Genomic DNA, 57,671 nt, shown 5'->3' with positions numbered 1-57,671 from the left:
TTTACGAAAGAAAACTTGGCAGAGTTAGAAAGCTTATGTGAAGAGATGGAACGTGGCTGCATCATTGCTCCAAATTTTGCTCTAGGTGCCGTATTAATGATGAAATTCTCAAAAATGGCAGCGCGCTATTTTGCAGATGTAGAAATTATGGAAATGCATCATGACCAAAAACTAGATGCCCCATCAGGCACTGCTGTAAAAACAGCAGAGCTGATTGCTGAAGTACGAGAAAGTAAAAGACAAGGCCATCTTGAAGAAAAGGAAACCATAAAAGGAGCTAGAGGTGCTGATTTTGACGGTATGCGAATTCATTCTACTCGTTTACCAGGATTAATTGCTCATCAACAAGTAATGTTTGGAGCAGAGGGAGAAACATTAACGATTAGACATGATTCCTATAATCGTACATCGTTTATGTCAGGCGTTAAATTCGCAGTAGAAGAGGTACTAAAAGTTAATGTATTGATATATGGCTTAGAAAATATTATGGAGTAGGAGTGGACTTAGGATGAACATTGCATTAATTGCTCATGATAAAAAGAAAAGTGATATGGTAGCTTTTGTTGTTGCATATAAAAAGATTTTTGCTAATCATACTTTATACGCAACAGGAACAACAGGTGCAAGAATTCAAGAAGCAACAGGATTAGATGTACATCGTTTTCATTCAGGCCCACTCGGCGGAGATCAAGAAATAGGTTCGTATATTGCCAATAATGATATGGATATGGTGTTTTTCTTTAGAGATCCTTTAACAGCGCAGCCTCATGAACCCGATGTAACAGCTTTGATCCGTTTATGTGATGTTTATTCTGTTCCGCTTGCAACAAATATGGGAACCGGAGAAGTATTAATTAGAGGACTTGAGCAAGGCGATATAGATTGGAGAAAAATAGTTCATGGAAAGACAGAACCAGTGGCAAAAAAACTTGAAGGTAAATAATGTCGATATACTTGCTTTTGGTGCACATGCTGATGATGTCGAAATTGGCATGGGTGCAACAATAGCTAAATATGCAGCAAAGGGTAAAAAAATAGTTATCTGTGATTTAACGGAAAGTAATCTTTCCTCAAATGGAACGGTTGAAAGGCGCAAACAAGAAGCAAAAGAAGCTGGAAAAGTGTTGGGGATTGTCGATAGAATCACCCTGCAATTACCCGATAGAGGTTTATATGTGGAGGAGAAAACAATACAAATGGTAGCAGAGGTAATTCGCTCATATAAGCCGAAGTTAGTTTTCTCTCCTTATTGGGAAGATAGACATCCTGATCATGGAAACTGTACAAAAATCGTTAAAGAAGCTGTTTTCTCAGCAGGAATAAGAAATTACCATGCAAATAATACCCCACCACATAAAGTTCAAAATGTATTCTATTACATGATTAACGGGTTTCATAAACCAGATTTCGTTATCGATACAAGTGATTTTATGAAGCAAAAGGAAAAAAGTTTAAATTGCTATCAAAGCCAATTTGTAAAAGGAGAAGATAGTGTAGACACTCCGTTAACTAATGGCTATATTGACATAATAGAAGCAAGGGAAAAGCTTTTTGGAAAAGAAGTCGGGGTTGCTTTTGCGGAAGGGTTTATTAAATCCAAGCCCATATTATTAAATCAAGATTTATTAGGTGGAGACATATGAAAAAATTAAAAATTGGCATTACCTGTTATCCGACAGTTGGTGGATCCGGCGTCATTGCGACAGAATTAGGGAAGATGCTGGCGGAGAGAGGACATGAAATACATTTTATTTCCTCAAGCATTCCTTTTCGGTTAAACAAAATGTATCCTAATATTTATTACCATCAAGTAGAAGTGAATCAATATGCTGTATTTCAGTATCCGCCATATGATTTGGCACTAAGTAGTAAAATGGCAGAAGTAATTAATCGAGAAGAATTAGATTTGCTTCATGTACACTACGCTATTCCACACGCTGTTTGCGCAATTTTAGCGAAACAGATGAGCAATAGAGATGTAAAGATAGTAACTACTCTCCACGGCACAGATATTACCGTACTAGGATATGATCCGTCCCTTGCAATGGGGATTCGTTTCGGGATAGAGAAATCTGATCTTGTAACAGCAGTTTCCAATTCTTTAATAGCACAAACCCATGAAGTAATCGAGCCAAATAAAGAAATCGTACCTGTTTATAATTTTATTGACGAACGAATTTATCGTAAGGTAGATGCAAGTCATTTGAAAAAAGAATTTGCTATTTCAAGTGAGGAAAAAGTCATTATTCACGTTTCGAATTTTAGAGGTGTAAAAAGAGTAACGGATGTAGTAAAAGCATTTAAGCATATAGCTGATCAAATTCCAGCAAGATTACTGCTTGTTGGAGACGGTCCTGAAATGTCTAAAGTTACAAAATTAGTAGATGAACTAAAATTAAGACATAAAGTTTTGTTCCTTGGAAAACAAGAGAATCTGGAGGAGTTATACTCTTTAAGTGATTTAATGCTGCTTCTTTCGGAAAAAGAAAGTTTCGGTTTAGTAGCTTTAGAGGCGATGGCATGTGGTGTTCCGGTTATAGGGACTAACGTCGGTGGGATTCCAGAAGTAATTGTCCCAAATGAGACTGGTTATATTTGCGAGCTCGGTGATGTTGAAGATATAGCAAAACATTCTGTAAATCTTTTAAAAGATGATAAGAAGCATGTGCAATTCTCAAAAAATTCGATTTCTAGAGTAAGAGATTATTTTCGTGCAGATATCATTGTTGATCAATATGTGGAGATTTACAAATCGATCTTAGAAACCGGTGAAACTAATGATCAATCCTTTTAAAGACGCAATTCCCATTATCGAAAAAATAGAGGCTTCTGGTTTCGAAGCCTATTTTGTTGGGGGAGCTGTCCGAGATCATTTATTAAAAAAACAAATAAATGACATAGACATTGCTACCTCAGCAACACCAGAAGAAGTAAAGGCAATCTTTTCACATACCATTGATATTGGAATTGCTCATGGAACAGTAATGGTGATATGGAACAATCATACATACGAAATAACAACCTTTCGAACGGAATCCACCTATGTAGATTACCGAAGACCAGAACGTGTGTTTTTTGTCCGCGAATTAAGAGAAGATCTACAACGCCGTGATTTTACGATCAATGCGATGGCAATGAATAAGGAAGGTCAAATAATTGATTATTTTCACGGCCAAGATGCTTTAACCAAAAAAGAAATTAAAACTGTTGGTAATCCAAATGAACGCTTTCAAGAAGATGCCTTAAGAATCATGCGTGGAATCCGTTTTGTCAGTACCTTAGGCTTTCAGTTGGAGAAAGAAACGTTGAAAGGGATCGAAGACAATAAACATCTGCTTTCTAAGATTGCAGTAGAGAGAATTACAATTGAATTTGAAAAGCTTTTACAAGGGCAATGGTGTTCTGAAGCGCTTGACATTTTGCTTGGAACAAAAATGCATGTATTTTTACCGATGCTTGCATCTACTGAAGAAGGGATCGCTAAGCTTGCAAAAACACCTCTATTTAAGCTCGATTTAACGGAAAAATGGGTAGTTTTCCTTCTATCCACTGGAATCAAGGAGAAACAGGAAATTGAGTCATTTTTACGAGGTTGGAAGCTTTCGGTTAAGCAAATAAAGAGAATCCAAAAAATAATTTATTGGATTCTAGAGAGAGAAAAAATGGCAAGCTGGTCTAATCAAGCGCTTTATTTTGCTACATTATCTATTGCGGTTAGCTCTGAGAAAATCTATCAGCTTATTTACAATCATGAGAACAAACCAAACATTTTGCTTTTAGAGGAGCAGTACATAGATCTACCGATTAAATCAAGGGAAGAGCTCGATATTAGTGGAACAGATCTTTTGCACTGGACCAATAAGAAAGCAGGACCATGGATAAAAGAGGTGCTTTCCCATGTTGAGTTGAATGTAGTAAATCGTATTATCCCTAATGACAAGCAATTGATAAAGGAGTGGCTTGAAGCATGTCATCAGATATAAGAAAAGGATTGATTGAAGCTTTCACCAATAACCCGGATCAGTATGTATCTGGTGAAGCGCTCGCTGACCTTTTAGGGTGTTCTCGGACAGCAATTTGGAAACATATCGAAGCGTTACGAAAGGATGGCTTTATTTTAGAAGCCGTCCGCAAAAAAGGCTATCGAATCATCAGTTCACCTGAGAAAATTGTTCCTAATAAAATTCTGTTTGGGTTAAACACCTCTTTTGTTGGTAAAAATGTACATTTTGAAGAGTCTGTGGATTCTACTCAAAATATTGCGCAAAGGCTTGCCTTGGAAGGGGTAGCGGAAGGCACCTTAGTAGTAGCAGAGGAACAGCTAGGTGGCAGAGGTAGATTGGAAAGAAAATGGCAATCTCCGAAATATAAAGGTATATGGATGAGTCTTATTCTAAAGCCGTCCATTCCTATTATGAAAGCTCCGCAGCTAACATTGCTAATTGCTGTTGCGGTAGTACAGGGAATTCAGGAGATTACTGGCGTACAAGCAGATATCAAATGGCCAAATGATTTATTAGTGAATGGTAAAAAACTGACAGGCATCTTAACGGAGATGCAAGCTGATAGTGATAGAGTCCATTCGTTAATCATCGGCATAGGCATTAATGTCAATCAGCAGCTTGAAGATTTTGCAGAAGAACTGCAGTCTAGTGCTACTTCCATTTACCTTGAAACAAAGAGGAGCTGGGATAGAGCAACAATCATTCAAGGAATAATGATGCAGATAGAAAAACTATATCTTCTTTATTTAGAGAAAGGTTTTTATCCAATTAAATTATTATGGGAGAGCTATTCGATTAGTCTAGGGCAAAAAGTGACCGCAAATACGTTAAATGGAAGTATCTATGGCTTAGCTAAAGGAATTACAGATGATGGCGTACTATTACTGGAAGATGAACAGGGAATTGTTCATTCCATTTATTCAGCGGATATTTTAATGGAAACGTAAATTGCCCATAGTCATCCTAGTGAGGTATTTGTTATAATGCTTTTGTCGGGCAGTATCTTAATGAACTGCACCAAATTGTTTTATTGTGCAAAAACCATAATGTTATCTGCCTAGATCCACAATTGGACAAGGACAGAGGGATGAAAAAAAGGAAACATAATCAATCCTTCTATGCTTTGTAGAAGGTTTTTTTTCGTTTTAAGCCATTCCCTCTTCCTATTAAAGGAGGAAAATGAGTGAAAACTACGACAGATTTTATCAAAATGAAGCAAAAGGCTGAAAAGATTACGATGATCACTGCATATGATTATCCTTCTGCTAAATTAGTTGAACAGGCAGGAACCGATCTAATATTAGTTGGGGATTCCTTAGGAATGGTTGTGCTTGGCTATGACTCTACAGTGCCAGTAACAATGGAGGATATGATTCATCATGGTAAAGCGGTTAAACGAGGGGCAAAAAACACGTTTATTGTTATTGATATGCCGTTTATGAGCTATCATTTATCAAAACGTGACACACTTATCAATGCGGCTCGCTTAATTCAAGAAACTGGAGCAAATGCGGTGAAAATTGAGGGTACAGATGATGTCATCGAGCAAATAAAAATATTAACGAATGCTGGTATTCCAGTTATGGCTCACTTAGGGTTAACGCCTCAGTCCGTAGGTGTATTAGGTGGCTATAAAGTGCAAGGCAAAAGCTCAGAAGAAGCCAAACTTCTTGTTGAGAACGCGCTAAAATGCGAGGCGGCTGGAGCATTTGCGATTGTGCTAGAGTGTGTTCCTATGCAAGTTGCGAAAGAAGTAAGTGAGAGACTTGCTATACCTACAATTGGTATTGGGGCGGGAAAAGACACGGACGGTCAGGTACTTGTCTATCACGATATTATTACCTATGGTGTTGATCGTGTAGCAAAATTTGTAAAGCAATATTCGAATGTAAACGAAGCTATTTCTCTTGCAATTGATCAATATATTTCAGAAGTGAGGATCGGTGTATTTCCGGAGATGAAGCACAGCTTTCAAATGAAAGCAGACGAAATCAAAAGCTTGTATGGAGGAAAAAGTTAATGAATATTGTAACTAATCCATTAAAATTGCAGGAGATATCGACTCGCTTAAAAAAAGATCAAGTAACAATTGGGTTTGTTCCAACGATGGGTTACCTACATGAAGGACATCGAGCACTGCTAAAAGCAGCAAGAGACCAAAATGATATTGTGATTATGAGTGTTTTTGTTAACCCTTTGCAATTTGGACCAAATGAAGATTTGGATTCGTATCCAAGAGACTTCGAGCACGATAAACAAATCGCAATCGAAGAAGGGGTTGATTATTTATTTCATCCATCTGTAGAAGAGATGTACCCTGTTCCCATGTCGGTTAGGGTCAAAGTGGAAAGACGTACAAACTGTTTATGTGGTCGTTCTAGACCTGGCCATTTTGATGGAGTAGCAACCGTTTTAACAAAATTGTTCCATCTAGTCCAACCAACAAATGTCTATTTTGGCAAAAAAGATGCCCAACAAGTTGCTGTTGTTCATGGATTATTGGAAGAATTTCATTTTCCTATTAATCTAGTTGCTATTAATACAGTTAGAGAAGAAGATGGATTAGCGAAAAGCTCCCGAAATATTCGGCTTACTCCAAAGGAAAGAGATGAAGCGGGCATTCTATATAAATCACTTAGCTTAGCTAGAATTGAATTAATAAAAGGGAATGTTAACTTGGCAGAATTGAAAAAGACTGTTATTGCTTCGATTGAAAACGAATCGAGTGGGAAAGTTGACTATTTTGAGATACTAACGTATCCCCAATTAGAGACTGTCAACGAGTTAACAGGAACTATTATTATTGCTATTGCAGTCCAATTCGGTAAAGCAAGATTAATCGATAATATTATCTTTGAATTAGATAATACATCTAGATAAGCATATTTATATTATGGAGGTTACTTTTATGTTTCGAGTGATGATGAACGGAAAAATCCATCGAGCAACTGTAACAGAAGCAAATTTAAATTATGTTGGCAGTATTACGATAGATGAAGATATATTAGATGCTGTCGGGATGATAGCAAATGAAAAGGTCCAAATTGTGAATAATAATAATGGAGCAAGATTAGAGACTTATATAATCCCAGGAGAAAGAGGCACTGGAACTATTTGTTTAAATGGAGCAGCAGCGAGACTTGTTCAAGTGGGCGATATTGTGATTATTATTTCATATTGTTATGTTTCAAATGAAGAGTTATTGTATCATCAACCTAAAGTAGCAATTATGGATGAACAAAATCGCATCACAACCATTCTTCATCAAGAGCCAGAGAAGACTGTGTTGTAATCAGGAAATGTTAATACAATAAATGTTGCTAAGAATCATGTATCACCCCCTATTCATTTGAGTAGGGGGGATTTTTATGAGATTTGACTGTATATTAACATCTAAAGTAATTGATTTTGTATGTCTTGGCATATTTTTATCTAAACTAATACATAAAGTATAAAAAGAATACCTTTTATAGACAACTAACATCTTTCCCTTTTTTCATTTTTATGATACCGTTTGATTGACTGAAAGTTTGAGGTGGACGTAATGAGTAACAAATTTGTAGTAGTTGATTTGGAGACCAACGGTAATTCTCCGAGAAAAGGGGATCGAATTATACAATTTGCGGCGGTTGTTATTGAAAATGGAAAAATAGTGGAGGAGTATTCATCCTTACTTAATCCTCTCCAACCAATTTCACCATTTATTGAGGAGTTAACTGGCATAACCGATGAAATGGTGGACACAGCACCAATTTTTGAAGAAATAGCAGATGAAATTGTTCGTTTATTAGAGGATGCTTATTTTGTAGCACATAATGTATTATTTGATTTATCTTTTTTAAACGAAGAACTGGAGCAGGCTGGATTCAGGCAGTTTTATGGACCGATTCTTGACACGGTTGAGTTAGCAAGAATATTATATCCAACAGCTGATAGCTATAAATTAACGGATCTTGCAGCCCAAGAAGGGATTGTCCATAGTAGACCACATCAGGCCGATAGTGATGCTTATGTTACAGCAGAACTATTGCTGTTACTTTTGGAAAAGCTGAACGCACTGCCTCAAGTAACGACGAAGCAATTAGAATTTTTAAGTTCATCGCTAAAAAGCGATTTAGATATCTATTTACAAGATCTCATTCAGAAAAAACACTCGAAACTAGAATATATTCCTGCAAATTGGGAGGTGTATCGAGGATTAACGCTTAAACGTTTACCGAGTAATTTGATTGCTGATCAAGGAAAAGAGCAAATCGTTTCTTTTGATGTTGAAAAAATTGAAAAAAGAATGGAAGAGACATTTTCTTTTTATCAGAGAAGAGAAGGGCAATTAGAAATGATGGATGTTGTTCATCAAGCTTTATCAGCAAATCGTCACGGGCTTATTGAAGCTGGAACTGGTGTTGGTAAGTCTCTTGGTTATTTAGTACCTGCTGCTTATTTCTCTATAGAAAATAAAAAGCAAGTAATTATTAGTACCTTTACAACTCAATTACAAGAACAGCTCTTTCAAAAGGACTTACCTTTGCTAAAAAGTATTCTTCCTTTTCCAATTACTTATACGCTATTAAAAGGTAGAAATCATTATATTAGTTTAGATAAATTTGAAGTTTCATTAAAAGAGCAAGAAGATAATTATGATATTATTCTGACGAAAATGCAAATCTTAATTTGGTTAACAGAAACCGAAACAGGCGATAAAGATGAATTGAATTTAACGAGCGGCGGCAGTAATTATTGGGAAAAAATTAAAAATGATGGAAACTTTTCCTTACCTATCTCAAAAGAGTGGGCTTCTAAGGATTTTTATAGAAGGACCCGAAATGCGGCACAAAAGGCAAATATGATTATTACGAATCATGCGTTGCTCGTAAAAGATCTTACAGCAGATCAACATTTACTCCCTTCCTATGAATATGTCATTATAGATGAAGGCCATCATTTTGAAAAAACAGCGACAAAGCATTTTGGCTTTCGTTTTTCTTATATTGCTGTACGATTAAGTATTAATGCAGTCGGCACGACTGATCAAAAGCAGCTTATGTTTCAATTGGAAAATATGTTAGGTGATTTATCTACTGCTGAGAAGATTGAGATTAATCAATTTATTCAATCGTTACATGTTGAATTAGATGAACTATTTCGAGCAGTTTTTCGCTATGTGAAAAAAACGACGCAACCAAGAAGAGATGGAAAAGGCAGCTATCGATTAAAGAATAACGGAATGGGAGATTGGAATGCTGTCAAAAGCGTTGCGGAACGAATTATTTTTCTTTGGAAGGATGGAAGAGAAGTTCTTTTAGAAAAAGTGCGACAGTTAAAAGAACAAAGAAGGAAGTTCACTTCTTCCCAAATGTTTGTAGTAGAGAGAATAGAGTCGATTTTAAATGATTGGCTAGTTTATATTAATCATTTAAGGGAAATGTTTTTACGAGATGGGGACAATATAGCATGGTTGGAAACGGATGCTAAGAATTATCCTAATAATGCAGTTTTATATACACAACCATCTTCTGTAGCGGAAACCTTACAGTCTAGCTTTTTTGAAAAGAAAAAAAGTGTTGTTTTTACATCTGCGACAATTACCGTTAATAATTCATTTGCATACTATGTGAATGTTTTGGGACTAGGAAAAGACCAACTAGAAGTTCAAATCGGTTCTCCGTTTAACTATGATCAACAGATCCAATTGCTTATACCAACCGATGTTCCAGAAGTTAATACAGTATCTTTGAATGAGTATGTTTCTACCATTGGTGAACAAATAATCAAAATCGCACAAGCAACTAAAGGGCGCATGCTTATTCTTTTTACTGCAAATGATATGCTAAAAAAAACGTATGATTATATGAAAGAAAGTGGCTGTTTAGAAGAATACGCAATCTTGGCGCAAGGGATTACTAATGGAAGCAGAATGAGATTAACGCGTAATTTTCAACGTTACGATAAAGCGATATTATTGGGAACAAATAGTTTTTGGGAAGGGATTGATATTCCTGGAGAGGACTTAACCTGCTTAATTATTGTGCGACTGCCATTTTCCTCACCGGAAGATCCTCTAACAGAAGCAAAAAATGAGCTAATTAAAAATAAGGGCGGAAATCCCTTCTTAGAAAATAGTCTTCCAGAAGCGGTCTTGCGTTTTAAACAAGGATTTGGGAGATTAATTCGCACGGAAGCAGATAAGGGATTTATAATTGTTTTTGATCGCCGTATCGTTACAACTTCATATGGTGAGACATTTCTACAGTCCATTCCTGCTGTACCAATTAAGCAGCAAAATAGTCAGGAAATGGTAAGCTTTATCGAAGAGTGGTTGAAGTAGAATTTTTTTAGTAGGAAATATAGGCGTTTGAGAAAAAGGACATCTTCTTGGATGCCTATATTCCATAGTTTAAGAAGGATAGTCTAAGTATTTACTTTCGACAAAAAACAATCATTTATTATATAAAATAATTTCTTTCTGTTTATAAATACTGTTATAATAACCTATGTACAAAATACTGTTTTAAAGAAGTGATGTAAAATATGAAAAAATGGATTTGGTTTGTTATTGTAGTTTTCCTTATTGGATTAGGTGTGAGTATTAATACATATGTGCAAGCAATGAAGCCGGTTAAATCTGCAAGAGAAGTAGCAGAATCAATCGCAAAGAAAGAAACAGATATGAAAAAAATGGACAGCTTTCAATTATATAATGGGAAGGAATCCTATTATATTTTAGAAGGAAAAAACGATGATAATGAAGAAATTATTGTTTGGATAAATGAAAAAAACCATCAAGTTACACAAAAGCTCAAAAAAGATGGGCTGACCAAACAAGAAGCGCTTAATATATTATTATCGAAGCAAACACCAGAGAAAATAAATACTGTCCGATTAGGAATGTATGATGGATTGCCTGTATGGGAGATATATTCTCATACAGATGAGGATTCGATAAACTATCATTGGATAGATTTTGAAACAGGAGAAATCCTTTTAACAATTGAAAATTATTAATCGATAGGAGTGGTAAATAAAAATGGAAATTCAATTAGCACAAAGAGTTAGCGCATTAACACCATCCACGACTTTGGCTATTACTGCAAAAGCAGCGAGCTTAAGAGCAGAGGGGCATGACGTGATTGGATTAGGTGCAGGGGAGCCTGACTTTAACACTCCTCAAAATATTATTGATGCGGCTGTTAGAAGCATGAATGAAGGACATACAAAATACACTCCTGCATCAGGTTTATTAACATTAAAAAAAGAAATTGCAGCAAAATTAAAGAGAGATCAACAATTAGATTATGAAACAAATCAAATTATCGTCACAAATGGAGCAAAACATGGATTATACACGTTATTCCAGGTTCTTTTGGACAAAGGGGATGAAGTAATCATTCCTACCCCTTATTGGGTTAGTTATCCAGAACAAGTGAAGCTTGCAGAAGGAGAACCAGTATTTGTAGAAGGATATGAATCAAATGAATTTAAAATTACTCCAGAACAATTAAAAGGGGCAATTACGTCCAAAACAAAAGCGGTTATTATTAATTCACCAAGTAACCCTACAGGGATGATTTATACACAAGAAGAATTACAGGCAATTGGAGACATTTGCTTAGAACATAATATTTTAATTATTTCCGACGAAATTTATGAGAAATTAGTTTACGGTGATAGTAAGCATGTCTCGATTGCTTCTTTATCTCCTGCCCTTAAAGAAGCGACTATTATTATAAACGGCGTATCAAAGTCTCATTCGATGACAGGCTGGAGAATTGGCTATGCTGCAGGAAGTAAGGAGCTTATAAAAGCGATGACAAATCTTGCAAGTCATAGTACATCAAATCCGACAACGCCGTCACAGTATGCGACGATTGAAGCATATGCAGGTCCTCAAGATTCTGTGGAAGAAATGCGCCAAGCGTTTAATAAGCGTTTGGATATCATTCATGAGAAATTAAATAAAATTCCAGGTTTTTCATGCTTAAAACCAAAAGGAGCATTTTATCTATTCCCAAATGTACAAAAGGCGGTAGAATTAACAGGATATACATCAGTAGATGAGTTTGCTACTGGCTTGTTGGAAGAAGCGTTAGTAGCTGTTGTGCCAGGTTCAGGGTTTGGAGCAGACAAATATATCCGTCTTTCTTATGCAACGTCGCTTGAAAAGCTAGAAGATTCTGTAAGTCGTATGGAGCAGTTTGTGGAAAAAAAAATGGTCGTTAACAATTAAGAGGTTCGGATAGTAGAGTATGTCAACAAAGATTGAATATCTTTTTGGCATTCTCTCTTTTTCTATGTTTTGGAATAATCGTATAAAAACTGTCAATAAACAGGATAATTTAGTGATTAACAGTATAAACACTAATATTGTTACCTGGAGAACGATCGATAGTGTTGATTGTCTTAAGATGTAAAGGTATAATGTTTTGGTAGAATATTTTTTTCTTAACTAGTATATTTTCTACTAAGTCAGCTAAACAGGTAGGAAGAAGCGGTTTTCATTATTTTTACCGAGTGAAGAGAGCCGCGGTCTCTATTTAAGTACATATATTTATTTGTTTTTGGAGGAGTTAATTGTGATTAAAGCAACTATTGCCGAGTTACCAAAATATGTTGATAAAGAGGTTAAAGTAGGTGCGTGGATTGCCAACAAGCGCTCTAGTGGAAAAATTGCCTTTTTACAGCTTCGCGATGGATCAGGATTTGTACAAGGAGTTATTGTTAAAAGCGATGTAGCGGAAGAAGTATTTCAAACCGCTAAAACAATTACACAGGAATCATCAGTATATGTTACTGGTACTGTTCAAAAGGATGAACGTTCCCCATTTGGATATGAATTACTTGTTACAAATGTAGAATTAATTCATGCTTCTACCGATTATCCGATTACGCCAAAAGAACATGGAACAGAATTCTTAATGGATAATCGTCACCTATGGCTACGTTCGAAACGTCAGCATGCAGTTATGAAAGTAAGAAATGAAATTATTCGTGCTACTTATGAATTTTTCAATGAAAACGGATTTGCTAAGGTTGACCCACCAATTTTGACAGGAAGTGCTCCTGAAGGTACAACTGAACTATTTGCAACTAAATACTTTGAGGAAGATGCTTATCTATCACAAAGTGGCCAGCTTTATATGGAAGCTGCAGCGATGGCTTTAGGGAAGGTATTTTCATTCGGTCCAACATTCCGCGCCGAAAAATCAAAAACTCGTCGTCATTTAATTGAATTTTGGATGATCGAGCCTGAGATGGCATTTGTAGAGTTTGAAGAAAACCTAGAAGTTCAGGAGCAATATGTATCCTATGTTGTTCAATCTGTGTTGAAAAATTGCCAGCTAGAGCTTAAAACCCTTGGAAGAGATGTTTCTAAATTAGAGAAGATTACAGCTCCATTCCCAAGAATAAGCTACGATGATGCAATTACATTCTTACATGAAAAAGGTTTTGATGATATTGTGTGGGGTGATGATTTTGGTTCTCCACATGAAACGGCAATCGCTGAAAGCTTTGATAAACCGGTGTTTATTACACATTATCCAACAAAAATTAAGCCTTTCTATATGCAGCCACATCCAGAGAGAGAAGATGTAGTTCTTTGTGCAGATTTAATTGCTCCAGAAGGCTATGGTGAAATCATTGGTGGTTCTGAACGTATTCATGATATGGATCTTTTAGGGAAACGTGTAGAAGAGCATCAATTAGATCCAGAAACGTATAAATGGTATTTAGAACTAAGACAATATGGCTCAGTTCCACATTCTGGTTTTGGTCTTGGGTTAGAAAGAACAGTAGCTTGGATTACAGGAGTAGAGCATGTTCGTGAAACAATTCCATTCCCTAGATTATTAAACCGTCTATATCCTTGATCAAAGAGTAGGGTAGAAAATATGGAAAGTTTTACTAAGGATGAACTCACATCGAATAATCAAATGTGAGTTCATCCTTAGTAACAGTCCAAATTTTCTCCCTTCTTCTTTTTGTTAACAATTGCTAGGATTGGTTGATTTTCATTATTACATACTTATGGCCAGCATGATATACTTGATTAGAGGTGTCCTTATGAATAAAACAATTTTTTTAAAATGGTTGCAAGAAGGGAATATAAATATTCCTTCCACACTTCTAACACATTACAAGCATTTGAAAATAAATGAAAAAGAATTAGTGCTTCTGTTGCAGGTACATTACTACTTAGAACGAGGAAATGATTTCCCAACTCCTGCGGAAATAGCTGCTCAAATGACCTTGGATAATATGGAGTGTCGTGAATTATTGAGCCAGTTAATCAGAAAAGGATTTATTGAAATAATAGATGGGAACAGTGAAGCGGGGATTCGGTTTGAGCGATATTCTTTAGAGCCCCTTTGGAATAAATTAATTGAGCAATTTTTATTAAATAATAAAAAAGAAGAAGAAGCTTTAAATGAAAAAGAAGAGTCTGATTTATATACTTGCTTCGAACGTGAATTTGGACGACCACTATCTCCATTTGAGATTGAAACTTTAAATATGTGGGTCGATGACGATCAACATGAAATAGTAATTATCAAAGCTGCTCTTAGAGAAGCTGTTATTTCTGGTAAATTAAATTTTCGTTATATTGATCGAATTTTGTTTGAATGGAAGAAGAATGGAATTAAAACAATCGAACAAGCAAAAAATCATGGGAAAAAGTTTAGACAGCATCAAACTGCTGGACATAAAGTCGAGCAGAGGGAGGAAATCCCCAATAAAAAAGCAGTACCCTTTTATAATTGGTTGGATCAATAACTGCAAACCAATGAGGTTTGATTATTGTTTAACAGGCTATATTTAAATCTTTTTATGAGAAAAGCAATAAATTTATGAAAATGGCTATACACGGGGTTGGGATTGTCACAAGAATAAATGGTTAGACTTCATTAAAGCATTTATCTAGTAGAAAGGAAGTCTACTTGGATAGATGGAAGAACGCCAGGTCTATTCTTTGGACGACCCTTTTTTTTATAGATAAGATTATTCATTTCGGAGGATTACATGTTAAAAAAAGATGAAATTAGATATTGTCTTGATACGATGGGTGAAATGTTTCCTGATGCACATTGTGAATTAGTACATTCCAATCCATTTGAATTAGTCATTGCGGTAGCATTATCAGCACAATGTACTGATGCGCTTGTCAATAAGGTGACTAAAAACTTATTTCAAAAATATAAAACACCAGAGGATTATTTAAGTGTATCATTAGAAGAATTGCAAAATGATATCCGATCTATTGGATTATATCGAAATAAAGCAAAGAATATTCAAAAGCTATGTCAAATGGTTTTGGAAAAGTATAATGGTGAAATACCAATGGATCGGGACGAATTGATTAATTTACCAGGAGTAGGAAGAAAAACGGCGAATGTCGTTGTTTCTGTCGCCTATAATATTCCTGCGATTGCTGTTGATACACATGTCGAAAGAGTAAGTAAACGATTAGGCTTTTGCAGATGGAAAGATTCTGTTTTAGAAGTTGAAAAAACATTAATGAAAAAAGTTCCAAAGGAAGAATGGTCTGTTACGCATCATCGCATGATTTTTTTTGGAAGATATCACTGTAAAGCGCAAAACCCTCAATGTGAAACATGTCCGCTTCTAGCATTATGTAGAGAAGGAAAAAAAAGAATGAAGTCTAAGGGTGTTGTATAATGGATAATAAGCATTTAGATGTACCAATAGAGCTATTGTATGGACCTTTTCCAATAGTAAAAGAATTTCCTTGTCTTGTGACTAATTGCTTTGTTATGACACCAACATTTTTGCATGAAGTAAATTTCTATCATAAAAGGATAGTGTATCAGCCTTGGGATAAGGCTAATTTTTCAGAATGTGTAAAAAAAATAATAGAAGAGTGGAAACAGCTTAAAGAGAAACTACATCAATTTGCAGCCGAAAGAGATACGTATAAACTTCAGCAGGGGCTAACATTAGGGATGGAATATTTTTTAGAGTGCCTCTATTGGATAAATGAAAAACCAGTAGTTTTAAAAGATGGCTTGGTAAGTGAAGGACTAGAAATTAAACCATTTAATTTGGAAGATCGACTCCAATTTATTCTTAAAAGACTGAATGGGTATCATTCCTATAAACAATTAGATGAGTTGTTTAAAGAATTGGAAAAACAATTTGCGATAAAATTACTAAAATTAAATAGGAATACTTAGAAAAAAGAAGAGGACTTTTCCGTAAGGAATGGTCCTCTTCTTTTACTTTAACAGGTTCTTTTAATAGGTTTATTGAGAATCACGTTTATTCCAACCTCTATTTTTATCTTGATTATTATAATTCGCGCTATTATTGTTTTGATCATCAGCACCGTTATTATTTCCATTATTATTACCGGAATTGTTTCCATTCTCATTATTATTCTCATTAGCGTTATTATTGTTATTTTCATTTTCATCTACTTCATTTTCATCTGCTTCATTTTCATCTACTTCATCTTCAGATTCTTCCTCACCCTGATTATCTTCAGCGTCTTCACCATTAGGATTATCTTGATTTTCGTCGTCATCTATGGTTTCGTTTGGGTCCATAGGTGGCAGCTCCTCGATTTTTTCAGGTACAGAAATACTGCTAGATGCAGGATCGCTTTCTTGTTCGTCTCTAATTGCTTTTACATTAAATGTGTACGTACTACCAGGCGTTGGTTTTGCAATTTTTAAGCTTGTATCAGAAGTAACCGTCAACTGCTCACTAGCTCCGCCATCGACACTCACACTTACGTCAAATTTAACACTGTTTTTATCACCATACTCCCAAGATAACTCGATTTCATCACTGTTTTCGTTGTAACTTGCTTTAACGCCAGTAGGGGCATTTGGCTTATTGTATTTCTGGGATACTTCATTAAGAATATTTCCTTTTACCGCATATTCCGTAAGAATTTGACTGCCTGGTGTATAAGAGCTTGCTAATCTAGCAGGGTACGTACCTTTTTCAATTTTAATCGTTTCGACACTATCTGGCTGCTTGAAATCAGCAGTTTCTACATCTTCAGAAATATGTCCCATTACAGCTTTGAAAATCTGTTGGGCAACTTTCTGGTTTGGACCAGGTACAATTGGATTTTTTCGTTCCGAATATCCAGTCCATACAGCCATTGTATAATTGGTTGTATATCCAGCGAACCAAGCATCTGGAACACTTTTTGAATCATAAATGTCCCATTTATTTCGTTCCTCTTCCGAATAGTTGGTAGTCCCAGTCTTCCCAGCGACAGGCAATCCTGGAATATTGGCAAGATTTCCAGTACCATCACTGCTTGTCAGTACACCTTTTAACATATCTGTAATAAGAAAAGCTGTATAATCTTGCATCACTACTTTTGATTTAGGTTCCATATTTATTTTTGTACCATCTTTTAATTTAAATGATCGAACGGCATGTGGTGTATTATATACTCCCTCGTTACCAAAAGCACTATAAGCACCTGCTATTTCTAACGTACTAGCTTCAAACGCACCAATGGCATAGGATTCATATGCATTCTCTAGCGGAATTCCTAGGTTCACTGCAAACTCCTGAGCTTTTTCAGCACCAACTGCTTGAAAGGCTTTTAATGCAGGAATATTTCTGGACATTTCTAAGGCTTTTCGCATAGTCATAGAACCCTTATAGCTATTATCCCAGTTACTAATAGGTGTTCCATCAGAATAGGTAGTACGCTCATCTACAATTGTTTGGTAAGTTCCCCATTTTAAATATTCAATTGCTGGACCGTAATCAAGTATTGGCTTTGCTGTAGACCCAGGCTGGCGCTTCATATCTGTTGCATAGTTTGTCCCCAGCTTTACATCTGGATCACGATCTCCTCCAAGAGCTAAAATACCGCCTGTTTTTGTATCTAATAGGGTAATTCCAGCTTGGAAATCTTTATCAGGGAATGGAACAATCTCGCCTTCGTACATTAATTTTTCCACATATTCTTGAGCTTCTTTATCCATTGTTGTATAGATTTCTAATCCATCTGTAAATACATTAACATCTGGATATTTTTTCTCAATTTCGGCTATAACTTGTTTTATAAAGGGATCGAATGGTAGGTCATTTGTTTTTCGATCTTCTTTTGCGACTAATGAATCTTCAATAGATGTCTTTTGAGCTTCTTCCATCTCTGCTTTTGAAATATATCCATGCTGATTCATTAGTGATAATACAATGTTACGTCTTTTCTCTGCTCTTTCTGGATTATTAAATGGATTATAAGCATTTGGCGCCTGTGGCATTCCTGCCAGAAGGGCTGCTTCAGGTAATGTCAATTCGTCTAAGCTCTTATCGAAATAAACTTTTGCCGCAGTTTTAACACCACTCATATTTTCTGACATAAAGATTTTGTTAACATACATCTCAAAGATTTCTTCTTTTGAGTACTTTCGTTCTAACTCAAGGGCTAGCCAAGCCTCTTGTGCTTTACGATTTAATGTTTTTTCTGGTTGGTTAAAGAAGAAGTTTTTTACAACTTGTTGTGTAATTGTACTTGCTCCTTCTGAACCAAAACCATCTCTAAAGTTCGCAATAACTGCTCCGCCTAGGCGAATAGGATCAATCCCATGATGTTTAAAGAAACGAGAATCTTCTGTAGCGATAAATGCATTTTTTACTAAATCTGGTATATCCTCATAGTTTACATAGTCTCGATTTACGGCACCTACTTTAGCGATTTCCTCATTATTTTTATCATAAATGGTAGAGGAAATCGGATCCTTTAATGTTTCTGGATTCAATTCTGGCGCATCTTTTACCATTATGGCGAATGTTACTCCACCTACGATAATTCCAATAATACCGATTGTTAATAGAATAAGCAGAACGCGCTTTAACAAATTCATGCCACTTTTTTTCTTTGCTTTCTTAGGAGCTTTGTTCTTTGAGGCTTCAAGTTGTTTGCGGCGCTCCTCACGCGTTTGATATTTATCTGTCATGTTTATTTCCTACCTTTCTTTGAAAAACAAAAGGAATTATTTTAATTTATAAATCGTATCAATCACTTTAATATAGTCAATTCGAGGCTGATAACCTAAGTTAATAGAATGACCATTGATTGCTAATTCTTGTTTCGTAATCGATTTTCTTCCGCCATTTATCATTCTTTCCCAAAACATAAAGAGTTTTTCTGCACCCAGATAGAATATTTCATTCGTTTCAGAGAAGGAGATAATGACAAAGCAAATTCCTTGTTGCTCACATACCATCCGCATATGGTTAATTTGGTGTTCATGGAAGTTATTTAGCGGAAAAGAAGTAGTATGCTTCGTTTCTTTCGCTTCAAAGTCAATATATTTTCCTTTATAAACACCATTATAGTCTGTAGTCGAAGCTTGTTTGAAATATGCTTCTTTAATGACTGCAGCACTTCTTTTCGGATAATCGACCTGAACAATTTGAACGGGAGTAGGCTTCTTATGTATAACTGCCTTGCCGAATTCTAAATAATATTTATTTGTTTCATTCAGATCATCCTCTAAAGTCATTCCCCGGTTACTATAACTTATTTTTTTTTGCGGCCTAGTATTTATATTATTTACCGGAGTATATCTTTTCCCGTTGGGATAATGAATCTTCATTTTTTCACCTCACAAAGATTCTTTCAAAGTATAACTTATTGCAATCAACAAACAATAATACCATAAAGCGTTCATAAGAGGTGAACATTTTGATAGGTAAAAAATCATATTTTTCTTCAATAGATGAAGAAAAACTTATAACTAGAATAAGACTAATTACCGATAAGTGCAACTTAGACAATATTTCAAGAACAAATGCCTATCTCCGTTATTATAACAAAAATCAAGAAATACAATGGGCTTTTCTTGCAAGCCAAGTTTCCCGTAATGCTGGCTGGAATATGTGTGATCTAAATGGAGTATGGATTCCGCAAGTAGTTAGCCAGAAAAAAAGGCAGCAAATATACTTAACCTATGAGAAAGCAAATTGGCTCATTTTTAATGATGCCTATCCTCAATTATTACTCTATGAATATTCGACGAAAATAAACTTGCCAATGTTTCATTTATTAAAATTTTTTCAGGTTTCCAACTTTATGGAAGAAGAATGGATGGAATTCTGGGAGAAAAAGAATAAGCAAAGATTAATGAATAGTTTGATTATTAATGAACAAAATGTTATTCAAAAGCCTGTGATTAAAAATGCAAGAATCAAGCATAGTGTTTTCCATTTTCTACCCTATCTTTTTCAAGATCTTCTTCACTTTAACGCAGTACTATTTCCGACTTTACATGGGAAACTTTATGGGGCCAGTGTTGCTAACTTTACTTCTCTTAATGAACGAATTAAGTTAGGTAATACATTAGCAAGCCTTTTATATAAACCTAATTTATATCAAGAGTTCTATGATTTTGCAAGAAAAATAGAGCATACTGGTTCAAGGCATGATTATGAAAAGATTATATACCCAAAATTAGCCAATACAACACCTATGTTGCGTGCTGTTTATCCAGTTGTAACACATCGAGAGTGGAAAAGGGAGGATTGGTATCAAAAGAAAGTGAAGAAAAGTTGGCGGGAAATTAGCGAGCATAGTGAACCTATGCTTATAACGGATTGGTACTTGAAAAAACAGCAGCAATTACATAAACTAATTCGTCAGGAAAACAAATGGATTTAGCAATTTTATCGGCGTTTTTGTCGAATTATAAACCGGTAATAAGAAAATATACTTTCTTTGGCGAATCTCTTCTAGTTTTGTCAAGCATGCAGGATAGTGAATAAAAAAAGAGAAATGAGTATGTATTAAAATAGCTTGGAGGGATTTGCATGGAAAATACTTATACAAAAGAAAAGTTATTGATTATGTTAGAAGAAATCCAAGAAGAGTTAGATTCATTAGATGAGACACTTTTAAAATCAAAAAATCAAAACATGCAGCTTATACAGGAGCATATCACTTCTTTAAATGAAATAGAAAAAGGAATGACTACTTTTGAGAAAAAAATTTCTACTGGTCAAATGGACGTTTCTTCTGGTGTGTCTCCGTATGCAAGACAATTGCCTCTTTACTTGAACTTAGCTAAATAAATCGTTAAAATGAAGAGATTAACGATTATAGGTAAATGGAGTGGCAAAATTGACTGAAAATCATCAATTGATGGAACATACAGAGAAACTTTTAGAGGCAGTCGACTATTCGGTAAAAATGTTTTACAAAGTAAAGGAAACAGGAGTAAATGAGGATTTTTATGAAATCGTTCGTCCTTTTGCAAATCGAATCAAGCAGCTAAATGATGAATGGAAAGAACTGGCCAAAGCGTGGGTACGACAATTCAAACCAGATTATTTGAATTCGATTCAGATCGATACTGCATCTGATCACATAGAAATTATTTCAATTCAAGCTTTTTTTGCACAAACAAGCAAGAAACGTTTTCTCGATTCAGCGAAATCTGTAAAATATATATTGCAAACATTACTAGATGCTTTAAAAGTGGAAAATCAATAGGAAATGTCAAAAGGGAGATGAAAATTCTCTTTTTTTTTTGCTTTTTTCTTCTTTTGGGTAAATTTTTTGTCTCCGTTTATTTGATAAAAAGCCATTTATAATAATGAATGCACAATATAGGCGAAATCATCATATAGTAGAGGAGGATATCTTTAATGTGGGAGGATAGAATTTCATGTATAGAGCATCTAATCAACAAAGAGGGAATGCGCCTTATCTGAACGCTTATACTCCACCATATACCCAATCAATGTTTAGTGAAAATAGACAATACCATCCGTATATAAACCAAGGACAATGGAATGGGGCGGGGATGAACGGACAGAACTTCTACAACATGCCAATGCAACCCAATTATCTAAACAATCAACCAAGCTATTATCACCCGCAAAATGCGTATAAAAGCAGCTCCCAAGAGATTTTTCAAAATCCATTGCATTATATGGAGAATCCAGAAATGAATAGTTACTCGCAAAATTATATGAATCCAAACCAAGGTTTTATGAATCCATATCCAAAGCAGTCATTTATTCCAAAAAAGCAAGGGAATGTGAAAAGCATTATGAATTCTTTTAAATCACAAGATGGTTCTTTAGACTTTAATAAAATGATGGATACGGCTGGTTTGATGATGAACGCAATGAATCAGGTAACGGGATTAGTTAAGGGAGTCGGCGGAATCTTTAAGGTATAATGTTTTTTCTAGAAATATAAAGAGGCTGTCAAGCGACAGCCTCCATTTCTTTTTCTCTTCTTACCAGCGGTGTGCTTTTGCATTACTTCTTAGAATGATATTCGTTTGAGACATTTGCGTATGCCCATTTACTTGGGACTTAGAACGTTTTGGTCTCGTCCAATTGTGATGGAAAAGCGCAGAATGAGAATCTAACTGATCTTTATAACTCATCATATCACCTCAGGAAGTAAGATTAGAAGAAATTATGGAGGTAAAAGGAATCTCTCCTTCATGCGTTTAGGGAAGGAGAGTGTATTTCTTTTAACATCCATTATTAATATGTGCAAATGATGTATTATTTACTCTTTTTGATTTTATGAACTTTGGTCTTCAATCATTATTTTTTTTCCTTTTTGTTTTGGAACGTTAATAGTCAGCAAGCCATTTTGGTACATTGCTTTCACTTTCTTTTCGTCAATAGGATGAGGAAATGTTATGCTTCTGCTGCTTTTTTTAAACGTTTGACTTGTATGAAAAGTTTTTGATTGCGTATTTTCTTCTGTAATGATTTCCTGATGATTTACACTAATTGTTAAATAGTGATCGTAGATGTCAAGCTGGATTTGTTCTTTGTTAATTCCTGGTAGTTCCGCTTTAATGACCGTTGCACTGTCCGTTTCATTCACACTAATGGGAAAAGTCATGTTTGGAAATGGATTGCTAAAAAATTCATCCATTTGCTGAAGAAAATTTTTCACAGGCTTTTCTTGAAAAAACTGATTCATGGAACGCATGAATCCATTAAAGGCTTGAGGTGTTTTTTCTTTTTTGTTTGGGTCAATCGGGAAGTTTGAAGACATAGTAAATCACTCCTTACATAAAACATAAACATTAAATCAGTGAATGTATTCTCCTTGCAGGGAGAAATAATGCAAATGAATAGGCTCTTCTCTAGTTATACTATGTCTTATAAAAAAGATTGGTTCCTAAGACTTTTTTTACTTAGACTGTTTTCGAAAAGAGTTTCATTTTCATTAGAAGATAAATTTTTTTAAATATTGAGCAGCTCGAATTCACGAAGACACCAAGGGGGTAGCAAGATAGGCGATACCATGCTAGTTCCTAAAGGAGGCTAAAAGCATGCCAAGAAGAGTTATGGTTTATCGGCTTATTAAAAAAGTGCTATATTAAATGAAACGAGGAAGAAAGGAAGTTATTGAAAATGACAAAAATTACAGTTGGGAATGAACAATTGTTCTATAAAGAACAAGGCAAAGGAGAAAACATTATATTAATCCATGGCTTTTGTGGGAGTATTGACTACTGGGAGTATGTTATTCCGTTGCTTAGTGATAAATATCATGTGATAGCAGTTGATCTCAGAGGACATGGCTCCTCTACTTTTAGTGGAGAACCCTTTGAGATAGAAGATTTAGCAAAGGACATCAAAGAGTTATTAGCGGAATTAGAGGTGGATAAAGCATATATGTTTGGGCATTCACTTGGTGGCTATGTAACATTGGCTTTTGCCGAACTTTTTGAAGATAGTCTAAAGGGGTTTGGCTTAATACATTCAACCGCTTATCCTGATACAGAAGAAGGAAAGGACGGAAGATTAAACGCCATTCGAAAGATTCAGGATATCGGGATAGAGGAGTTTGTTAATGGTCTTATCCCTAATCTGTTTGCAGACGAGTCGCTTACGAAGTTACCTAGCGAAGTGGAAAAGGCAAAGAGAATTGGCTATGGTACCGACACAATAGCAGCAATGGAAACGCAAGCAGCTATGAGAAAAAGACCAGATAGAAATATTGTTGTGGAAAAATCAAAGCTTCCTGTGTTATTACTAAAGGGTACAAAAGATAAAGTGGTTCCATTGGATCGTGTAGCTTCTGCATCAAGTCCTAATATTACAGAATTCAGATTAGAAACAGGGCATATGAGCATGCAGGAAGCTCCTAATGAGTTAGCAAAAGCTATTTGCTCATTTGTTGAGCATAACTAACAAATAATGGCTGCTATTTTCTTTTGAAAACCTCTTTAAAATCGAACGTCCATTCGGTAAAATAGATGTTATAGAGGTGAACCAATAATGAAAGTACGTAAAAACCTTCAAGAGATTATAAAAGAATTAAAAACAATGGAAGAATATAAAGAACGAATTTCCTATTGGCATACAATTGAAGCGAAAGAAGCCGTAACAGTTCCGCTTCCCGATGATTTAATCCCAAATTTAAAAGATGCTTTGCAAAGGCGTGGCATTAATCGATTATATACACATCAATCCTCATCCTATCAGGCGATTCGGGAAGGGAATAGTGTTGTTGCCGTCACTCCAACTGCATCTGGAAAAACACTATGCTATAATCTTCCTGTTATCCAGTCGATTGCTGAGAATAAAAACGCGAGAGCATTGTATATGTTTCCTACAAAAGCACTTGCGCAAGATCAGAAAAGCGAATTGAATGAGTTAATTGAAAGTGCAGAATTACAAATAAATAGCTATACATATGACGGGGATACCCCAGCTTCTATTAGGCAGAAAGTTCGCAAAGCAGGGCATATCGTTATCACAAATCCGGACATGCTTCACTCAGCCATTTTGCCACATCATACAAAGTGGGTATCTTTATTTGAAAACTTGAAATACGTCATTATTGATGAATTGCATATTTATAGAGGAGTTTTCGGTAGTCATGTAGCGAATGTTATAAGAAGGTTAAAACGTATATGTGCGTTCTATGGCAGTAACCCTGTTTTTGTTTGTACATCTGCTACCATTGCAAATCCAAAGGAATTAGCAGAAAATTTAACCGAACAGCGGGTTAATCTCATAGATAACAATGGTGCTCCAAGCGGAAAGAAACATTTTGTTTTTTATAATCCACCTATTGTGAATATACCTTTAAATATTAGGAGAAGTGCAACGTTAGAAGTACGGCAAATAGCAGGTGAGTTATTAAAAAATAAAATTCAAACAATCGTGTTTGCCAAAAGTCGGGTACGTGTAGAGATTTTGCTAACGTATTTACAGGAGCTTGTGAAATTTCAGCTTGGTCCGAAATCAATCCGAGGCTATAGAGGAGGATATTTACCAACGGAAAGAAGAGAAATTGAGCAAGGATTGAGACAGGGGAATATATATGGAGTTGTCAGCACAAATGCATTAGAACTTGGCGTTGATATTGGACAACTTCAAGCATGTGTAATGACAGGGTATCCCGGGACAATTGCGAGCTCTTGGCAACAGGCTGGACGAGCTGGACGTAGACACGATGAATCACTTGTGATCATGGTTGCAAGTTCTAGTCCCCTTGATCAGTATATGGTCGCTAATCCTGACTATTTTTTTAGTAGAAATCCTGAAACGGCGAGAATCAACCCTGATAATCTTATCATTTTAATCGACCATATGAAATGCGCGGCTTATGAGCTTCCTTTTAAAGAAGGGGACACATTCGGAGCTTGTGAAATAACTGAAATACTCGAGTTCTTAACCGAAGAGCGAATCCTCTTTCAAAATGGGGATAAATGGTATTGGATGAATGATTCTTTTCCAGCACATAATATAAGTCTTCGTTCTGCTTCACAAGAAAATATTATCATTATTGATATTTCCGATGTAAGCAAAAGCAGGGTGATTGGAGAAAGCGATCGCTTTTCTGCAATGACACTATTACATGAAGAAGCCATCTACATGCATCAAGGGATTCAATACCAAGTGGAGAAGCTTGATTGGGAAGAGAAAAAAGCATATGTTCGCGAGGTAAGTGTCGATTATTATACTGATGCAAATTTAGCAGTATCCCTCAAAGTTTTAGAAGAAGATAACAGGAATAATTATTCTAAAGCAGAAACAGGCTTTGGCGATGTTAGTATTGTAGCAATGAGTACAATCTTTAAAAAAATTAAATTTGAAACACATGAGAATATAGGTTCCGGACCAATTACACTACCTGAAGAAGAGCTTCATACGAACGCCGCGTGGATTTCTTTTCAGCAAGAGAATTTAAATTGGGAACAAGAGCAAACAGAACAAGGGCTAATCGGTGCTGCCCATGCATTAAAACATATATCACCACTACTTGTAATGGCTGACCCATCTGACTTGCATGTAGTTCCTCAGGTGAAAGCAGAGCATAATGAAAAAGCGACGATTTTCTTTTATGATCAATATCCTGGTGGGATTGGCTTAAGTAAAAAAATTTATGAAGAAATGCCAGCTGTTTTAAGAGAAGCAAAAAAAATGGTGAAAAATTGTTCGTGTGAATATGGTTGTCCTTCCTGTATCGGAACAGAGAGCCATTCAAATAACAGTAAACGGGATGTAATTCGAATCCTCTCGCTCTTGGAGGATAGTGATTTTTTCAAATAAGGGGATTAATATGTCGATTAAAAATAAATTGAGCAGAATGAAGTCTCATATAAAAAAAGAAGAACAGACCGTCCCTGTGAAAAATAACGAGCTGAATGGGGAAATAATTCCGTTTATCGAGCAGTGGGAGCAGGAAAATGTTCATTCTTATTGGTTGGATCAGGAATATTGTTTGATACGTGAAGTGCGATATCCTCTTGACTATAAACATGGGAATTATACATTCCGGGAGTTTTGCCACGTAGTAGATGAATGGAATAAAGTGAATTATGACCATCCTCTTTCTGCAAAAGGACATCAAGCAAAGGAGCTCTTCTTTTTTGACACGGAAACGACTGGTCTTGGAGGTGGAGCAGGAAATACTATTTTTATTCTTGGATATGCACAATTAATAGAAAACGAGATTGTATTGAAACAGCATATATTACCGCATCCTGGAGCAGAAGTACCTTTATTTAATAGTTTTCTAGAGAACGTAGACTATACAACACTAGTTACGTATAATGGCAAGGCCTTTGATTGGCCACAAGTAAAAACAAGACATACCTTAATTAAAGAGCACGTGCCAAAGCTCCCTGAATTTGGCCATTTCGATTTATACCATGGAGCACGGCGGATGTGGAAACATCGATTGGATAGAACAAAATTGGCTATAGTCGAGGAAGAAATTCTTGGAGTAAAACGGAAGGATGACATTCCTGGATTTCTCGCACCTATGATTTATTTTGATTTTGTGGAACGTAAAAATCCAGAAGGAATGCTTGGTATTTTAAAACATAATGAAATAGATATCCTTTCTCTCATCACTTTATATACCCATTTAAGTTATCAATTGTTAAGAAAAGATCAAAAAATTAGCGCGAAAGAAGCGCTAGAAGTAGGAAAATGGTATGCCGTTATCGGTCAGACTGACATAGCAAAGCAAAATTTACAGAGTATTAAGGAGCAGGATAAAGAAGAGGTACTAGAGGCTGCCTTTCTATTGGCTAAAGAGTTTAAAAGAGAGAAGAAGTTTGAGGATGCTTCTGCGCTTTGGCGCAAAATTGTTGAAACATATTCGAACGAAACCAAATTAGTAATAGTTTTACATTCTTTAGTAGAGCTTGCAAAATTAGCAGAACATAAAGAGAAAAATCTTCATATGGCATTAATCTATACAAATAAAGCACAGCAACTCGTAAATAATCAATACGAGCTAGAGAAAGTGATGCTTGAGCTTCAAAAAAGACGTGAACGACTTGAAAGAAAACTGCATATGATTAAAAGAAATCAATTATTCCATCAATAACCTAGTTGTTTGTACGACCATTCCCTATTAAAATAGTAATTGGTTCATTTATACTAAAGGCAAGTTCTCGAAGTTAATTGTTTTCTTAAGTAGAAGCTTTACGACAAGTTGATTTCATAGAAATACCAATAGAATAAATGAAATTACTAATTTGGAGTGAACGAACTTGTATAAAGTGGTTTTGTGTATGTTTTTTGTTCTTATTTGTTTGACAATTGTCTTATTTACAACTCTAAAAGACAGCTTTTATGCGCATTTATAACTATTCCGTAAAGTTTGGGGAGCAATGAAACTTTTGGATGCTTTTTAAACTAGCTGGTAATTTTCATGCAAAATAGGTATTTGTATTAGTACAAGATTATCCCTTTCAACATAAGTTGTTACTGTAAGATAACTAAATTTTGAGAGGAGATTTTCTTATGCATTGCAAACCGAATAATATTTTACCAGCAGTAGTTCATCCAACTAAATGTTGTGTAAATAACACTTTTTCTAATAATATTGTGCCACATATTCACCCAACTCATACTACTACAGTTAACCATGTGAACTATGAGCATCAACATTTTTTCCCACACACTCAATCTACTGAGACTGTGGTAACGAATACGCAAGCTAATATGGGTTCAGCTCCAGCTCCATTTCCAGCTGCTCCTGTAGCACCTACAGCTCCCGCTTTTCCAACAACTGGAGGGACTCCATTTACAGCAACTGGTCAAATGTTCCCAGGTCAAACAACTGGTATGCCTGGCGCATTTCCATTCAGAAGAAGATAAGTAAGGCGAAACAAGGATCTGTTTATTCGATCCTTGTTTCTATTTTGAAAACGATTATCCTTTGCTTTTCTTTTTTTATTTGTTGGAAAATAGCAACTAACTTTATGAAAAGAGTCAAAAATTTTATATAACGGATTATTTTCGCTCATTTTATCGAATACTAAACATATAATGAGAACAGTCATGAAAGACTAGCTGTTAAAAAATACTCTTTATTTAAAGAGCGTTTATTCTTTATGGGTTATTATATTTATGATATATTTTATAGTAACAACGGTTAATGTGAAGGAGTTACTTATACGATTATGAAAATAGCCGTCATTTCTGGCTATAAGCCTTTTGAGATTGGAATATTTAAGCGAGAAGAACCAGCTGTAGAATACATAAAGTTAGCGATCAAAAAAAATTTGCAGATAATGCTGGAAGAAGGACTCGAATGGGTACTAATTAGTGGCCAACTTGGCACAGAACTGTGGGCTGCTGAAGTGGTATATGATTTGCAAATGGAAGAATTTCCAGACTTAAAACTAGGTGTCATTACTCCTTTTCTCGAACAGGAACAGAACTGGAAAGAAGCAAATCAAGAATGGTATGAAGAAATAATCATGCAGGCTGATTTTGTTGACTCTGTTTCAAAGAAGCCTTATGAAAATCCTCAGCAATTAAGAGATAAAAATATATTTTTACTTAAAAAGAGTGATGCGCTTCTCCTATTTTATGACGAAGAGAATCCTGGCAGTCCCAAGTATTTATACGAACTTGCTCAAATGTATCAACAACAAAACAAATATGAAATTCGTAAAATTCAATTTTCAGATTTACAAGATATAGTGGAAGAAGTAAGGTTTAATGAAGAGTATTAATAGATTTATTGACAAAATGGCGTATATTTGAAAAAATAATTGAGATAAATGGGAATCGACTGAGGTGAGCGATAAATGCTATCAGATAAAATGAAATTAACAGCAAAAGATATTTTGGAAAAAGAATTTAAAACAAGTGTAAGAGGGTATAAACCAGAAGATGTAGATAAATTTTTGGATTTAATTATTAAGGATTATGAAACACTGCATCAAGAAATTGAAGAACTGCAACAAGAGAATTTACGTTTGAAGAAGCAAGCAGAGGAAGCTAGTCGTAGACAGCCTGCACCTACTACAGCTGGTACTACTAATTTTGATATCTTAAAGAGATTATCAAATTTAGAAAAGCATGTGTTTGGCAGTAAGTTATACGATTGATTTTCCATTCCAAAAAGCTAAAACTGTTTACAACTCAAAAGAATACTATAATTACCTATAATAACCATTGCATTAGATAGGTAAAACAACTATAATAGCTATTGTATCAATAAAACGCTTTGGTAATCGCTGCAAACTTTGTTTGTAGAGGAAAGTCCATGCTCGCACAGGCTGAGATGCTTGTAGTGTTCGTGCCTAGTCAAAAAATAAGCTAGGGCAGCATGTATATGCTGACGGCAGGGAAAATACCTAAGTCCTCTGGATATGGTATGAATACCTTGAAAGTGCCACAGTGACGTAGCCTTGTCAGAAATGATAAGGGTGGAACGAGGTAAACCCCACGAGCGAGAAACCCAAATTATGGTAGGGGAACTTTCTCTGAGGAAATGAACGGAAGAGAAGGACAGAAATTATTTTCTGTAGATAGATGATTACCGCCTTTGTACGAGATGTTAAAGTCGTATGAGTACAGAGGAACAGAACATGGCTTATAAAGCGTTTATGTTGATTTATGATGGATGATCAAATTACAAAGGGTGACACGGAGTTTTGTGTCTGATATACTGCTAGGATTTCGATTCGACGCAGTATGTCATTCATATAATCTGGTCATCCTTTTTATATGGAGTATAATTTATAATGGATAGATGGAAAGAATAGCAACCCATTCGTACATAGGATGAAATTTTTTAATGATTATGAAGGAGAACTTATGAGAAATTTTGATTTAATAGCTACTGCTGCCATGGGTCTTGAAGCAGTAGTTGCAAAAGAAGTAAGAGAGCTAGGCTATGAATGTATTGTAGATAATGGCAAAGTATTATTTAAAGGTGATGAAAAAGCGATTGCAAGAAGCAATATGTGGCTTCGCACAGCAGACCGGGTAAAGATTAAAGTAGCGGAATTTAAAGCAACTACTTTTGACGAGCTTTTTGAAAAGACAAAAGCGATTCGTTGGGAGGAGTATCTTCCTGTAAACGCACAGTTTCCTGTTTCAGGTAAATCAGTAAAATCAAAGCTTTTCAGCGTATCTGATTGTCAAGCAATTGTAAAGAAAGCTATCGTTAATCGAGTAAGCTCTCACTATAAGAAAACCGGATGGCTAGAGGAAAATGGTGCTTTATTTAAGATAGAGGTTGCGATATTAAAGGATATCGTGACATTGACGATTGATACATCTGGTCAAGGTCTTCATAAAAGAGGATATCGCGCAGGTCAAGGGGAAGCTCCATTAAAAGAAACGCTTGCTGCCGCTTTAATTTTATTAACAAATTGGACAGCTGATCGTCCATTTGTTGATCCTTTTTGTGGATCTGGCACAATTCCAATCGAAGCTGCTTTAATTGGACAAAATATTGCACCTGGCTTTAATCGAGATTTTATTTCTGAAAGTTGGGATTGGATGCCAAGCGAAGTATGGGATGAGGTTCGGACAGAAGCGGAGGATAACGCGAAATATGATCAACCACTCGAAATTTTTGGGTCTGATATTGATCATCGTATGATTAAGATAGCACAAGAAAATGCATTTGAGGCTGGACTAGGAGATATTATTACCTTTAAGCAAATGCAAGTAAAAGATTTTACCACTGTGCAAGAAAATGGTGTAATTGTTGGGAATCCTCCATACGGAGAGAGACTAGGAGATAAGCCATCTGTTCAAAAAATGTACCAGGAAATGGGGCAGGCTTTTGCACTACTTGAGACTTGGTCCATTTATATGCTTACAAGTGACGAAGAGTTTGAAACCCATTATGGCAAAAAAGCAACAAAGAAACGTAAGTTATTTAATGGCTTTATCAGAACGGACTACTACCAATATTGGGGTAAGCGAAAAAGAGATTAAAAAAATAAATAGGCCCTTTAAAAGATTACATGCTGTCGATAAGTATATTTTTTGCGTATCAGTATATATTTATTCTATACGTAATTTTCTGGAGGGAATATTTATGATAGATAGCACAGTAGATTATACAAAGATAATGGACGCGTTAAATTCGTCTATGGATCTAATGACGGGAGAAGGAGTTGCTGACGAAAACGTCATCCAGCAACTATCCAATGCCCAACAAATGGTGCAGCAAGCAATGTCATATTCCTTGTCAAGAGACAGAGGATAAGAAAAACAGTTCTTACAAATATTGATTTTAGAATGAGCCGATTGATTTTCTATTTTGATAATTTCTAATAACAATTACTTAAACGAAAATACAAAATACTGTTTGAATTTCAAAATAAAAAAGTGGATTTTAGAGGAGGGTGCCAAATTCTTTTGAGGCAACCCTCCTTTCACTTGAATATTGGTTCAAAATTGTCTATGATTAGGATTTGCTATGAGAAATTTTAGTGGTAATGTTTTTATATAGAAAAAAGAGAAAAAGGAAGAACATTTCGTAATGTCGGAGGGGTATCCATGCAAAATAGCATGCCATTTGAGGTATCAAAAACAGAATCTTTTTATGATAAATTGGGAGAATGGATTGGTGATGTCTTTTATGACATTCTTCCGGAAGCAGGGTATGAATTGCGTGATGAGCAGGTTTATATGGCTTATCAATTAGAGAAAGCATTTAAAGAGAAGAAAACGATTTTTGCAGAGGCTGGGGTAGGAACAGGGAAAACGTTTGTTTATTTATTATATAGTATTTGTTATGCTCGTTATGTAAACAAGCCTGCTATTATTGCTTGTTCAGATGAAACATTAATCGAACAGCTTGTAAAAAAAGAAGGCGATATTGCCAAGCTAGAGAAAGCACTTGGGTTAAATATTGATGTTCGTTTGGCAAAATCTCGGAATCAGTATTTATGCTTAACGAAATTGGATCAAAAAATTACCTTTGAAGATACGTATAATTCGATTTATGACAGTCTTCCAGAATTCGTTCACGGAACAGGGTCTATGCAGTCCTTTGCACCTTATGGGGATAGAAAGGATTATCCAGATTTGAATGATAAAGATTGGGAAGGCGTAGCATGGGATTCTATGCAAGATTGTTTTACATGCGATAAACGCCATCGTTGTGGGCAAACATTGCACAGAGACTATTATCGAAATGCTAGTGATTTAATCATTTGTTCCCATGATTTTTATATGGAGCATATTTGGACAAAAGAATCTAGAAAACGAGAAGGGCAGCTACCATTATTGCCTGACAGTGCATGTGTAGTTTTTGATGAAGGACATTTATTAGAATATGCAGCGCAAAATGCTTTAACATATCGTTTAACAGAGCAAAATTTAGAAAATCTTTTAACTCGTTTAATGGCAAATGATGTACGAGAGAAAACATTAAACTTAATTGAAGAAACAATCTACCAAAACGAACAGTTTTTCAGAGAATTAACAGATGCCTCTTATAAAGCAGAAGGCTCTGATAAGCAAGAAATTAAAAAAACAGACCATGTTATGAAAGCTGGAAAAAAGTTAGCTGGATATATTTCAGAGTTAGAAGAAGAGCTTGTTTTCGAAAGTGAAATGTACGTTATTAATGAATACGACTTAAAAGTAGTTGAAGAATATTTAGAACAGATTTCTCATTCATTAGGCTTATTTTTAAAGGAAATGAATGGAATAACATGGTTTGAAGAAACAAACGGTGAAAGAACCCTTGTTATTATGCCACGACTTGTTCAAGACCTTATGCAAGAAGAAGTATTTAGTCAACAAAAGCCAATTATCTTCTCCTCTGCGACACTGTCTGAAAACAAATCCTTTGATTATATGGCGAAAAGTATTGGAGCATCTAATTATTTAACTTGTTCTGTGGATTCTCCATTTGACTATGAAGAAAATATGAATGTTCATCTCAAGTCCTTTGAAAAAGAAGCGAACAGTCAAAAACAAGCATATTGTTTTGAAGAATTGATAAAAGCAGATGGGCGTTCTCTTGTCCTTTTCAATAGTAAAGAAGATTTGGCTAGCTTTAAGGCAAATCTGCCAAAGAACTTTTCTCTTCCGATCTATTTTGAAGGAGAAAGAGAAATCAGTACCCTTGTGTCTAAATTTCAAAATGAAGAAGAATCGATTCTTTGTGCAGTGAATTTATGGGAGGGATTAGATGTGCCAGGTAGATCGTTAGAGAACGTATTTATTTATTCCTTGCCATTTCCTCCAAATGACCCAGTATATAAAAGCAAACGGGAAAATGTAGAAAATCCATTTTTAGAAGTGGATCTACCCTATATGATCTTAAGATTACGACAAGGCATTGGTCGATTAATTCGTACACATGAAGACAAAGGATCCATTCATTTATGTATGAATACAGGCGAAACGGATCTAGTTAAAAATGCTGTTCTTCAAGCATTACCAGTTGAACCTAACTAAATAGTTTATAAATAGTAGCTGTCTCATAAGTTATCTGACTAGAGTTGTCTTTTTGCAACCATTGTTAACTTATGGGGCTTTTTTTACAGATATGGTATCATAAAGGAAGACTACGAAAGAAAAGAGGAGAATATATTGTCTATAAATCAAAAAGAGATGGAAGCAAAATTTTTAGAATATGTGAAGAAAATTGGTGCGTACAATGAAGCACTTGCGTTAATTTATTGGGATTTACGTACTGGAGCACCTAAAAAGGGAATGGATCAACGAACAGAAGTTATTGGCGTGTTATCATCTGAATTGTTTGAATTATCAACTTCCGAAGAATTGAAATCCTACCTTACTGTTCTTTCTGAAGAAAGTATCCAAAAGGAGCTTTCTCCTATTACAAGGAAAACAGTAGAGGAAATGAAAAAGGATTTTGATCGTAATAAAAAGATTCCAGCACAGGAACATAAAGAATATGTTATGCTCCAATCAAAAGCAGAAAGTGTGTGGGAAGAAGCGAAAGAAAAGGCAGATTTTGCTCTTTTTCAGCCATATTTAGAGAAATTGGTAGAAATGAATAAGCGGTTTATTGAATACTGGGGATATACAGACAATAAATATGATGTTTTATTAGATATGTATGAACCTGGAATGACAGTAGCCATATTAGATGAAGTATTTTCAAACGTTAGAGAGAAAATAGTACCCTTAGTCCAAAAAATTGCAGAATCAACAAATAAACCGTCTACAGCCTTTTTATATGAGCCATTTTCTGAAAAAAATCAAGAAGCCTTTAGCTTAGAAGTGTTAAAGCAAATAGGCTATGATTTCGATGCTGGACGTTTAGATAAAACTGTTCATCCATTTGCAACAGGAATTAATCCTGGTGATGTTCGTATCACGACGAAATATGATGAATCAGACTTCAGAGTAGCTATATTTGGAACCATTCATGAAGTTGGTCACGCGCTATATGAACAAAATATTTCCAAAGATTTAATCGGAACTCCATTATGTACAGGAACATCTATGGGAATTCATGAATCCCAATCCCTGTTTTATGAAAATTTTGTTGGCAGAAATCTTTCCTTCTGGAAACATAATTATGAAACATTAAAAGCTTATGCAAACGGTCAATTTGATCAAGTTTCTGTTGAAGATTTTTATCGAGCGATTAATGAATCAAAGCCTTCATTAATTAGAATTGAAGCAGATGAACTAACCTATCCATTACATATTATGATTCGTTATGAAATAGAGAAGGGGTTATTTGATGGGGATATAGAAGTGAAGGATTTACCGAAGATATGGAATGAGAAATATAATTCTTATTTAGGAATCGTACCAAAAAACGATGGGGAAGGTGTACTTCAAGACGTACATTGGGCTGGGGGGAGCTTTGGATATTTTCCTTCCTACGCACTCGGTTATATGTATGCAGCACAACTAAAACAGGTAATGCAAAAAGACCTTCCTGCATTCGATCGTTTATTGGAGCAAGGAGAATTACTGCCTATAAAAGAATGGCTAAATGAAAAAATTCATCGCCATGGAAAAATGAAAAAGCCCCTTGAAATATTAAAAGATGTTACTGGTGAAGGCTTAAATGCTCAATATTTAATTGATTATCTATATAAGAAATATAGTGATGTGTATCAATTAAAACAATAAACCGCAACTATTCTTAGAAAAAGAGCCAATGGTTAATTTTTCAATGATTACAAAAGCCTTGCAAATAAATCGATTATAACAAATTGGTTAATCTTTTCTAGTTTCGGCACATATTCCACGAATGATAAATATACTAATATATGTTTATAAAGAAGTGGGTGTGATAAATATGGTAAATTATTATTGTAGTCACTGCCTGACCATCTATAAAGAAAAGACAATTTGTAAATGCTGTGGGCATAAAGTGGAGAATAAAATTAAAATCGAAGTACAAAGCCATACAGATAATAAGAAAATAATGTAGAGGGAAAATAAACAAGAGGGTAGAAAATCTATATTTCTGTTTGTTTATCTCACATTCACTGGAAGTAGTCAGCTCGAAGTGGAAAGAAATAAGAAGAGAGGGAAACTTCCAGTGGAAACAAATTAGTTCAACTTCAATCAGTGTGAATGGAAAAAACGCTGATTGAAGTTGAACTTTATGTTTCTAAAATAAGAACAATGGTTAATTGGCCAATATTTAGGAGAGAAATTGGCAGACTTAATGCTTTTTCAAATCCAGATAGCTTCGTTTCACCAGCTAAAACGGTAGGTGGTGTAATATCTATTTCAATTCCATTTTGAGAGACAAATGTAGATAAATTACCAGCAATCATATTCCCCAATTCCCCAGAGAATGATTCAAGCATAGCTCCTTCCAAAAACATACCAAACATGGACTCACCAAGTTTACCAAAAACTTGCTCATTCCCGTCAATAATGATTCTGCCCCGGAAATCGCCAGTTAATCCTATTAATACCCCTAAAGATTTTAAAACAAAAGGAGATACGGTCAAAGTTGGCCTCTCTACTTGTAGTTCACAGGGAATAACACCTTTTACAGCTTCAATAGTTGCGTTTAATATTTCTGTCGTACTTTTTGTTAATGTCACTAAACTATTCCCCCATCCTCTAGATAAAAACATCTTATCATAAAATAGACCTATTTTGTTTATAATTTTATTGAAAAACAGGAGGTATTGCATGGTACATTTTTCCTAACTTCTTTAATAATTAAGTATTTTGACGTAGGAAGTGTTAAAAATAGTGACTATTTTTCTCATTGAAAATGATTTTCAATGATGGTAATATGTAATTGAGATAGAAAATTATTCTCATTAAGGAAACGAGGTGTAACGAATGGTAGCTTTTCCAATTGGCTTAACGGTTATCGGTTATTTATTTGTTATGAAATTTGTCTTAAATAATACTACAAAAGCATCAAACCCTAAATAAAGAATTACATATAAAGACTGATGAATACTGTTTTTTCTTGTCAGCACTGCTTACAAAAGGTGGGAGTGCTGACAAGGGAAAGCAGTTTTTTATTATTTTGTTACCAATTGGCTATTTTCTTAGCTAATATCAAAACTGATTCATTATTTTGTCTTCGCTTTCAATTTTCAGTTAATTTTTCTTTATTGTTACGTAGAAAATAGTTAAAATAAAAGAAATACACGACGAAAAGGAGTTTATCATGCTTTCAACGAATCCAGATACATTACATAAATGGACAGCATTTTATCAATATTTTTTGGCGAATGATGATCAACAATCTGCTCAAAGGCTGAAAGAATTAATAAAAAAAGGGATAAGCCAAGAATTTATCTTAACTTTTTGTGGGCACTATTCTGCAGGGAAGTCAAGCATGATAAATAAGCTTGTTGGTACGCAAATCTTACCAACAAGTCCCATTCCAACAACAGCTAATATTATCCGTGTAAAAAAAGGAAACAAGCAAATAAAAATTTCTTATTCTTCTAATCAAGCAGATGTCTATAAAAATGTGCTAGATATAAAGCGAATTCTTCAGGCAACAGAAAGACTGGAGGATATTAAGCAATTAGAAGTTCAATTAGATACACTTCTGCTTTCTGATAATACCATTTTAATGGATACGCCAGGGATAGACAGTACAGATCATGCTCACCAATTAGCAACGGAATCTAGCGTTCATCTTGCCGATATTATTTTTTATGTCGTTGATTATAATCATGTTCAGTCTGAAATAAATTTTAATTTTACGAAACAGCTAGTTGATTCTGGGAAAAAATTTGTGTTAATTGTTAATCAAATGGATAAGCATAGAGAAGAGGAAATTTCTTTTCAAAATTTTAAACATAGTGTTTCTGATTCTTTTTTGTCCTATGGAATTAAACCTGAAAAAATATTTTTTACAACATTAATAGAGACGAACTCTTTTTATCATGGATTGGTAGAGTTACAGAAATATATCAGTGGAAAAATAGAAGAGAAAAATTCGATCTTTCCTATTTCCATGGAAGAATCCTTTCAAAAACTTTATAAAGACCATATTTCCTTTATCCATTCAAGGAATACAGAAAGAATGGCACCCTTGGAGGAAAAATTAGCAGATTTAACAGAGGATATGTACCATTCAATAGAATTAAACTTGAAAAAAGTCACTAAATCGATTGATTCAATGGAAGATAAAGAAAAAGAAATAGTTGGTTCTTTAGAAAATGAATGGCATTCTATTATCAAAAATGGCTATATTATGCCTTTTCAGCTTCGAGAATTAGCGAAAGCATATTTAGAAACAGAACAGAAAAATTTTAAAATAGGATTATTTGGAAGTATAAGCAAGACACAAAAAGTAAGAGAGGATAGACTGTTTACATTCTATCAAGAGCTTGAAAAACTCGTCCAAATACAATTAATTACCCCTCTATCCCAATTTTTTGAGAAACAGGGGAAAGTTGACTACTTTCCAATTATTAAAAATCTAAAGTCTATTGTAGATCCCGATAAGTTAAAAGGTCTAGTAAATAAGGATGCGCAGCTTTCGGAAAACTATGTTCTTGTTTATTGTGATATGGTTGAAAATGATGTAAAACAGTCCTTTAGAAAAGAAATTGCTCAGCTTTTTTCAGAGTGGCAGGAAGAACGTCAGCAACAATTACATAAGAAGAAAGAAAAGCTTGTAAAGGAACAGGAAGAATGGCAGGTGTATCTAGACATCAAGCTTACAAAAGAAAAGCTTTTATCTCAATGGCGAGAATGGCAAGAACAGCTTGAGCAACTTGTAATCGCTCCACCAGGTGATTCGAAAGTATTGCAAAACTTAATCGATTCAGAAAAGGAAGAGATTACCTATCAATCATTATCTATTGAAAAAACGAAGGAGCTGGAAAAGAAAAAAGAGAAGGAGCTAGACCGAAAAAGCGTTGAAAAATACGAATTTAATATAGAAATGGTATTAAAACAGTTAAACTTTTTAAGTAGCCATCTTCAAAATGTAAAGGGATTTACACATCTTGCAAAGAATTTGCTGACAAAAGCTTCAAATATTGCAAATCGAACTTATACTATTTGCTTATTTGGTGCCTTTAGTGCGGGGAAATCTTCTTTTGCTAATGCGTTGTTAGATTATCCAATTTTGCCCGTTTCCCCAAATCCAACAACGGCAACAATAAATCGAATTTTGCCAATTGATGAAGAACATCCCCATCAAACCGTTATTGTTAAATGGAAAACAGAAGCAGAAATTCTTACAGAGTTAAATGATTATTTACAGCTAGTAAAAGAAGAAGCAAGTTCCTTAGAAGCTGCACAGAAATTAATAAAAAAGTTAGTTGCTAATCCTATGGAAAGATATGCGAATGAATTTCGTTATCTTCAAGCCTTTATAAAAGGTCTGCCGATTCATCAGAATCGATTAGGCAGTGAGATTAACATCAGCATGGAAGAGCTTTCGAATTATGTTGCTGTTGAAGAAACTTCTTGTTTTGTGGCATCAATTGATGTTTATTTTGATTGTATGATTACTAGAAAGGGGATAACGCTCGTCGATACTCCAGGAGGAGATTCTATTAACAGCAGACATACGGAATTAAGCTTTGAATTTATGAAAAAAGCAGATTGTATTTTTTACGTAAGCTACTATAATCATGCTTTTTCAAAGGCTGACCGAGCATTTCTCCTGCAGTTAGGAAGATTAAAGGAGGCATTTGAAAAAGATAAAATATTTTTTGTGATTAATGCGATTGACTTAGCGAAAGATGAAGAAGAGCAAGCTGCAGTGCAGGAATATTTACAAGAACAGTTACAATTATATGGTATACGAGCACCAAGAATTCTTCCAGTCTCAAGCCTATATTATAAGCACAAAATCTATGGGAAATGGATGAAAAAGGCAGAAGAGCAAATGTATGATTTTATCGAAAACGAATGGCTGTCTATGATGCTTCAATCTGCAAAAAAAGACTATGAAGGCACACTCCAGCTCCTAGAGAAATTAATTGAATCTGCAAATGGGAAAAAAGAGGAATCAGAGCAAGAATTATTGCGGATGGAAGAAGAAAAAAGGAATATACTTTCTGGAATGCAGACAAAGAGCTTTAATGATATTTTAGCAAAATTCAAAATGGAAGTGGAAGAACAGCTATTTTATTTGAAACAAAGAGTAATGTTCAGACTGAATGAATTACTGAAAGAAGCGTATCATCCATCTATTTTACGAGGCGTTAATAAGAAAAGTGAAATGTCGCTTGCGACGGTTTCCTTTTTAATTCAGTTGAATTTTGAATTTGAACAAGAATTACGAGCAGTAAATGTAAGACTAGATCAAATTTTTTATAAGCAAAGAAAAGAAGGTTATTACGAAGTCCAGAATTTCATTCAGTCTGTAAATGGGGAAATTCGTCTACAAGAAGAAATAGCAAATGAAATTGATTCAAGCTTAACGTATCATGCTCCATTTAAAGAATTAGATGCTGTCCTTAATAAAATTGGAAGTAAGTATTATAAAAACCCAAAGAGCTTTTTTGAAAATAATGAACGAAAGAATATGGGGACAGAGCTAGAAAATTTGGTGGATGATCATGCTAATGGCTTTGTAAAAGAACAAATACACTCATTTTTTTCTTTTTATGAAGGCTTATTTAATGAATATTTCGATACATTATGGAGTGATTTAATGGAACAAGTTACAGAGTATTATGATGGAAAAACAGCACTATTAACAGAACATGAAAATATTGAAAAGCTTGAATGGATTCTTCAGGAAGCACATCACATTGATGCGGTATTAGAAAAAAGTAAGTAGTAATTTATTAGGGGGATGAAAAATGGAATATGTAAAAAATCTTGATTGGTTAAGAGTGAATTTAGAAAATAAATCGGTTAGAATCATTGATTGTCGCTTTGATTTACAGAGCCCTGATAAAGGAGAAAAATGGTATGAAGAAGGACATATTCCAAGTAGTGTCTATTTTCACTTGGAAAAAGATCTCTCTAATCCAGTAAGGGAACATGGGGGAAGACATCCGTTACCAGACATAGAAGAACTCGTAAAGAAATTAGAGAATATCGGAGTAGACAAAGACACAATCGTAATTGCTTATGATAACGGGGAAGGTGCTTTTGCAGGACGATGCTGGTGGTTATTGAACTATATTGGTCATTCAAACACTTATATTTTAGATGGAGGGTATAAAGAATGGATAAAGAAGGGCTATCCTACAACAAGAGAAACACTAACTTTTTCCAAGTCTTCTTTTTCACCGATTATCCAATCCCATATGGCAGCTACCTATCAGGAAATTTCCCTACAAGTACAGACAAAAGGTCAAGATAAGGTACTAATTGATTCAAGGGAATATAAACGATATACAGGGGAAATGGAACCAATTGATAAGAAAAGTGGACATATCCCAGGAGCGGAAAATTTTGTTTGGACAGAAGGATTAAAAAATGGTTATTTTTTATCTATTGATGATCAGAAGGAAAGGTTTTCTTCATTGAAGCCAGACAAGGAATATATTGTTTACTGTGGTTCTGGTATCACGGCTATCCCTAATTATATATCCTTAAAAATGGCTGGATTCGATAAAGTAAAGCTTTATCCAGGTAGCTTTAGTGATTGGATCTCTTATGAGGAAAATGAAGTGGAAACTTGTTTGCCAAGTCAGTTAGAGAAGTAAAATTCATTTGAATTTAAGGAAATAGAAATAAGTAAGCAGTAAGAATAAATTCCCCTTGTATATATTGGATTTTAATCAAATTGAACATGTGTTTATACTGCTACTCCTTTTTTATAGACAGAAAGTATGAGATGAAAAAGCTACCAGCAGCAACTTTCTGTGAATCTGTTATAATGGAATAATGTATAAAAAGGAGAGATGCGATTTGAACAATGAGAAACAAGCAAACTTAATGCTAGTAGATGGAATGGCCCTATTATTCCGTGCCTTTTTTGCTACAGCTGTTACAGGTCAATATATGGTTAACTCAAAAGGAATTCCCACAAATGCGATTCATGGATTTGTAAAACATTTTTTTACGGCAATTGAACATTTTAGTCCTTCCCATGTTGCAGTATGCTGGGATATGGGGAGCACGACATTTAGAACGGAAATGTTTCCTTCTTATAAAGCAAATCGTTCTGATGCTCCTGTTGAATTAATTCCACAATTTGATTTAGTAAAAGAGGTTGTTGAAAGCTTTAATGTACCTAATATAGGTGTAACTGGATTTGAAGCTGACGATTGTATCGGGACTATTGCGAAACAAATGAAGGGGGAAGCAAATGTTACCATTCTAACTGGTGATCAGGATATCCTTCAATTATTGGATGATCATATTTCAGTTGCATTATTAAAAAAGGGATATGGCAACTATATGCTTTACACTCCATCTAGTTTTCAAGACGAAAAAGGAATTACGCCGAAGCAAATGGTCGATTTAAAGGGATTAATGGGGGATACAAGTGATAACTATCCTGGCGTAAAGGGAATAGGCGAAAAAACAGCTTTAAAGCTTCTACAAGTTCACCAAGATATTGAAGGAATTCTAGCTAATTTACCGTTGCTTACTAAGGGGCAGCGGATGAAAATAGAAGCAGATTTAGAAATGCTCCATTTAAGCAGACAATTGGCAGAAATAAAATGTGATGTTCCAGTAAGCTGTCTGTTGGAAGATAGCTATTTAGACATTAATCCAGATATAGCTATTCAAAAATTTGAAGAACTTGAATTTAAAAGACTTCATCATTATGTAGAAAAGAAAGAAGAACTTACTTTATTTTAATAATGGTTTTATTATGTTAGATTAATATTCCTTGTGAGGCTGGGACAAAACTAAATAGCCACTCTGTAAAGGCGAACACTCTCTAATTAAGCTCTTAAATAAAGGTTAGTTTTTCATACTAGTTATTTATGATTTTAAATATAATCAAATCAATTGTAGAAAAACAATTCGTTCCATTGCGCTACAGACACACGATGAGCTATAGACATTGATGGAAAAGACTATGCGAAAATTTTAATTGTCGTATCAAAGACAAACGACGATTATGAAGAAAATAAAGAGTTCGCCCTCCAGCTTAATTCATTAAAGAAATCATTCAAGAAAAAAATGAATAATACAAGCTGGATGGGGCTTTTTATACAGCCCCATCTTTTATAGCATTATTTTGTATTCTTCTTCTTCGCTGCATTTTCTAATTTGCTTTTTGGAGATGGCGTTATATCAGCGTCTTGACCGTACCCTTGTGGATTGACTCCGCCAGCAGCTTTTCCTCTATTTGTATGGTTTTTTGTACTCATTTCATTCACCTCTTAAAAGTAGTAGTGGAAATAAAAAATCAATTATAGTATGAGCAAGTAAGAATAATATCATCCGTAAATAAAGAGACTATTGTAAGAGGTGATTAATGATGAATAAGGGCATATATGTTGCCTTAATAAGCATTGGGATGGCTCAGTTTTTAAAAATTCCTATTCATTTTTTTAAAACTAAGAAGTGGGTTAAGGGCTTGTTTTTTCAAACAGGTGGGATGCCAAGCTCTCACTCTGCAGGAGTGTCTTCTCTAACGACTTTTATAGCCTTGAAGAGAGGGTTACCAACGATTGATTTTGCCCTATCACTAATCTTTGGCTTAATCGTCATGTATGATGCCCAGGGAATTAGAAGACAAACAGGAGAATTAACATTAAAGGTAAATGATTTAGGCGAATTAGTCGATAAAATTAATAAAGATAAGAATATTGCTTATAAAGAACAGCAACCAAAAAAATTAAAAGAAATGCTTGGACATCAGCCGCAAGAAGTGTTTGGCGGTGCTTTACTCGGTGTGTTCATTGGTTTTTTAGGACATATATGTACAAAAAAGAAACGGACATTTATACATCGATAAAAAAGGATAGAGAAGCAATTTTTTGTTTCTCTATCCTTTTTGGGTGTATACAAAATGTCGGCAAGGAAACAGACAATTTGTGACAATAGTCATCAAAAATGCTAAATAGTGCTGAAAAAACTAGAAAATTGTCAGCATATAAAGTAACATATAGGTAAAAGGATAGAGGGGAATGTACGTTAAGGTTGAAGACGATAGAGGAGTATTTGCTTTTTTTAGATGGTAAAGGCTTTTCCTTTGGTGACGATGCAATTGGTTTTATTTATTTTGGCAAAGCATATACAAATGCTACAGATCAGCTTGTGATTACAGCGATTGAATGTACTTTAAAAATACAAAAGAAATTTGATGGGAGCTTTTTTGTCTCCTTACTTGAAATGTTTATCGATAATGAGCTGAAAACAAAAAAAGAAGTAATGAGCTTTATAAAAAGCAATCAATTATTTCCGCTTTAAAGTCGATTTAATTTAATGCAAAAAACTATTATGGTGAAAGTGTTCACCATAATAGTCTCCTTTTTATTATCCAGATAAAATTTCTCAAATTTAACATTGCGTTATTTACTTTTCGATAATTTTTCCTCTTCGAAAAGTAGCTAGCAATGTTTTCCTCGGTAATTCTGAAAAAATCATTCCAAGTAAAATAAGTACACAACCAATCGTAGCACTAGCTGTTAACTGTTCGTTATTGAAGAGGTATGCGGTCATTGCTGCGAATACTGGCTCAGTAGCAAAAATTAATGCAACCCTAGTAGAATTGGTATATTTTTGTAAGCTTGTTTGGATTAAAAATGCTAAAGCTGTAGCCAGTACAGAAGTAATGATTAAAGCAATTATTACTTCTTTTTGGAAAATGATATCTATTTTGAAATTAGCCTTTGGGTTCTCGAATAAAAAACTTCCAATAATTCCGAAAATCGAGACAGTAAAGAGCTGGACGATCGTCAATAGTAATGTTGGATGTTCCTTGCTATATTTTCCTGTTAGGATAATTTGCAATGCAAAGCCAATGGCACAAATTAGTACATAGAAGTCACCAATATTAAATAAAAATGCATTGCTGATGGTTAAGAGATAGAGACCAATTGTAGCAATAACAACACCAATAATATGATTGATCAATAAAGTTTGTTTCAAAAAAAGAAACATAAATAAAGGAACAAGCACAACACTTAATCCAGTTATAAAACCTGCTTTTGCGCTCGTAGTGTATACTAATCCGATTGTTTGAAAAGCATAGCCAATAAATAAACATATACCTAAAATAAATCCAGATTTTAAGCAATGTATATTTAATTGCTTTAGTTGGGAAGGCTTAAAAATGAGCAACCACAGGAATAAAAAAAGAGCTGCTAGAAAGAAGCGAATCCCATTAAAAATAAGCGGTTGTAAAAAAGTAATTGCATTTTGAACGATGACAAAAGTGGAACCCCATATTAGTGCAACAAATAATAGTGACAAATCTGCAAATTTAGCGGAAGTATGTATTTTCAAATGGACGTTTCCCTTCATTATTTATTTTTTCTAATGGCAAGCCTTGCTAATTCATCTGCTGTTTTATTATCATTACTTGGAATCCATTTAATAAAAAATAAATCTAATTCATTTGCAAGCCTTAATGCTTTCTCCAGAAGAGGAGCAAATGATTTATTCTTTGCAAATTCTTTTTCAACAGCACGACTTACTAGCTCCGAATCTGTGCGAAAGCTCACGGTTCGATAATTATTTTTTATACAAATTTCTAATGCTTTAATTAGTGCATAGTATTCTGCTTCATGATTACTCATTAATCCGAGGGGAATCGAGTATTTTTCTGCAGATCCATGCCCTTTTATAAAGACACCAGCACCGCTAGGGCCAGGATTTCCAGCACTGGCACCGTCAATATAAACTTCAATCATTTTGATACCTCCAAAAAATTTGGTATGATTAAGCAATGATTAGGAACTAACTTGTTTTACTATTTTGTTTACATACAAATCGTAAAAGATGTATATATATCATTAAACAATGTAACCAATTTATAACAAGCCCTTGCTGAATCGTAAAAGTTAAGAATTAACAATATAAACGATGTAAAACATTATAAATGAAAAAAAGATGAGATGGGAATGTTTTTTATTATTTCTTTAGCAGTTTCCATTTATCCTGCTTTAACGGGCAATAATATCCACCACTTATTGAATCACTTTATGAAGAAAGGTTGTACCGTTATGAAATATAAATTGGAATATAAATTTCATATGAAAAAAAAGAAAGAGAGCGTTTACTTTACTTCTGATTGGATCCAATCCAGTCTTGCCCTTGAAATAGGGGAAGAGCTAGAGAAACGTAGTGATGCGACAGATCTTATTTTTTATGATGAAAAAGGAACAAGCTGGACATTAAAAGAATTACGAAAATTAAATGAAGAAATAGAAGAAGAGCCACATGACTTTACCATTTATTTTGACGGTGGCTATCATAAGGAAACAAAAACTGCTGGGATTGGTGTTGTTCTATTCTTTCAACAGGGAAAAAAGAAATTTAGAGTTCGGGCAAATGAATTATTTCATGATATTCTCTCTAACAATGAAGCAGAATATGCGGCCCTTTACCATGCCTTAAACCTTTTAGAGGAGCTGGAAGTAAGGGGAGTTACTTGTGAAGTAAAAGGTGATTCACAAGTAGTATTGAAGCAGTTAGGAGGCGAATGGCCATGCTATGAAGAAGAATTAAGTAGCTGGCTTGATCGGATAGATGCGAAGATTGAAAAAATGCAATTGAATATGATTTATACTGCTATTGCAAGAAACGATAATAAGGAAGCAGATAAACTTGCAACTCAAAGCTTAGAAGGGAAACGTATCTACAGTAAAATGCAATTACTTTAGGTTCAGAGAGGTAAAGGAGGGGTGTGGCTTGGAACGAAAGAAACTGATTGAAGAAGCAGATGAGTTAATGAAAGACTATTGTAAAGATTGTTTTTTATATGGGCAAAATAAATTAGAATATGGAAAAAGAAGAGCTCACCGCTTTTGTATATCGCAGTGTACGGTGGGGAATAAGCTAAAGGAATACGGGGAAAAACTATCAGGTGCGAAGTAAGGGGGAACATACTTTTTCCCCTCTACTCGATTTTTTGTTTGCGCGATTATCCTAATAGGAATGTTACATATATAGAAAGTGATCAAATGAAATTAGATTTAAAATAAAAGGGAATTTCTCAAGAAGAATAACTTTCTAGAAAAATTCCCTGAATACTATTATTAATATAGTTTATTAATAATTATAGTTTAACAACATTAGCAGCTTGAGGTCCGCGGTTTCCTTCAACGATTTCGAAAGAAACTTCTTGTCCTTCTTCTAATGACTTGAAGCCTTCGCCTTGAATAGCAGTGAAATGTACGAATACGTCGTCTCCACCTTCAACTTCGATAAATCCAAATCCTTTTTCGTTATTAAACCATTTTACTTTACCGTTTTGCATATTAAATATCCTCCTAAGCCTTTCAAGACACATAAGTGCCTATAAAATAAATATTCTCATAGAACAAAATAATAATAGAAAGTAATTATTCTGAATTTTGTTAAATGATGTCTATAATATACACGATTCCCTATATGTAGTCAAGGTTTCAACGTGTTTTTTCCGAAAAGTTAATCAAAAAAATGAAAGGGTTTACTCGAAATTTTATTGAAAAGTAAGCGAATACAATTATCTAGCATACGATAAATAAATTAGAAAAAATATACTTATCTTTTCTCGTAATCGCCTTTGTTTAAATTTATAAAAATTAATTTGTCAATAAAAACAAGGCGGAATTCTTAAGCCTTTCCTATGCTAAATAATATCGTTCATAAATAATGATTTTCAACATATGATGAAGTAGCAGTTTTTGTTTTTAAAGGAAGCAGAATAAGAGGGTGGCTAAATGTATCGATTTTCGATTGAAAATGAAAATTGGATTTTGCGATTTACACCGAATATTGTTCTGGAGGACAACAGCAAGCAGGCAATAGTAAAAAGTATCCTTCAATTAGGAAATGTCTTGCCTACTTTTTCCCATGGGGAGTCCTTTGTTATTATGGTTAAAAAAATCGGCTTAATCGTATTCAATGTAGAAAAAATTCCATCTCTTATTTTAACTGTATCAACTATTATTGAAAAAGAAAATTGGTATATCCAAACAGACAGTAAGATAAAAAAGTACTTTATGTGAACTAGCTATCCAGCTAGTTTTTTTAATGACGAGGAGACTTGGAAATCGCCAAATGGAAGGCGAAGCGTTTCCAGGTTGTGGTAATAGAACAAACTTGACGAAAACAACCTTAAAGATGCTAATATTGGAAGCTTCTTCTCTATAATAATGATGTTCGCGCTTTCATCGTTGAGTGGCAAGAACCTAGTGGTGACGGGCTTTTAATGATAATTAATCATACAGAAATTTCCTATAAAAAAATGAAAAAATTATTCTTGAAATCATTGAATTATAGAGAAAAATGTGTTTTTATTAACATGATTACTATTATATTAGTCAAGTTTAGTTTGAATAGAATAAACGTATGCAAAACTAGATAAAAAACTATAAATAAAAAGGGAAGATTTATTAAAATGATTGAAACGATTGTAAAGAGCAGTCAAAGTCCGTATTATGAAATTTCTCGAGAAGACCAGATGATACTTAGCCCGTTTGAAGGAACTGTAAATGAGATTCTAATGAAGGAAAAAGCTTATTTCTACGAGTGGGAAACGATTTTAACCATTAGAACTTTATCAGGGGAAATAAAAGATGTGAGTGTTCCTTTTAGTGGATCCGTTGTGGAATTATTAGTAAAACCTGGTGATAAAATTACCATAAATACGGGGTTAGCTTCTTTACAGGATGATTTACTAGTTACTGGTTGTGATTAATGATGCAAATGCAAAGAGCTTTGCGAAATTTGAAAAATTATAAAATCGGTTATCGAACTTTTAAAACAGCAGTAGCAGTAAGTATAGGTATATCTATTGCTCAGTTTTTTCAATTAGATTTCTATGTATCTTCTGCGATTATAACGATTCTTTGTGTACAAAATTCAAAAAAGAAATCACTTCATAGTGCATTTTCCCGTTTTATCGCATGTATGCTTGCTATTCCATTTTCGTATATTTTCTTTGAAGGAATTGCTTTTGAACCCTATATTATTGGTTTATTGCTCTTATTATTTATACCAACAACCGTTTTACTGAAGGTAAATGAAGGAGTAGTAACAAGTACAGTTATTATTCTCCACATATACTCCACTAATCAAATGACTTGGCATGTAGTGCTAAATGAGTTGGGGTTAATTGTCATTGGAATTGGCGCAGCATTGCTTGTTAATAGTTATATGCCTAGTCTGGATAAAGAAATGAAAGTACATCAAAAGGCTATCGAACAATACTTTAAAGCACTACTCATGGATATGGTTGTGTATCTTCGTACAAATGAAATAAGGGAAGACTACGCGTTAAAATTAAAACGTGCTTCAGACGATGTGCAATTTGCTAAATCAGTCGCATATCGAGATGTAGAAAATCATTTTTCGCGAAAAGAAAATTATTATTACAAGTACTTTACAATAAGAGAAAAGCAATTAGAAATCATTTCTAGGCTATTTGATCGAATTTTATCTGTTGAGACATTAGATAATCAAAGAGAGCTTATAGCAGACTTTTTAGAAGAACTTAGTTTATGTGTCCATTCAGGTAATACAGCAGTATTGTTTTTAAGTAAGCTCCAAAGAGTGGAGGAAATAATTAAACATGATAAACTGCCTACTGACTGGAATTCCTTTGAAGAACAAGCCCATGTCTTTTTTGTCATAAAAGAGTTAGAACAGTATTTACAAATAAAAAAATCCTTGAAGGTAACTTACTAATCTATCAGGTTACCTATTTATAATTATTGACGGGGACTCTAATAAGAGAAGTAGTCTCCGTCTGAATATTTCAGTTGAAAACACCTCAAAAATACTCCATTTGCATTTCTACAAGTTTTACCCTTTCTATACATTTCTCTTTTTTGCGATTATAATGTTATCTTGTATTAAAAATATCGATCAACGCAAGTAATGAAAAAGGTGATATAGGTGAAATTAATATTAGCGGAAAAGCCATCTGTATCGAAAAATATTGCAGATGCTTTAAAAATAAAAAATAGACAAGATGGCTATTTTGAAGGAAATGGCTACATCGTAACATGGGCTTTTGGCCATTTATTGCAATTGAATGATGCGAAAGACTATGATGAAAAAATGTCTACGTGGAAATTAGAAAACTTTCCGTTTATCCCTACAAAATTTCAATATAAAGTAAAGTCCGATCCGAAAAATAGAGATAAGCCTGATCGTGGCGCAGAAAAACAGCTTAAAATAATCCAACGGTTGATGAAAAGACAAGATGTAGATACGATTATTTCTGCGTGTGACTATGATAGAGAAGGCCAGCTGATCGGTGATAGTATTATTTACAATTTAAGAACAGAAAAAGAAGTTTATCGATTACTATTGAATGAATGGACGCCTAAAGAAGTATTAAACGGATTAAATAATCTTCGTTCTAATAAAGAACTTCGCCCCCTTCAAGATGCTGGTGTCAGCAGACAATGGGCCGATTGGTTAATTGGTATTAACTTAACTTCTGTAGCAACTTTAAAATATCAAAAGGGAAAAGGCAAGGCTTTAAATATTGGAAGGGTCTTACTTCCTACGCTTAAAATTATCTATGATCGTGATAAAGAAATAGAGAACTTTGTACCAGAAAATTTTTACAAACTACAAGCAACATTTTTAACGGAAGACGGAAGCAGTTATACAGGTATTTATTTAGAAAATAAAGAAGAAAAATTTAAAGAGGAACAATATTTAAAAGAATTAGAGGAACAGATTAAAGGCAAAACAGCAATTGTAACAGATAAAAATGTGCAGAAAAAAAGAGAATACCCACCATTTTTGTTTAATCTTTCTAATCTTCAAGGCTATATAACTAGTAAATATAAAGGCTGGACAGCAGATAAGGTATTAAAGGTTGCACAAAGTCTTTATGAAAAAAAATATATAACATATCCAAGAACAGCAAGTATTGCATTAGAAGAAAGTTTAATTATGAAAACAGAAAAAGTGGTAAATCTCCTTGCAGCAGACTTACCATTTAAAGAGGAAATTAAATTTTTTCCATCTAAGCGAATTTTCGATAATAAAAAAGTGGAAAGTCATAGTGCAATCATTCCTACGTATGTGCTGCCTAAACGATTAAGTCAAGAGGAAGAACAAGTATATGAGGCGATAAAAAATCGATTATTAATGCAGTTTATGCCCGTTGCTGAGGTAGAAGAGACAAAGATTATAACAAGTATAAAGCAAGTGGAACTAAAGGGAAGCTTTATAACGAAAGGAAAGGTCCAATTAGTAGAAGGATGGAAAAAGATTGAGAAAATTCAATCGAAAGATGTCATGCTTCCATTGGTTCAATTAAAAGAAGAAGTTTTTACGAATGAGGCAACTACGACAACCCATACTACCCAACCACCAAAAGAACATACGGAAAAGACATTACTTCGTTTGATGGAAACATGCGGAAAAAACTTTGATGCAGAAAACGAAGAAGATGTTTTGTCGATCTTAAGTGGTTTTAGTATTGGAACTCCAGCTACACGAGCAGAAACGATTAAGAAATTAAAAGATATAGGCTATATTGAAGCGAAAAATAAGAATTTAGTATGTACTGATTTAGGGAGAAGAATGGTTGAAACCTTTCCGATTAAAGATTTGTTTAATTTAGATTTCACTGGCAAGCTAGAAAAAGCTCTTTATGATATTGAAAAAGGGCAATTTAGCAAACAGCAGTTTTTGCAAATTATTAGCAACTTTACAACAAATGCAGTGGAAACAATCAAGAAAGAAGAAGATACCATTATTCAAGAAGTTACCTATGCCAAACAAACAACAGAAGTATTGGGGAAATGTCCTCTTTGTGGTCATTCTGTTGTAGAAGGAAAAAAAGGATTTGGCTGCAGTAATTGGAAGAATGGCTGTAAATTCGTTATTTGGAAGAACGATAAATTTCTTGCGACAATGAAGAAAAAACCGACCAAAACAATGGTTAAAGCATTGCTTAAAAATGGAAAAGCGCCTGTAAAAGGATTAATAAGCAAAAAAGGGAATAAATTTGAGGCGATTATGAAATATGAAAAAAATCAAGAAAATGAGTATTTTAGCTGGAAAATGGAGTTCCCTGAATAGATTTGGTTGTGAGTTCGAAGCAGTGATAAAATAGTGTAATAAAGAATTTTAATCATGAAAGTAGAGATGAGAGGTTTTTGTTACGAACCTAACAATAGAAAGAATCTTGTTTCCACATTTTTTTTATAGTAAAATGCTAAAGAAATGTTCTTTTAATCCATGCCTTTTTCGAAAGGCTGTTTCTTATCCACTAGTATTGCTCTAAAACAAGTTGTACGTAAAGGCTATTTTGTAAAAAATGGTTGTTTTTTAATCGGAAAAATAAATTAATTAGAAATAAGAACAACAAAATTTATGAAAATAGCTTCGTAAAAGATTACTTAAAATATAGGCAGTATTTTTCTTGTTTAAAAAAGGGCAGTACATACATAGATAAACATATATAAGCATGATTGAATAGAATAGAAAAAAGGAGAAATCCTGGTAAAGGAGGGGTTGAATTGCCGACACCTAGTATGGAAGACTATATTGAGCGCATTTACAACCTAATAGAAGATAAAGGATATGCACGAGTATCAGATATTGCGGAAGGCTTATCTGTACATCCCTCCTCTGTCACAAAAATGGTTCAGAAATTGGATAAGGATGAATATCTTGTTTATGAAAAATATAGGGGCTTGGTTTTGACGCCGAAAGGGAAGAAAATCGGTAAACGATTAGTATACAGACATGAACTCTTAGAGCAATTACTAAGAATCATTGGCGTAAAAGAAGAGAATATTTATCAAGATGTAGAAGGGATAGAACATCATTTAAGCTGGGATTCCATTGATCGCATTGGAGATTTAGTCCAATTTTTCGAAGAAAATCCTGAGCATATGGAAGCGTTAAAATTAATTCAGCAGAAAAACGACTCGATTGATTAAAAAAAAGGGCAATTTCCAAATGGTATTTGCTGCCTAGTATTCCGCAGCATGGATACTTAAGGAGAATGGCCCTTTTTATTTTAAAAAAATTATTAAAAGATAGGCGGATAATTGTCAAAGCTATCTATAATAGAAAAAGATATTTCTTCTTCCTCACTTTCATTTTCAACAACATCTACCCCATTTATGACCCCTGTTTCAATGTCCATCAATGCTTTACGGTAAGAAATAACTCGTCCATTAGAAGTTTTAAAACTAATAATGTCTCCCATATGATTTCTCTCCACTGCAATAATTTTTTCCATACAAATTAGCTCCTTTCTCATAAAAAGATGAATCCTAATCTACCCATTTAATATATATGGAATAGTATTTACAAAATTATTTAAAATTATCATTCATTGATCGTTATGTTTTTAAGCAATTGAATTAAATATATTTATCTCTACCCTATATTTATATTTTCATGCAACTTGCTAGATGATATCCTTAAATTAACCAATTTTTCAAAGAGGTGATAATATGGGGAGATATGACTTAGAGGAGTTCTTGGCAAAAACAGAGCAAAGAGATAAGAATGAGGGTGTTTTTGAGTTAGAAACAGAAAGAATGCTAGAAATTAATTTAACCAATCAGATATGGGCAAAAGGAGGAAGTATGGTATCCTATCGTGGAAATATTCGATTTACACGGGAGGGCATATTGGAACATGGGCTAGGCAAAATGTTCAAAAAAGCACTAACAGGTGAAGGAGCTTCTTTAATGAAAGCAGAAGGGAATGGAAAGCTTTATTTAGCTGACCAAGGAAAGAAAATTTCCATCCTGCATTTAAATGGAGATTCTATTTTTGTAAATGGCAATGATTTACTTGCTTTTGAGCCATCGATTAAATGGGATATTAAGTTAATGCGAAGAATTGCAGGCATGCTGTCTGGTGGCTTATTTAATATCAATCTATCTGGAAGGGGAATGATTGCCATAACTTCACACTATGAGCCTCTTACACTAAGAGTAACTCCACATAACCCTGTGTTCACAGACCCAAATGCTACTGTTGCCTGGTCTGGAGACCTTCAACCAGAGTTTGTTACAGATGTCTCCCTAAAAACCTTTTTTGGAAGAGGGAGTGGAGAATCTATCCAAATGAAATTTGCAGGAGAAGGCTTTGTCGTTATTCAGCCATATGAAGAAGTGTACTTTACTAATGGAGGGAGCAATAATAGCTAAGCATTGCAGCTAAGTAATGGGTAAAAAAATAGAAAAGAGAGTGGGAAGACAATTAGATATGCTTAGCGATGCTCTTTGTGGATAAATAGGATAGATAGTTAATTTGGATTGAGAATTGAATAAAAATACATGAAGCGAAGAAAAGGTGCTTGTCTAAGCAATTTTTCTTCGCTTTTAATTTAAATATTATTTCCATTCGTAAGGTGTTTCTTGGTAGACATAATAGTTTAGCCAGTTGGAAAATAGTAAATGGGCATGAGACCGCCAACTATTTAATGGTCTTTTACTTGGATCATTTTCTGGAAAATATCCTAGTGGAAGATGAATAGTTAAACCTTTTTCTTTATCTCGTTTATACTCCTCAGCGAGTGTACAAGAATCATATTCTAAGTGACCGGTGACCATGATTTGTTTTCCTTTATTTCCACTAATGATAAATACTCCAGCATCATCTGAGGCAGACAAAATCTCTAAGTTTGGATGCTCTTTAATTTCTTCCATGGATACATTTGTATGCCTTGAATGAGGAGCTAAAAAGCTATCATCAAAGCCACGCATTAACTTATCCGATGGATTTAAAACATGATGAGAATAAATTCCATAACATTTTTGATCTAATAGATACTTATTAATTCCGAAGTGATGATATAGGGCTGCTTGTGCCCCCCAACAAATATGAAGGGTTGAAGTAACATTTGTTTTCGACCACTCCATGATTTTTGTTAACTCTTCCCAATAATCAACTTCCTCAAAAGTCATTAACTCTACAGGAGCTCCTGTGATAATCATACCATCGTATTTATTTGATTTTATTTCTTCAAAATTTCGATAAAATTGCTCTAGATGGTATGGACTTGTATTCTTGGATTCATAGGAAGCAGTTCTCAAAAAGGAAATATTTACTTGTAAAGGAGTATTTCCAAGCAAGCGTAATATTTGAACCTCTGTTTTTTCTTTTTGCGGCATTAAGTTTAAAATTATTATGTTTAATGGGCGAATATCTTGGGCTTTCGCTCGACCTTCATCCATTACAAATATATTTTCATCTTCTAGTATTTCTCGTGCTGGCAAGAGCTGAGGAATTTTTATTGGCATATACGTATGTCTCCTCCTAAAAATCTAACATATTATGTATTTCTATGGTGGATATAGTAGTGTTATATAAATTCCATAAGGTTTATATGAAAAAATTATAAAATGACACAAACATTAGATTCTCTAAATTAGATACTGTCTCCAACTAGTAACATAGCTTATTATAAAATTGATTTGCGGATGTCGCAATCATAATGTTTTGAATTTTGGAAAGATAATTTATTTGCTAAGACGGAAATAGAGCAGAAATTATTTTTAGAAAACAACTTTAAGCGCTACGAATAAAGGTTTTGTCGAAACGTGTACTTATAACTGCTCTTTTATTGTACAATAATATTTGAAGGCTGAAATTGCAGAAGGAAATCATGGAGGTATAAATGAAAATGAAATCTGACATCGAAATTGCTCAACAAGCAGTAATGAAACCGATCATACATATTGCCGAAAAGCTCGGCTTAACAGACGATGATATTGAATTATATGGAAAATATAAAGGGAAAATATCTTCACAAACATTAACTGGCTTGAAAAAAAATAAATCAGGAAAAATTATCCTTGTGACAGCTATTAACCCGACTCCAGCAGGCGAAGGGAAATCGACAGTGACAGTTGGATTAGGTGATGCCTTAAATAAATTACATAAAAAAGCAGTTATCGCAATGAGAGAACCTTCTTTAGGTCCAACAATGGGCATTAAAGGAGGAGCAGCTGGGGGCGGAAATGCGCAAGTACTACCAATGGAGGATATTAACCTACATTTTACAGGAGATCTTCATGCCATCACAACCGCAAACAACGCTTTAGCAGCATTAGTCGACAATCATATTCATCAAGGTAATGAATGCCGGATTGATCAGCGCAGAATTGTCTGGAAAAGAGCTGTTGATTTAAATGACCGTGCCCTTAGAAAAGTAGTAATTGGATTAGGCGGTCCCTTACAAGGAGTACCTAGAGAAGATGGATTTGATATTACCGTTGCTTCCGAAATCATGGCTGTACTGTGCTTAGCCTCCGATATTAATGATTTAAAACAACGATTATCTCGAATGGTTGTTGCCTATAATGTGAATAAAGAACCTGTAACAGTAGGTGATTTGAAGGTAGAAGGTGCACTTACTTTACTACTTAAAGACGCTGTAAAGCCGAATTTGGTTCAAACAATTGAACACTCTCCAGCAATTATACATGGTGGTCCATTTGCAAATATTGCTCATGGCTGTAATAGTGTCATCGCCACAACTACTGCTGCGAAATTAGGAGATTATGTAGTAACAGAAGCAGGGTTTGGGGCAGATTTAGGCGCAGAGAAGTTTTTAAATATAAAGTCAAGAAATAAAGAGATAAACCCTGAAATTGTCGTTATTGTTGCTACGATTCGTGCGCTAAAAATGCATGGTGGAGTTGCGAAGCAAGAATTATCGGTTGAAAATACAGAAGCTTTAAAAGCTGGCTTTGCAAATTTACAAAAGCATGTAGAAAGTATTAAAGAATTCGGTTTACCATTTGTTGTTGCCATTAATAAATTCGTGACAGATACAGATGCAGAAATTGACGTATTGGAACAGCTTTGTGAACAAGCTCAAATTCCAGTTGCTTTAACAGAAGTATGGGAAAAAGGTGGAGAGGGTGGCATGGAATTAGCTCAAAAGGTGTTAGCCTTATTAGATAAGAATGAACCAGATTTCCACCATTTATACCCACTGGATGCTTCGATTGAAGAAAAAATACATACAATTGCGACGAAAATATATGGAGCGAGCAGTGTGGAATATTCGACTAAAGCAAGGAAGCAGATTGCTGACTTTGAAAAATTCGGCTGGACTAACCTTCCAATTTGTATGGCGAAGACGCAATATTCTTTATCAGATAATCCATCATTAACTGGAAGACCAGAAGGGTTTTCAATTACCATTCGCGAATTTAAGCCTTCTATTGGTGCAGGCTTCCTAGTAGCACTAACTGGTGATGTTATGACAATGCCTGGATTACCGAAGAAACCAGCTGCATTAAACATGGATGTAGACAAGGATGGGAAAGCAGTAGGACTGTTTTAAAACGAGAATTAATTGAAAGAATAAGGCGCAAGTAATACGCACCATAGTAGCGGAGATGATATATTCTCTGATATTGGATGTAAGGTGCTAGCGCTTTTTTCATCTGTAAAAACAACCATGAACTTTCGCTCTCAACCCAGGAATGAAAATAGTTTTCCTTC

The 57,671-nt window shown here is 34.5% G+C and carries 56 protein-coding genes and 1 other RNA gene (1 of these 57 running past the window's edge); 46 read left to right on the top strand and 11 right to left on the bottom strand.

The window, feature by feature from the left end; translation table 11 throughout:
* From dapB to RTL21_RS14885, 16 genes are all read left to right on the top strand, one after another.
* Positions 1 to 495: the 3' portion of a 4-hydroxy-tetrahydrodipicolinate reductase gene (gene dapB / locus RTL21_RS14960; protein ID WP_312096812.1), read on the top strand. 306 nt of this gene lie to the left of the window's left edge; only the last 495 of its 801 coding nucleotides appear in the window; the start codon falls outside the window, past its left edge; it ends in the stop codon at positions 493 to 495.
* A 13-nt stretch (positions 496 to 508) separates the two neighbouring features.
* A complete protein-coding gene (gene mgsA, locus RTL21_RS14955; RefSeq protein WP_312096810.1) occupies positions 509 to 943 on the top strand; it encodes a methylglyoxal synthase in 435 nt (144 codons plus the stop codon).
* A complete protein-coding gene (gene bshB1 / locus RTL21_RS14950) occupies positions 900 to 1,643 on the top strand; it encodes a bacillithiol biosynthesis deacetylase BshB1 (protein ID WP_312096808.1) in 744 nt (247 codons plus the stop codon). Before mgsA ends, bshB1 begins: the two co-directional genes overlap by 44 nt.
* The gene (gene bshA, locus RTL21_RS14945; RefSeq protein ID WP_312096806.1) at positions 1,640 to 2,794 is read left to right on the top strand and encodes an N-acetyl-alpha-D-glucosaminyl L-malate synthase BshA; all 1,155 of its coding nucleotides are present in this window, start codon (positions 1,640 to 1,642) and stop codon (positions 2,792 to 2,794) included. Before bshB1 ends, bshA begins: the two co-directional genes overlap by 4 nt.
* Entirely contained in the window at positions 2,778 to 3,983 is a 1,206-nt protein-coding gene (locus tag RTL21_RS14940; RefSeq protein WP_312096804.1) for a CCA tRNA nucleotidyltransferase, read from the top strand. Before bshA ends, RTL21_RS14940 begins: the two co-directional genes overlap by 17 nt.
* Positions 3,968 to 4,951 carry a biotin--[acetyl-CoA-carboxylase] ligase gene (locus RTL21_RS14935; RefSeq protein ID WP_312096802.1) on the top strand — a complete coding sequence of 328 codons (984 nt, stop codon included), beginning with the start codon at positions 3,968 to 3,970 and terminating at the stop codon, positions 4,949 to 4,951. Before RTL21_RS14940 ends, RTL21_RS14935 begins: the two co-directional genes overlap by 16 nt.
* Before the next feature lie 236 nt (positions 4,952 to 5,187).
* The gene (gene panB / locus RTL21_RS14930) at positions 5,188 to 6,024 is read left to right on the top strand and encodes a 3-methyl-2-oxobutanoate hydroxymethyltransferase (protein ID WP_312096800.1); all 837 of its coding nucleotides are present in this window, start codon (positions 5,188 to 5,190) and stop codon (positions 6,022 to 6,024) included.
* Entirely contained in the window at positions 6,024 to 6,884 is an 861-nt protein-coding gene (gene panC / locus RTL21_RS14925; protein WP_312096798.1) for a pantoate--beta-alanine ligase, read from the top strand. The genes panB and panC overlap by 1 nt, the downstream gene beginning before the upstream one ends.
* A gap of 28 nt (positions 6,885 to 6,912) precedes the next feature.
* Entirely contained in the window at positions 6,913 to 7,296 is a 384-nt protein-coding gene (panD, locus tag RTL21_RS14920; protein ID WP_312096796.1) for an aspartate 1-decarboxylase, read from the top strand.
* 252 nt (positions 7,297 to 7,548) lie between these two features.
* Positions 7,549 to 10,329, top strand: coding sequence for an ATP-dependent DNA helicase DinG (gene dinG / locus RTL21_RS14915; RefSeq protein ID WP_312096794.1), 2,781 nt, complete (start codon positions 7,549 to 7,551; stop codon positions 10,327 to 10,329).
* A gap of 203 nt (positions 10,330 to 10,532) precedes the next feature.
* Positions 10,533 to 11,006 (top strand): cell wall elongation regulator TseB-like domain-containing protein, encoded by a 474-nt coding sequence (locus RTL21_RS14910; RefSeq protein WP_312096792.1) that lies wholly within the window; start codon positions 10,533 to 10,535, stop codon positions 11,004 to 11,006.
* Between the two features lie 22 nt (positions 11,007 to 11,028).
* Entirely contained in the window at positions 11,029 to 12,228 is a 1,200-nt protein-coding gene (locus RTL21_RS14905) for a pyridoxal phosphate-dependent aminotransferase (protein WP_312096790.1), read from the top strand.
* A 346-nt stretch (positions 12,229 to 12,574) separates the two neighbouring features.
* Entirely contained in the window at positions 12,575 to 13,870 is a 1,296-nt protein-coding gene (asnS, locus tag RTL21_RS14900) for an asparagine--tRNA ligase (RefSeq protein WP_312096788.1), read from the top strand.
* A 193-nt stretch (positions 13,871 to 14,063) separates the two neighbouring features.
* Complete coding sequence (locus tag RTL21_RS14895) at positions 14,064 to 14,774, top strand: DnaD domain-containing protein (RefSeq protein WP_312096787.1); 711 nt, start codon at positions 14,064 to 14,066, stop codon at positions 14,772 to 14,774.
* Between the two features lie 246 nt (positions 14,775 to 15,020).
* Entirely contained in the window at positions 15,021 to 15,677 is a 657-nt protein-coding gene (gene nth / locus RTL21_RS14890; protein WP_312096785.1) for an endonuclease III, read from the top strand.
* Positions 15,677 to 16,192: a YpoC family protein gene (locus RTL21_RS14885; RefSeq protein ID WP_312096784.1), complete on the top strand. Its 516-nt coding sequence runs from the start codon at positions 15,677 to 15,679 to the stop codon at positions 16,190 to 16,192. Before nth ends, RTL21_RS14885 begins: the two co-directional genes overlap by 1 nt.
* A gap of 69 nt (positions 16,193 to 16,261) precedes the next feature.
* Here the strand turns inward: RTL21_RS14885 and RTL21_RS14880 are convergent, their stop codons facing one another.
* Complete coding sequence (locus tag RTL21_RS14880) at positions 16,262 to 18,952, bottom strand: PBP1A family penicillin-binding protein (protein ID WP_312096782.1); 2,691 nt, start codon at positions 18,950 to 18,952, stop codon at positions 16,262 to 16,264.
* 36 nt (positions 18,953 to 18,988) lie between these two features.
* Positions 18,989 to 19,594: a Holliday junction resolvase RecU gene (gene recU / locus RTL21_RS14875; RefSeq protein ID WP_312096780.1), complete on the bottom strand. Its 606-nt coding sequence runs from the start codon at positions 19,592 to 19,594 to the stop codon at positions 18,989 to 18,991.
* A gap of 80 nt (positions 19,595 to 19,674) precedes the next feature.
* Here recU and RTL21_RS14870 point away from each other — a divergent pair, with 80 nt between their 5' ends.
* The 4 genes from RTL21_RS14870 (at position 19,675) to RTL21_RS14855 (ending at position 22,180) form a co-directional block, all read left to right on the top strand.
* Complete coding sequence (locus tag RTL21_RS14870) at positions 19,675 to 20,655, top strand: DUF2515 family protein (protein ID WP_396954449.1); 981 nt, start codon at positions 19,675 to 19,677, stop codon at positions 20,653 to 20,655.
* A 149-nt stretch (positions 20,656 to 20,804) separates the two neighbouring features.
* Positions 20,805 to 21,065: a hypothetical protein gene (locus RTL21_RS14865; protein ID WP_312096778.1), complete on the top strand. Its 261-nt coding sequence runs from the start codon at positions 20,805 to 20,807 to the stop codon at positions 21,063 to 21,065.
* Positions 21,066 to 21,114: 49 nt separating this feature from the next.
* Entirely contained in the window at positions 21,115 to 21,486 is a 372-nt protein-coding gene (locus RTL21_RS14860; protein ID WP_312096777.1) for a YppE family protein, read from the top strand.
* Between the two features lie 175 nt (positions 21,487 to 21,661).
* On the top strand, positions 21,662 to 22,180 hold the full coding sequence (locus RTL21_RS14855; RefSeq protein ID WP_312096776.1) for a YppG family protein: 519 nt from the start codon (positions 21,662 to 21,664) through the stop codon (positions 22,178 to 22,180).
* Positions 22,181 to 22,240: 60 nt separating this feature from the next.
* Here the strand turns inward: RTL21_RS14855 and RTL21_RS14850 are convergent, their stop codons facing one another.
* Together RTL21_RS14850 and RTL21_RS14845 are read right to left on the bottom strand one after the other, a co-directional pair.
* Positions 22,241 to 22,393 carry a YpzG family protein gene (locus RTL21_RS14850; protein WP_169188760.1) on the bottom strand — a complete coding sequence of 51 codons (153 nt, stop codon included), beginning with the start codon at positions 22,391 to 22,393 and terminating at the stop codon, positions 22,241 to 22,243.
* Between the two features lie 143 nt (positions 22,394 to 22,536).
* A complete protein-coding gene (locus RTL21_RS14845; RefSeq protein ID WP_312096774.1) occupies positions 22,537 to 23,022 on the bottom strand; it encodes an Hsp20/alpha crystallin family protein in 486 nt (161 codons plus the stop codon).
* A gap of 362 nt (positions 23,023 to 23,384) precedes the next feature.
* Here RTL21_RS14845 and RTL21_RS14840 point away from each other — a divergent pair, with 362 nt between their 5' ends.
* The 11 genes from RTL21_RS14840 (at position 23,385) to RTL21_RS14790 (ending at position 35,828) form a co-directional block, all read left to right on the top strand.
* On the top strand, positions 23,385 to 24,167 hold the full coding sequence (locus RTL21_RS14840) for an alpha/beta fold hydrolase (RefSeq protein ID WP_312096772.1): 783 nt from the start codon (positions 23,385 to 23,387) through the stop codon (positions 24,165 to 24,167).
* A gap of 87 nt (positions 24,168 to 24,254) precedes the next feature.
* Entirely contained in the window at positions 24,255 to 26,537 is a 2,283-nt protein-coding gene (locus RTL21_RS14835) for a DEAD/DEAH box helicase (protein ID WP_312096770.1), read from the top strand.
* Positions 26,538 to 26,547: 10 nt separating this feature from the next.
* Positions 26,548 to 27,825 (top strand): ribonuclease H-like domain-containing protein, encoded by a 1,278-nt coding sequence (locus RTL21_RS14830; RefSeq protein WP_312096768.1) that lies wholly within the window; start codon positions 26,548 to 26,550, stop codon positions 27,823 to 27,825.
* 419 nt (positions 27,826 to 28,244) lie between these two features.
* Positions 28,245 to 28,601, top strand: coding sequence for a CotD family spore coat protein (locus RTL21_RS14825; protein ID WP_312096766.1), 357 nt, complete (start codon positions 28,245 to 28,247; stop codon positions 28,599 to 28,601).
* 305 nt (positions 28,602 to 28,906) lie between these two features.
* Complete coding sequence (locus RTL21_RS14820) at positions 28,907 to 29,464, top strand: SLOG family protein (RefSeq protein ID WP_312096765.1); 558 nt, start codon at positions 28,907 to 28,909, stop codon at positions 29,462 to 29,464.
* A 75-nt stretch (positions 29,465 to 29,539) separates the two neighbouring features.
* Positions 29,540 to 29,842: a cell division regulator GpsB gene (gene gpsB, locus RTL21_RS14815; RefSeq protein WP_312096764.1), complete on the top strand. Its 303-nt coding sequence runs from the start codon at positions 29,540 to 29,542 to the stop codon at positions 29,840 to 29,842.
* Positions 29,843 to 29,956: 114 nt separating this feature from the next.
* An RNA gene (rnpB, locus tag RTL21_RS14810) (RNase P RNA component class B) lies at positions 29,957 to 30,338 on the top strand.
* 216 nt (positions 30,339 to 30,554) lie between these two features.
* The gene (locus tag RTL21_RS14805) at positions 30,555 to 31,688 is read left to right on the top strand and encodes a THUMP domain-containing class I SAM-dependent RNA methyltransferase (RefSeq protein ID WP_312096763.1); all 1,134 of its coding nucleotides are present in this window, start codon (positions 30,555 to 30,557) and stop codon (positions 31,686 to 31,688) included.
* A 103-nt stretch (positions 31,689 to 31,791) separates the two neighbouring features.
* Complete coding sequence (locus RTL21_RS14800; protein ID WP_312096762.1) at positions 31,792 to 31,962, top strand: hypothetical protein; 171 nt, start codon at positions 31,792 to 31,794, stop codon at positions 31,960 to 31,962.
* Between the two features lie 293 nt (positions 31,963 to 32,255).
* Complete coding sequence (locus tag RTL21_RS14795; RefSeq protein WP_312096761.1) at positions 32,256 to 34,169, top strand: ATP-dependent DNA helicase; 1,914 nt, start codon at positions 32,256 to 32,258, stop codon at positions 34,167 to 34,169.
* Between the two features lie 156 nt (positions 34,170 to 34,325).
* Positions 34,326 to 35,828 (top strand): carboxypeptidase M32, encoded by a 1,503-nt coding sequence (locus RTL21_RS14790; protein WP_396954451.1) that lies wholly within the window; start codon positions 34,326 to 34,328, stop codon positions 35,826 to 35,828.
* Positions 35,829 to 36,307: 479 nt separating this feature from the next.
* Here RTL21_RS14790 and RTL21_RS14785 read toward each other — a convergent pair whose 3' ends face one another.
* Positions 36,308 to 36,760 (bottom strand): chemotaxis protein CheX, encoded by a 453-nt coding sequence (locus tag RTL21_RS14785; RefSeq protein WP_312096758.1) that lies wholly within the window; start codon positions 36,758 to 36,760, stop codon positions 36,308 to 36,310.
* Between the two features lie 584 nt (positions 36,761 to 37,344).
* On the opposite strand from RTL21_RS14785, the gene RTL21_RS14780 reads away from it, so the two are divergent.
* The 4 genes from RTL21_RS14780 (at position 37,345) to RTL21_RS23245 (ending at position 43,295) form a co-directional block, all read left to right on the top strand.
* A complete protein-coding gene (locus tag RTL21_RS14780; protein WP_312096756.1) occupies positions 37,345 to 40,935 on the top strand; it encodes a dynamin family protein in 3,591 nt (1,196 codons plus the stop codon).
* Positions 40,936 to 40,957: 22 nt separating this feature from the next.
* Entirely contained in the window at positions 40,958 to 41,812 is an 855-nt protein-coding gene (locus RTL21_RS14775; RefSeq protein WP_312096755.1) for a sulfurtransferase, read from the top strand.
* A gap of 205 nt (positions 41,813 to 42,017) precedes the next feature.
* Complete coding sequence (locus RTL21_RS14770; protein WP_312096754.1) at positions 42,018 to 42,917, top strand: 5'-3' exonuclease; 900 nt, start codon at positions 42,018 to 42,020, stop codon at positions 42,915 to 42,917.
* 201 nt (positions 42,918 to 43,118) lie between these two features.
* Positions 43,119 to 43,295: a stage II sporulation protein P gene (locus tag RTL21_RS23245; protein ID WP_396954450.1), complete on the top strand. Its 177-nt coding sequence runs from the start codon at positions 43,119 to 43,121 to the stop codon at positions 43,293 to 43,295.
* Between the two features lie 2 nt (positions 43,296 to 43,297).
* On the opposite strand, the gene sspL is transcribed toward RTL21_RS23245, so the two are convergent.
* Positions 43,298 to 43,435 carry a small, acid-soluble spore protein L gene (gene sspL / locus RTL21_RS14765; protein WP_312096753.1) on the bottom strand — a complete coding sequence of 46 codons (138 nt, stop codon included), beginning with the start codon at positions 43,433 to 43,435 and terminating at the stop codon, positions 43,298 to 43,300.
* Between the two features lie 110 nt (positions 43,436 to 43,545).
* Between sspL and RTL21_RS14760 the strand changes: the two genes are divergently transcribed.
* Both RTL21_RS14760 and RTL21_RS14755 read left to right on the top strand, forming a co-directional pair.
* On the top strand, positions 43,546 to 44,025 hold the full coding sequence (locus RTL21_RS14760; protein ID WP_312096752.1) for a divergent PAP2 family protein: 480 nt from the start codon (positions 43,546 to 43,548) through the stop codon (positions 44,023 to 44,025).
* Positions 44,026 to 44,210: 185 nt separating this feature from the next.
* Positions 44,211 to 44,480 carry a DUF6123 family protein gene (locus RTL21_RS14755; protein ID WP_312096751.1) on the top strand — a complete coding sequence of 90 codons (270 nt, stop codon included), beginning with the start codon at positions 44,211 to 44,213 and terminating at the stop codon, positions 44,478 to 44,480.
* A 105-nt stretch (positions 44,481 to 44,585) separates the two neighbouring features.
* Here RTL21_RS14755 and RTL21_RS14750 read toward each other — a convergent pair whose 3' ends face one another.
* Both RTL21_RS14750 and RTL21_RS14745 read right to left on the bottom strand, forming a co-directional pair.
* Positions 44,586 to 45,518, bottom strand: coding sequence for a DMT family transporter (locus RTL21_RS14750; RefSeq protein WP_312096750.1), 933 nt, complete (start codon positions 45,516 to 45,518; stop codon positions 44,586 to 44,588).
* A 17-nt stretch (positions 45,519 to 45,535) separates the two neighbouring features.
* Entirely contained in the window at positions 45,536 to 45,925 is a 390-nt protein-coding gene (locus tag RTL21_RS14745) for a reverse transcriptase-like protein (RefSeq protein WP_312096749.1), read from the bottom strand.
* A gap of 312 nt (positions 45,926 to 46,237) precedes the next feature.
* Here RTL21_RS14745 and RTL21_RS14740 point away from each other — a divergent pair, with 312 nt between their 5' ends.
* Both RTL21_RS14740 and RTL21_RS14735 read left to right on the top strand, forming a co-directional pair.
* On the top strand, positions 46,238 to 46,897 hold the full coding sequence (locus tag RTL21_RS14740) for a reverse transcriptase-like protein (RefSeq protein WP_312096845.1): 660 nt from the start codon (positions 46,238 to 46,240) through the stop codon (positions 46,895 to 46,897).
* A 28-nt stretch (positions 46,898 to 46,925) separates the two neighbouring features.
* Positions 46,926 to 47,111 (top strand): zinc-finger domain-containing protein, encoded by a 186-nt coding sequence (locus tag RTL21_RS14735; protein ID WP_312096748.1) that lies wholly within the window; start codon positions 46,926 to 46,928, stop codon positions 47,109 to 47,111.
* A gap of 181 nt (positions 47,112 to 47,292) precedes the next feature.
* Here the strand turns inward: RTL21_RS14735 and cspD are convergent, their stop codons facing one another.
* Positions 47,293 to 47,493, bottom strand: coding sequence for a cold-shock protein CspD (gene cspD / locus RTL21_RS14730; RefSeq protein WP_009332654.1), 201 nt, complete (start codon positions 47,491 to 47,493; stop codon positions 47,293 to 47,295).
* Between the two features lie 445 nt (positions 47,494 to 47,938).
* Between cspD and RTL21_RS14725 the strand changes: the two genes are divergently transcribed.
* From RTL21_RS14725 to mntR, 5 genes are all read left to right on the top strand, one after another.
* Positions 47,939 to 48,226 (top strand): hypothetical protein, encoded by a 288-nt coding sequence (locus RTL21_RS14725; protein WP_312096746.1) that lies wholly within the window; start codon positions 47,939 to 47,941, stop codon positions 48,224 to 48,226.
* Between the two features lie 392 nt (positions 48,227 to 48,618).
* Positions 48,619 to 48,918, top strand: coding sequence for a hypothetical protein (locus tag RTL21_RS14720; RefSeq protein WP_312096745.1), 300 nt, complete (start codon positions 48,619 to 48,621; stop codon positions 48,916 to 48,918).
* Positions 48,919 to 48,926: 8 nt separating this feature from the next.
* Complete coding sequence (locus RTL21_RS14715; protein WP_312096843.1) at positions 48,927 to 49,907, top strand: aromatic acid exporter family protein; 981 nt, start codon at positions 48,927 to 48,929, stop codon at positions 49,905 to 49,907.
* Between the two features lie 210 nt (positions 49,908 to 50,117).
* Positions 50,118 to 52,268: a type IA DNA topoisomerase gene (locus RTL21_RS14710; RefSeq protein ID WP_312096743.1), complete on the top strand. Its 2,151-nt coding sequence runs from the start codon at positions 50,118 to 50,120 to the stop codon at positions 52,266 to 52,268.
* 440 nt (positions 52,269 to 52,708) lie between these two features.
* Positions 52,709 to 53,134, top strand: a complete 426-nt coding sequence (gene mntR, locus RTL21_RS14705) for a transcriptional regulator MntR (RefSeq protein WP_312096741.1) — start codon at positions 52,709 to 52,711, stop codon at positions 53,132 to 53,134.
* Positions 53,135 to 53,226: 92 nt separating this feature from the next.
* On the opposite strand, the gene RTL21_RS14700 is transcribed toward mntR, so the two are convergent.
* The gene (locus RTL21_RS14700) at positions 53,227 to 53,439 is read right to left on the bottom strand and encodes a DUF3892 domain-containing protein (protein WP_312096739.1); all 213 of its coding nucleotides are present in this window, start codon (positions 53,437 to 53,439) and stop codon (positions 53,227 to 53,229) included.
* 217 nt (positions 53,440 to 53,656) lie between these two features.
* Here RTL21_RS14700 and RTL21_RS14695 point away from each other — a divergent pair, with 217 nt between their 5' ends.
* Positions 53,657 to 54,361: an AIM24 family protein gene (locus RTL21_RS14695; protein WP_312096738.1), complete on the top strand. Its 705-nt coding sequence runs from the start codon at positions 53,657 to 53,659 to the stop codon at positions 54,359 to 54,361.
* Between the two features lie 186 nt (positions 54,362 to 54,547).
* Here the strand turns inward: RTL21_RS14695 and metA are convergent, their stop codons facing one another.
* On the bottom strand, positions 54,548 to 55,456 hold the full coding sequence (gene metA / locus RTL21_RS14690; protein ID WP_312096736.1) for a homoserine O-acetyltransferase MetA: 909 nt from the start codon (positions 55,454 to 55,456) through the stop codon (positions 54,548 to 54,550).
* Between the two features lie 377 nt (positions 55,457 to 55,833).
* Here metA and RTL21_RS14685 point away from each other — a divergent pair, with 377 nt between their 5' ends.
* A complete protein-coding gene (locus tag RTL21_RS14685) occupies positions 55,834 to 57,510 on the top strand; it encodes a formate--tetrahydrofolate ligase (protein WP_312096735.1) in 1,677 nt (558 codons plus the stop codon).
* Positions 57,511 to 57,671 lie beyond the last annotated feature (161 nt).

Source organism: Niallia sp. (assembly GCF_031978665.1).
Taxonomy (GTDB): domain Bacteria; phylum Bacillota; class Bacilli; order Bacillales; family Cytobacillaceae; genus Niallia.
This window is presented reverse-complemented; position numbering and strand designations above follow the sequence as displayed.

Excerpts from the sequence above, each read along its gene's own strand:
- mgsA (WP_312096810.1), top strand. The coding sequence starts at position 509 with ATGAACATTGCATTAATTGCTCATGATAAAAAGAAAAGTGATATGGTA.
- bshB1 (WP_312096808.1), top strand. The coding sequence starts at position 900 with ATGGAAAGACAGAACCAGTGGCAAAAAAACTTGAAGGTAAATAATGTC.
- bshA (WP_312096806.1), top strand. The coding sequence starts at position 1,640 with ATGAAAAAATTAAAAATTGGCATTACCTGTTATCCGACAGTTGGTGGA.
- RTL21_RS14940 (WP_312096804.1), top strand. The coding sequence starts at position 2,778 with ATGATCAATCCTTTTAAAGACGCAATTCCCATTATCGAAAAAATAGAG.
- RTL21_RS14935 (WP_312096802.1), top strand. The coding sequence starts at position 3,968 with ATGTCATCAGATATAAGAAAAGGATTGATTGAAGCTTTCACCAATAAC.
- panC (WP_312096798.1), top strand. The coding sequence starts at position 6,024 with ATGAATATTGTAACTAATCCATTAAAATTGCAGGAGATATCGACTCGC.
- panD (WP_312096796.1), top strand. The coding sequence starts at position 6,913 with ATGTTTCGAGTGATGATGAACGGAAAAATCCATCGAGCAACTGTAACA.
- dinG (WP_312096794.1), top strand. The coding sequence starts at position 7,549 with ATGAGTAACAAATTTGTAGTAGTTGATTTGGAGACCAACGGTAATTCT.
- RTL21_RS14910 (WP_312096792.1), top strand. The coding sequence starts at position 10,533 with ATGAAAAAATGGATTTGGTTTGTTATTGTAGTTTTCCTTATTGGATTA.
- RTL21_RS14905 (WP_312096790.1), top strand. The coding sequence starts at position 11,029 with ATGGAAATTCAATTAGCACAAAGAGTTAGCGCATTAACACCATCCACG.
- RTL21_RS14895 (WP_312096787.1), top strand. The coding sequence starts at position 14,064 with ATGAATAAAACAATTTTTTTAAAATGGTTGCAAGAAGGGAATATAAAT.
- nth (WP_312096785.1), top strand. The coding sequence starts at position 15,021 with ATGTTAAAAAAAGATGAAATTAGATATTGTCTTGATACGATGGGTGAA.
- RTL21_RS14885 (WP_312096784.1), top strand. The coding sequence starts at position 15,677 with ATGGATAATAAGCATTTAGATGTACCAATAGAGCTATTGTATGGACCT.
- RTL21_RS14880 (WP_312096782.1), bottom strand. The coding sequence starts at position 18,952 with ATGACAGATAAATATCAAACGCGTGAGGAGCGCCGCAAACAACTTGAA.
- recU (WP_312096780.1), bottom strand. The coding sequence starts at position 19,594 with ATGAAGATTCATTATCCCAACGGGAAAAGATATACTCCGGTAAATAAT.
- RTL21_RS14865 (WP_312096778.1), top strand. The coding sequence starts at position 20,805 with ATGGAAAATACTTATACAAAAGAAAAGTTATTGATTATGTTAGAAGAA.
- RTL21_RS14855 (WP_312096776.1), top strand. The coding sequence starts at position 21,662 with ATGTATAGAGCATCTAATCAACAAAGAGGGAATGCGCCTTATCTGAAC.
- RTL21_RS14850 (WP_169188760.1), bottom strand. The coding sequence starts at position 22,393 with ATGAGTTATAAAGATCAGTTAGATTCTCATTCTGCGCTTTTCCATCAC.
- RTL21_RS14845 (WP_312096774.1), bottom strand. The coding sequence starts at position 23,022 with ATGTCTTCAAACTTCCCGATTGACCCAAACAAAAAAGAAAAAACACCT.
- RTL21_RS14840 (WP_312096772.1), top strand. The coding sequence starts at position 23,385 with ATGACAAAAATTACAGTTGGGAATGAACAATTGTTCTATAAAGAACAA.
- RTL21_RS14835 (WP_312096770.1), top strand. The coding sequence starts at position 24,255 with ATGAAAGTACGTAAAAACCTTCAAGAGATTATAAAAGAATTAAAAACA.
- RTL21_RS14830 (WP_312096768.1), top strand. The coding sequence starts at position 26,548 with ATGTCGATTAAAAATAAATTGAGCAGAATGAAGTCTCATATAAAAAAA.
- RTL21_RS14825 (WP_312096766.1), top strand. The coding sequence starts at position 28,245 with ATGCATTGCAAACCGAATAATATTTTACCAGCAGTAGTTCATCCAACT.
- RTL21_RS14820 (WP_312096765.1), top strand. The coding sequence starts at position 28,907 with ATGAAAATAGCCGTCATTTCTGGCTATAAGCCTTTTGAGATTGGAATA.
- gpsB (WP_312096764.1), top strand. The coding sequence starts at position 29,540 with ATGCTATCAGATAAAATGAAATTAACAGCAAAAGATATTTTGGAAAAA.
- RTL21_RS14805 (WP_312096763.1), top strand. The coding sequence starts at position 30,555 with ATGAGAAATTTTGATTTAATAGCTACTGCTGCCATGGGTCTTGAAGCA.
- RTL21_RS14800 (WP_312096762.1), top strand. The coding sequence starts at position 31,792 with ATGATAGATAGCACAGTAGATTATACAAAGATAATGGACGCGTTAAAT.
- RTL21_RS14795 (WP_312096761.1), top strand. The coding sequence starts at position 32,256 with ATGCAAAATAGCATGCCATTTGAGGTATCAAAAACAGAATCTTTTTAT.
- RTL21_RS14790 (WP_396954451.1), top strand. The coding sequence starts at position 34,326 with ATGGAAGCAAAATTTTTAGAATATGTGAAGAAAATTGGTGCGTACAAT.
- RTL21_RS14780 (WP_312096756.1), top strand. The coding sequence starts at position 37,345 with ATGCTTTCAACGAATCCAGATACATTACATAAATGGACAGCATTTTAT.
- RTL21_RS14775 (WP_312096755.1), top strand. The coding sequence starts at position 40,958 with ATGGAATATGTAAAAAATCTTGATTGGTTAAGAGTGAATTTAGAAAAT.
- sspL (WP_312096753.1), bottom strand. The coding sequence starts at position 43,435 with ATGAGTACAAAAAACCATACAAATAGAGGAAAAGCTGCTGGCGGAGTC.
- RTL21_RS14760 (WP_312096752.1), top strand. The coding sequence starts at position 43,546 with ATGAATAAGGGCATATATGTTGCCTTAATAAGCATTGGGATGGCTCAG.
- RTL21_RS14745 (WP_312096749.1), bottom strand. The coding sequence starts at position 45,925 with ATGATTGAAGTTTATATTGACGGTGCCAGTGCTGGAAATCCTGGCCCT.
- RTL21_RS14740 (WP_312096845.1), top strand. The coding sequence starts at position 46,238 with ATGAAATATAAATTGGAATATAAATTTCATATGAAAAAAAAGAAAGAG.
- cspD (WP_009332654.1), bottom strand. The coding sequence starts at position 47,493 with ATGCAAAACGGTAAAGTAAAATGGTTTAATAACGAAAAAGGATTTGGA.
- RTL21_RS14725 (WP_312096746.1), top strand. The coding sequence starts at position 47,939 with ATGTATCGATTTTCGATTGAAAATGAAAATTGGATTTTGCGATTTACA.
- RTL21_RS14720 (WP_312096745.1), top strand. The coding sequence starts at position 48,619 with ATGATTGAAACGATTGTAAAGAGCAGTCAAAGTCCGTATTATGAAATT.
- RTL21_RS14715 (WP_312096843.1), top strand. The coding sequence starts at position 48,927 with ATGCAAAGAGCTTTGCGAAATTTGAAAAATTATAAAATCGGTTATCGA.
- RTL21_RS14700 (WP_312096739.1), bottom strand. The coding sequence starts at position 53,439 with ATGGAAAAAATTATTGCAGTGGAGAGAAATCATATGGGAGACATTATT.
- RTL21_RS14695 (WP_312096738.1), top strand. The coding sequence starts at position 53,657 with ATGGGGAGATATGACTTAGAGGAGTTCTTGGCAAAAACAGAGCAAAGA.
- metA (WP_312096736.1), bottom strand. The coding sequence starts at position 55,456 with ATGCCAATAAAAATTCCTCAGCTCTTGCCAGCACGAGAAATACTAGAA.
- RTL21_RS14685 (WP_312096735.1), top strand. The coding sequence starts at position 55,834 with ATGAAAATGAAATCTGACATCGAAATTGCTCAACAAGCAGTAATGAAA.